Below are 55,657 nucleotides of genomic sequence, written 5' to 3'. Positions count from 1 at the left end.
TGCGGCACGCAGAAGTTGGCCAGGCCCATGGCCACGGCCTCGGCGCCGCTGTAGCGGCGGTTCAGGTACCAGATCTCGCGCGCCTTCTTCTCGCCCACCACGCGCGCCAGGAAGGCCGTGCCGTAGCCCGGGTCCACCGAGCCCATCTTGGGGCCGACCTGGCCGAACTGGGCCTTCTCCGAGCAGATGGTCAGGTCGCAGATGGTGGCGAGCACGTTGCCGCCGCCGATGGCGTAGCCCTGCACGCGCGCGATCACGGGCTTGGGCACGTCGCGGATGGCGGTGTGCAGTTCCTCCATCGGCAGGCCGATGGTGCCGCGCCCGTCGTAGTTGCCGTCGTGCGCCGACTGGTCGCCGCCGGTGCAGAAGGCCCGGTCGCCCGCGCCGGCCAGCACGATGGCGCCCACGTCACGGTCGTAGCCGGCCTTGTTCAGGGCCTTGATGAGCTCGTCGCAGGTGGTGCCGCGGAAGGCGTTCATCTTCTCGGGCCGGTTGATCGTGATCCAGGCCACGCCGTTCTTCACTTCGTACAGGATGTCTTCGAATTGCATGAGGTGCTCCTTGGGTAAAAAGAGGGAGGGAAGGGGCCGGGGTCAACCGTGCATGGTCAGGCCGCCGGAGACGCTGATGACCTGGCCGGTGATGAAGGAAGCGTCGTCGCTACCGAAGAACACGATGGCGCTGGCCAGGTCCTCCGGCCGGCCCAGGCGGCCCATGGGGATGGCGCTCTTGAAGGCCTCGATGAGCTTGGCGGGGTCGCGCGCGCCCTCGGCCACGCCGGCCAGCAGGGCGGTGTCGGTCGGACCGGGGCAGACCACGTTCACGTTGATGCCGTGGCGCGCATGCTCGCGCGCCAGCGTCTTGGACAGCGCCACCAGCCCGCCCTTGCAGGCGGAGTACACGGCCTCGCCCGAGGAGCCGCCGCGCGCGGCGTCCGAAGCCACGTTGACGATGTGGCCCGACCTGCGCTCGGACATGCCGGGGAGCACGGCGTGCAGCATGTGCAGCGCGCCGGTGAGGTTGATGGCGATCAGCCTGTCCCACTCGGCCGGCACGGTCTTGACGAAGGGCTTGAACACGTCCCAGCCGGCGTTGTTGACCAGCACGCCGACGGGGCCCAGTTGGGCCCCGGTGGCGGCCACGGCGGCGTCCACCTGGGCGCGGTCGGTGATGTCGCACTGGAAGGCGGCGGCCTGGCCGCCCGCGGCGCGGATGCCGGCAGCCACTTCCTCGGCGGCGGCGGGATTCATGTCGAACACCGCGACCTTGGCGCCCTCGGCCGCGAAACGGCGGCAGGTGGCGCTGCCGATGCCGCCGCCGCCGCCGGTCACGATGACGGTCTGGTTCTTGAGTCCTTGCATGTGCTCTATCTCCTGGTCGGTGGTTGCTATGCTTGGCGGGCACTGGCCTGCCATCGGTATTTATGTAAATATGTTGCCTATATTAAGCCTGCAATCGTGCGAAGGCAAGGGTTTGGATAGAAGGGATATCATGGAAAACCAGAATAATGAAGACGATACTACGCGCATGGAGCTGGCCAACAGGTTGTTCTTCAAGCTGTATCAATGCGCAAATATGTTGCATAAAACGGGATCGCGCGCCGTGGAGTCGGAAGGGCTGACCACGCAGCAGTGGGCGGTGCTGGGCGCGCTGTCGCGCGCTCCCGAGGGCATGAGCATCGGGGCGTTGGCGCGTTATCTGATGGTGAGTCGGCAGAACCTGGCGGGCCTGATCGGCCGCATGGAGCGCGAGGGCCACGTGCGCAGCGCGCCCGACGGGCGCGACCGGCGCTCACGCCTGGTGGCGATGACCGAGGAGGGGCGCACTACCTGGGAGCAGGGTGCCCAGGCCAAGATCGAGGACTACTACGCGCGGGCGCTGGAGGGCTTTTCGGTCAGCGACCAGGTGCATGCGCTGCACTACCTGCTGAAGCTGCTGGACAACATGCGGCGCATCGATGCCGCGCAGGGCGCGAACGAGGGCGGCGAGCCGCATTGAGAGGCCGCCGGGAGACGGGGTTTCGGGCCGCGCCGCCCGAGGACGGCCGGGCGCTCAGTCGGCCGTGATGTGGTTGGTCTTCACCACCTGCGCCCAGCGTGCGCGCTCGGCCGCCACGAAGCCGGAGAACTGCGCCGCGTTGCTGCCCACGGGCGTGAGCCCCAGCTTTTCCAGGCCGCTTTTCGTGGCGGGCAGCGCCAGGGATTTCTGAACCAACTCCTGCAGCCGGGCGACGATTGCAGGGGACGTGCCCGCCGGCACGAAGAAACCGTTCCATTCCTCGACCTCGAAGTCCTTGACGCCCGATTCGCGTACCGTGGGTACGTTGGGCAGCTCGGGCATCCGCTCGCGGGAGGAAACGGCCAGGGCCTTGAGCTTGCCGGCCTTGACGTAGTTCAGGCTCGATGCGGCGTTGGCGAAATACACGTCCACCTGGCCGCCCATCACGTCGACGATGGCCGGCGCGCCTCCCTTGTAGGGCACGTGGACGGTGTCGATCTTTGCGCCGATCCTCAATAGCTCTCCGGCCATCTGCGCCAGGCTGCCTGGGCCGTACGACGCATAGGTGTGCTTGCCGGGCTGGGCCTGGGCGACGCGCACGTAGTCGGAGAGGGTGTTGTAGGGCGATGCCGGCGCGGCCACCAGGATGTTGGGCACGCGGATGGCCTGCGATACCGGGATGAAGTCCTGCGCAGGGTCGTAGGGCAGCTTGCGCAGCGCCGGGTTGATGGCGAACGAAGAAGCGTCGTACAGCACGGTGTAGCCGTCGGGCTTGGCGCGCGCCACGTAAGTGGCGCCGATGGAGCCACTGGCGCCGGCGCGGTTGTCGACCACCACGCTCTGGCCGGACACCTGGCTGAGGCCCTGGGCAATGATGCGGGCCGCATTGTCCGCGCCGCCGCCTGCGGAAAACGGAACCACCACGGTGATGGTCTGCTCGGGGTAGCCGGCGGCATGTGCGCCGCCATGCGCCACGGCCAGTACGGCCAGCGCCAGACAAAATTTCTTCATGGCAGGTCTCCTTGCGTCATTCAAATCCATAGAGTTCGGCCGCGTTGGCCACGAGCACCCGTTCGCGCGTGGCGTCGTCGGGTATCCAGCGCTGGAGCATGGCCAGCAGCATGGCGGTGTCGGGCGGGTTGGCCCTTTCGGTCACGTGCGGCCAGTCGCTGCCCCAGACCAGGCGCTCGGGCGCCTCGCGCACCCAGGCCCGGGCTAGTGCGTCGCCGTCGGCGTAACCGGTGGCCAGTCCCGCAGCGCTGTTGAGGTAGGGGCCCGAGAGCTTGACCCACGCACGGCCTTGCTGCACCAGGCCACGCACCACGTCGAAGGCGGGGTGGCGCCTGCCTTCGTGCACGGGCAGCCGCGCCATGTGGTCGAAGACCAGGGCGCACGGCAGGCGCTCCAGCAAGCCGCGCTGGTCGGCGATCTGGTCGGCGCGCCAGTGCAGCTGCACATGCCAGCCCAGCGCCGCCACGCGCCGCGCCAGGGGTTCCAGCATGTCCAGGCTCACCATGGCATCGCGGTCGGTATAGAGCGAGAAGCGTATGCCGCGTATGCCGCCATCGTGCAGCGACTGCAGCTGCGCCTCTTGAACATCGGGCCGCAGCACCGCGATGCCGCGCGTTTGCTGTGGGCCCAATGCCTGGATGGCGTCGAGCGTGACGCGGTTGTCGATGCCATGCGCGCGCGGCTGCACGACCACGGCGCGCTGCAGCTGCAGGCGCTGGCGCAGCGCCCGGTAGTCGGCAGCGGCGGCGTGGGCCCGCATGGCGTGCGGTGCCTCGGCGGGAAAGCGCGGGTCGAAGACATGCAGGTGCGCGTCGCAGGCACCGGCTGGCAGCTTGGGTTGGCCTGAAGCGGAGGTCACGTGCTTGCTCGCGACGCGGCGGACTCTTTCAATGCCGCCGTGTGCTGCCCCAGCGTGGGCGCCGCGAAGGGCGCGGGGCCGGGCGTGCGGCTGAAGTCCAAGGGGCCCGCGAAGCCGCGGTAGCTGCCCAGCGTGGGGTGCTCGAAGCGCTCGATCAGCCCCTCGGCCAGCACCTGCGGGTGGTCGAACATGTCCTCGACGGCGCGGGCCGCGGCGCAGGGCACTTCCTCGCCGAACAGGGCCTCCCATTCGAGCGCGGTGCGCGCCGCCAGCGCCTGGCGCAGCAGCGGAACCAGTTCGGCATGGTGCTGGGCGCGCTTGCGCACGGTGTCGTAGCGCTCGTTGCTCGCCAGCTCGGGCAGGCCCACCTTGTGGCACAGCGCGGCCCAGAAATGCTGGGTGTTGGCCGACAGGTACAGATGTCCCTGTTGGGTCGGGTGGATGCCGGTGATGCCGCCCGAGCGCATGTCGCGCCCGACTTCGCGCGGCTCGCCCTCGGCCCAGACCAGGCGGGCCGACTGCATGGTGAGCGCGGCGCGCAGCAGCGACACGCCCACATGCTGGCCCAGGCCGCTTTTCTCGCGCTCGTACAGGGCCGATGCCACGCCGCTGGCCACGAGCGCAGCGGCGTAGTAATCGACCACCGAGCCATAGAGGATCTCGGGCGGCCCTCCGGCCTTGCCCTGCATGGTGCACATGCCGGTCATGGTCTGCAGCACCTGGTCGTAGCCGGCCTTGGCCTTGAGCGGGCCCTGCTGGCCGTAGCCGGTCACGCTGCAGTAGATGAGGCGCGGGTGCAGCTCGGTCAACTGTTCGAAGCCTATGCCCAGCCGCTCGGGCACGCCGGGGCGGAAGTTGTGCACCAGCACGTCGGCACCGCGCACCAGGCGCAGCAGCGTGGCATGGTCGGCTTCGTTCTTGAGGTCGAGCACCATGCCCCATTTACTGCGGTTCACGCCGAGGAAGGCACGGCTTTCGGCCTCCAGCGTCGAGGGGTACTTGCGCAGGTTGTCGCCCACGGGCGGCTCGATCTTGATGACCTCGGCGCCCTGGTCGGCCAGCAGCGAGCAGCCGTAGGGGCCGGCGATGTAGGCGCTGAGGTCGAGCACGCGCACGCCGCTCAAGGGGCCGCGCGGGCCCTGGCGCTGGATGGTCGGTTGGCTCATTTTCAGTCAGATTGGCATGTTGCGCAGGCGCAGAAGGCGTGGCCTGCTATGGTTTTTAAGTCATCAGTCAGCGGTGATGTTGCGTTCCTTGGCCAGGGTCTGCCAGCGCTTCACGTCGCGTTGGATGATGTCGGCGAACTGCGCGGGCGTGACGGGCTGGACGATGGCGCCTTCGCGCAGGAAGCTGGCCTTGATCTCGGGCTTGGCCAGCACCTGGTTCACGGCCTGGTTGAGCTGGTTCACGATGGCCGGCGGCGTGCCTGCGGGCGCCAGCAGTCCCCACCACAGGTCGAACTCGTAGCCCGGAACGGCCGTGGCCATGGGCGTGAGGTCCGGCGCGATGGGGCTGGGTGCGAGGCTGGTGATGCCGATGGCGCGCAGCTTGCCGCCCCGAACCATGGGCAGGATCGACGGGCCGCTGGAGATCATCATCTGCACCTGGTTGCCGATCACGTCCGTCACGGCCGGGCCTTGGCCCTTGTAAGGCACGTGGGTGATGTCGAAGCCCGGCGCCATGGAGCGCAGCAGCTCGGTGGCGAAATGGTTCACGCTGCCGGTGCCCGAGGTGGCGTAGTTGTACTGGCCGGGGTGGGCCTTGACCTCGCGCACCAGCTCGGCGGGTGTCCTGGCCGGAAAGTCCTTGTTCACCGCCACCACGAACGGCCCCTTGGCGAACATGGCCACGGGGGCGAAGCTCTTGACCGGGTCGAACGGCAGTTTGGCCTGCACGGCGGCGTTGGTGGTCATGCTCGACGATACCGCCACGATGGTGTAGCCGTCCGGTGCGGCCTTGGCCACATAGCCGGTCCCGGTGTTGCCGCTGGCGCCGGGGCGGTTGTCCACCACCACGGGCTGCTTGAGCAGGTCGCTCAGCTCCTTGGCCACCTGGCGCGCGAACACGTCGTTGGAGCCGCCGGGCGGGTAGGGCACGACCATGGTGATGGGCCTGGCTGGATAGGGCGCGTCGGCATGGGCCAGGCCCGAGAACGCGGCGAGCGCGGCGGTGGCGGCCATGGCGAAGCGGCGGCGGGAAGGTGTCATGGGTTTGTCTCCTGTATGGGTTGAGAGTCAGTTGGAAACCAGCCCGCTGGCGCGCGCGCTGGCCACGATGGCCTGGGCGCGCAGCACGAAGGGGCGGTCCACCATCTTTCCGTCCACCACATAGGCGCCGACGGCCCCGGCATCGGCCTGCTGCGCGGCCTGCAGCACGCGCTGCGCGTGGGCGATCTCGGCATCGGTGGGCTGGTAGACGCTGTTGGCCAGCGCGATTTGGCTGGGGTGGATGCAGCTCTTGCCGATGAAGCCCAGGCGGCGCGAGAGCTCTGCCTCGGCGCGGAAGCCCTCGGTATCGCGGATGTCGGCAAAGGCGCCGTCGTAGGCGAACACGCCGGCCTCGGCGGCCGCCATGCGCACGGCGAAAAGGGCCTGCTGCAGGGCACTGGGCTCGCGCCGGTGCACGCCATAGGGCTCGAACAGGTCGCCCAGGCCCAACTGCAGGCCGGCCACCAGCGGATGGGCGCAGGCCAGCGCGGCGGCGGTGCGCAGGGCCTTGGGAGTTTCGATGTTCAGCAGCAGGCGCGGCGGCTCCTGCACGCCGTTGGCCCGGGCGGCTTCGGCAACGAGGGCCGCGGCCTCTGCCACGGCCTCGGGGCTGTCGGGCTTGGGAAGGTTGACCAGGTGCAGGCCGGGCCGGACCACGGCGGCGATGTCGGCGGCGAAGTGCGGCGTGTCCATGGCGTTCACGCGCACGATCAGCGTCTTGCCATGGCCCTGCGCCTGGGCGCTTTGCAGAAAGCCGCGCAGCAGCGTGCGCGCTTCGTTCTTGCGCGGCTCGGCCACGGCGTCTTCCAGGTCGAACGACAACGCGTCGGCCTCGCTGGCCACGGCCTTGGCGAACAGCTCGGGGCGGGAGGCGGGAACGAACAACTTGCTTCTCATGCGGCCATTGTGGGCAACAAGTAAGCAAAGAAAAACACAGCTAATATTGATTCAAACAATAGAAAAACTATGGAAACAGCCTATCTGGAAAGCTTTTTGCTGGTGGTGGAGACCGGCTCCATGGCCGAGGCGGCGCGGCGCCTGGACATCACCGCGGCGGCGGTGGCGCAGCAGATCCACAGCCTGGAGCGCGAATTCCACGCGCCGTTGCTGGCGCGCGCCGGCCGCACGGTGCAGCCCACGCCGGCGGGCCACCGCCTGGCGCACAGCGCCCCGGCGCTGCTGCGCGAGCTGGCCAACGCCAAGACCCAGGTGAACGAGGCCGGCGCGGCAGGCGAGCTGGTGATAGGCACCATCAACACCGCGCTGCACAGCCTGCTGCCGGACATCCTGTCGGGCTTCGTCGCCCGCTGTCCTAATGTCAAGGTGTTCCTCGAATCGGGCACCACGCGCCAGCTCTACCAGGCGGTGCAGCAGGGCCGGCTCGATGCCGCCGTGTGCCTGCATCCGCCGTTCGCGCTGGCCAAGACCTTCGACTGGGCGCTGCTGCGCGAGGAGCCGCTGGTGCTGCTGGCGCCGCGCAGCCTGGCGCACCTGGAGCCGCACGAGCTGCTGCGCAGCCAGCCGCTGATACGCTACGACCGCCAGCTGGGCGGCGGCCAGATGGTGGAGCGCTACTTGCGCGCGGCGCAGATCGCCCCGCGCGAGCGCTTCGAACTCAGCTCGCTGGTGGCGATTGCGATGATGGTGGACAAGGGCCTGGGTGTGGCCCTGGTGCCCGACACCGCACTGGCCTGGCCCGACGGCCAGGGCGTGGTGCGACTGGCCTTGCCCATGCGGCAGGCGGAGGTGCGGCGTTTTGGCGTGATCTGGCTGCGCGCATCGGCGCGGTTGCCGCTGATCCATCACCTGGTGGCCTGCGCCCGCGCCGTGGTGGCCGAGCGCGGCGGGCCGCAGGCGCCTCCCAGATGAGCGGGGCAGGGGCGTGGCGCCCGCCGTCCCATGGGGGGTCAGAGCTTCGCCTGCTCCCCGAAGGCTGCCGGCGGCGGCGTACGCCCCAGCTCCTTGAGCACTTTCAGCGCAATGGCGATGCCGGTATTGCCCGCAGGCACACCGGCGTAGACAGCCGTTTGCAGCAGCACTTCCTTGATGGTGTCCACGTCCAGCGGCGCGGCCTCGGGATCATCCGGGTCGGCCAGCAGGCCGGTGCGTAGATGCAGCTCGAATTCCTCCCAGCGGCCCATGGCGGCGGTGATGGCCAACACCATGATGCGGCGGGTGCGCCTATCCAGCCCCGGCCGGCTCCAGATGCCGTCCCAGGCATAGCGGGTGATCATGCGCTGGAATTCCACGTTCAGCGCATTGGCGCGGGCGATGGATTGCTCCACCCACTCGTCGCCCAGCACTCGGCGGCGATTGTCCAGTCCGCGTCGCAGGCTGTCTTCCCGGGTATCGGTCATGGGTCGATGCTCCTTCGTTTCCCTATTTGCAACAGCGCCTCGCAGGTACGGTGCCGTGTGTGCTCTATGCCGCGCCGCCCGAGCCGCGCGTGCCCGAGGACGGCAGCGGCACGCCCAGCATGGCGCAGGCCACGGCCTCGCCGACCTTGATGCCGTCCACGCCGGCGGACAGGATGCCGCCCGCGTAGCCCGCGCCCTCGCCCGCGGGGTACAGGCCGGGGGTGTTCAGGCTCTGGAAGTTCTCGCCGCGGTCGATGCGCAACGGGGCGGAGGTGCGCGTCTCCACGCCCGTGAGCACGGCGTCCGCCATGTCGTAGCCGCGGATCTTGCGCGCGAACGCGGGCAGGGCTTCGCGCATGGCCTCGGTGGCGTAGGCGGGCAGGGCGTCGTCCATGCTGGTCAGGGTCACGCCGGGCTTGTAGGAGGGCTCCACCTCGCCCAATGCCGTGGAGGTGCGGCGCGCGAGGAAGTCGCCCACCCGCTGCGCGGGGGCGTTGTAGTCGCCGCCGCCCAGCGCGAAGGCCCGCGATTCGAGCTGGCGCTGCAGCACGACGCCGGCCAGCGGGTGCGCCTGGCCCGGGGCCAGCGCCTCCACGCCATGGGTGGCGCCCAGCAGCGCCTCGAAGGCGGCGGGGTCGCGCGGATAGTCGCGCGGGTCCACGCCCACCACCATGCCGGCGTTGGCGTTGCGCTCGGCGCGCGAATACTGGCTCATGCCGTTGGTCACCACGCGTCCGGGTTCGCTGGTGGCGGCCACCACCGTGCCGCCGGGGCACATGCAGAAGCTGTAGACCGTGCGCCCGCTGCCGGCGTGGTGCACCAGTTTGTAGTCGGCCGCGCCCAGCAGCGGATGGCCCGCATGCTTGCCCCAGCGCGCGCGGTCGATCACGCCTTGCGGATGCTCTATGCGCACGCCCACCGAGAACGGCTTGGCCTGCATGGCCACGCCGCGCGCGTGCAGCATGGCGAAGCTGTCGCGCGCGCTGTGGCCCAGGGCCAGCACGGCGTGCGATGCGGCCAGCTCGCTCTCCTGCCCCGTGCGCAGGTCGAGCACGCGCAGGGCGCGCAGGTGGCGGCCCTCCAGCAGCACGTCGGTCACGCGCTGCTCGAAGCGCACCTCGCCGCCCAGGGCGATGATCTGCGCGCGCAGCGCCTGCACCATCTTCACCAGCCGGAAGGTGCCGATGTGCGGGTGCGCGGCATACAGGATCTCGGGTGGCGCGCCGGCGTCCACGAACTCCTGCAGCACCTTGCGCCCCAGGTGGCGCGGGTCCTTGATCTGGCTGTAGAGCTTGCCGTCGGAGAAGGTGCCCGCGCCGCCCTCGCCGAACTGCACGTTGCTTTCGGGGTTCAGCTCGCGCCGGCGCCACAGGCCCCAGGTGTCCCGGGTGCGCTCGCGCACGGCCTTGCCGCGCTCCAGCACGATGGGTGCCAGGCCCATCTGCGCCAGCACCAGCGCGGCAAAGATGCCGCAGGGGCCGAAGCCCACGACCACGGGGCGCTCCATGCCTGCGGCCGGGGCATGACCCACGGGGTGCCAGGCCATGTCGGGCGTGGACTGGATGTGCGGATCGGCGGCGTGGCGCGCCAGCAGCGCGCGCTCCTGCGCCGGGTCGGCCAGCGCCACGTCGACGATGTAGACGGCCAGCAGGTCGGCCTTGCGCGCGTCGAAGCTGCGCTTGTGGACCTGCAGCGTGGCGATGGCGCCGCCGTCCATGCCCAGCGCCTGGGCGGCCAGGGCGCGCAGGGCGGCTTCGGGGTGCTGTTCGGGTTCGAGGGGCAGCGCGGCCAGGGGCAGGCGCAGTTCGGAGAGGCGGAGCATGGCTTGTGGCGATCAAGCAAAAGGGGCGCAATGGTAGCACCTCGTGCCACGGAGGTTTTGCATGAAAAATGGCTTTAACCCTCTATAGGGTTGCGGTAGTAGCTATTAAATGCATAGTATGGCGGGCGGCATTAGGACCATGGGTCCATGTCGCCGTGCCGGGCCTTTCGCTGCTGGCGTTCTGCCTGGATCCAGCCCTTGAGCGCGGCCGGGTCGGCGCGCAGGGCGTTCAGCTCCCTGCGCAGTTGCAGGTTCTCGTATTCGATGATCTGCAGGTGCGCGCGCAGTTCGCGCATGAGGTTCGCAGGCTTGAGGCTGCGGGCGGGATCGAGCCCGAACTCCCGCAGGAAATGCCCCTGCACTTCCCGTACCTCCTGCTGCAGTTCCTTGAGCTGTTCGGCCAGCACGCGGTTGTAGTGTGCGAGGCGCTCCTCGCTCAGGCCCGCGATGTGGTCGGGGGTGATCTGCTCGATCTCCAACTGCAGCTGCAGCAGGTCGAGCAGCCTGTTGGCCGCGTAGGCCTGGTTCACGCGCTGCATCAGGGCCGTCTTGCGCTCGCGCTCGGCGGGGTCTGTCTCGCGGTCGGGGTGCAGCTGGCTGGCGAGCTTGCGGTAGATCTCGCGCACCGATTGCGTGGCCTGCGCGGCGGCCTCCCGGGCCTTGCGTTCGCGGGCGCCGGGCTTGCGGCGGCGCGTGGCGCGATGGGCCTCGCGCTGCCGCTCGGCCTCTTCCTTTCGGGCCTGCATCTGTTCGTCCAAGCGGCGCATGAAGTCCTCGGGCGAGTCCATGTCCGCGTCGCATTCCTGCCCGGCCATGTCGCCGCCCTCGGCTTCCCCGGCGTCGGAGTCGCTGCCGCCGTGGCGGTCGTGGATCTCCTGGAGGCCGGCGCGCGTGGCTTCGTCGGGCACGGCGTCGATCAGCATGGTGAGCCGGCCGGCGATGGCCTCGCTGAGGGTGCGGCGTTCGGACTTGGCCAGCCTTTTGTCGCTGCTCTGCGCGTCCAGGTGGCGCACCAGCTCGGCCACCAGCGCCACGTACGCCCTCTGCAGCGGCACGGCTTCGCGAGCGTGGCGCTCGCGGTAGGCGTCGATGGCCTGCTGCCAGTCCGCCAGCAATTCGCGCTGCCGTGCGATCTGCTCGATGTGGTGGTTGAACGTCTTCTGCTGGCCGCCGAGCGGCGCACCGTGGTGCGCCGCGGGGATGCGGACGGGGGCGTGGCGTGCGGCTGTCATGGCCGGGCGATTGTGCCCCGCCCCGGCCCGTCAGGCCGTGGGCAGGAACCCATCGACCGACAGGTAGCGCTCGCCCGTGTCGTAGTTGAAGCCCAGCACGCGCGCGCCCTTGGGCAGGTCGGGCAGCTTCTGCGCAATGGCCGCCAGCGTGGCGCCCGAGGAGATGCCCACCAGCAGCCCTTCCTCGCGCGCGGCGCGGCGTGCGTATTCGCGCGCGGGCTCGGCATCGACCTGGATCACGCCGTCCAGCAGGCTGGTGTCCAGGTTCTTCGGGATGAAGCCCGCGCCCAGGCCCTGGATGGGGTGGGGGCCGGGCGCGCCGCCGGAGATCACGGGCGAGAGCGAGGGCTCGACGGCGAACACTTTGATCTGCGGGAACTTGGCCTTGAGCACGCGCGCGCAGCCCGTCAGGTGCCCGCCCGTGCCCACGCCGGTGATGAGCACGTCCAGCCCTTCGGGGAAGTCGGCCAGGATCTCCTGCGCCGTGGTGCGCGCGTGCACGTCGGCGTTGGCGGGGTTGTCGAACTGCTGGGGAATCCAGGCGCCGGGGGTCTGCGCGGCCAGCTCCTCGGCGCGCGCGATCGCGCCCTTCATGCCCTTTTCCTTGGGCGTCAGGTCGAACTGCGCGCCGTAGGCCAGCATCAGGCGGCGGCGCTCGATGCTCATGCTGTCGGGCATGACCAGGATCAGTTTGTAGCCCTTGACGGCGGCCACCAGCGCCAGGCCTATGCCGGTGTTGCCGCTGGTGGGCTCGATGATGGTGCCGCCGGGCTTGAGGGCGCCGGACCTCTCGGCGTCCTCCACCATGGCCAGCGCGATGCGATCCTTCACCGAGCCGCCGGGGTTGGCGCGCTCGGACTTGACCCACACGTTGGCGCCGGGCCCGAACAGGCGGTTGATGCGGATATGGGGGGTGTTGCCAATGGTTTGCAGGACGTTGTCGGCTCGCATGGTGTCTCCGGAAAAAGAAGTGGAAATCCGCCGGCATAGCGGGATGCAGACGCCGATTGTGGAGGACTTGTCGTGCCGCGTCGCGATAACGATATGTCGCAGCCGTGATATGCGCGTGCTCTGCGCGCAGCACAATGGAGAGATCGTTATCGACAGGCCAGACCCCATGACCCTCCTGCAGTCCACCATGCTCATGCTTACCGCCAGCTGCGCGCTGTTGCTCATAGGCTTCTCCGCGCGCGAGTCGCGCTGGGGCCCGGCGCTGATGATGCTGGGCATCGTGGGCTCGCTCCTGATCATTGCCTACAACATCTATGAACAGCTGCCCGCGCGGTGAGACAATGGCGGCCGTGAAGCACGCCAGACCGCCGCTGGTGCGCGCTTGAGAAGGCCGCACTGGAGGAACGTCCGGACTGCACAGGGCAGCGTAGCAGCTAACGGCTGTCCACCGTGAGGTGAGGATCAGAGCAACAGAGACGAGTCCGAGCGGGTGCCGCCACGGAGTGTTCTGTGAGGCGCCAGCGCAAGCTGGCGAGAGGACAGCGAAAGCTGTCCGAACCCGGCGCAAGCCGGGTCCGAACAGCCACCCCGAGCGGGCAACGCCCGCTCGGGGTGAAACGGGCAATCTCTACGCGCAGCAACACCAAGTAGGCACACGTTGACGGGGCCCCCGGAGTGTGCGGGTAGGTGGCATCGAGCCGGGTGGGCGACCCCCGGCCCAGAGTAATGGCGGTCACGCCCGGGCAACCGGGTGCACAGAATCCGGCTTATCGGCGCGCTTCACACTTTTTCATCGCCGGCCCCCTCAGAGGGGGCCGTTCCGTTCTTTCAGAACCGTTCCCAGGGCTGCAGGTAGCGCCACTGCCCCTCGGGCAGGCGCGCGAGCGGCAGGCGGCCCATGCGTATGCGCCGCACGCCCAGCACGCGCAGGCCCACGGCGGCGCACAGTTCGGGAATGCGCGCCATGTCCACGCCCTTGAGCGCCAAGCGCAGGTGGGTCTCGTTTTGCCAGCTGGCCTTGAGGTGCGGCGCGGCCGGGCCGCCGTGGTGCGGCAGGTTGCGGCCCAGGGCCTGCAGGCCGTCGGGCGCAATTTGGCCTTCCACGTGCACTGTGCATTCCTGCTCCAGCAGCGCCATGTCCTCGGCCAGCCGGCGCGCGATGCGCCGCTCCTGCGTGTAGACCGTCAGTCCGCTGGCGCCGGCGGGCAGCGGCGCTGCGCATTCGAGCGCGCGCAGGTGGCGGCGCAGCACGCGCGTGCCGGGCCGGTCGAGCTCGGCCGCGTGGCGTTCGGCGCGCAGGAATTCCTGCGCGTTGGCATTGGCGGGCCGGTGCAGCAGCAGGGTGACCGGGCGCAGGTCGAGCAGGTTGGCGTCGGGTGCCAGGGCCACGGCTTGCGTGGGCGCCACGCGCGCCGCAGGCTCCTCGACGACCCGGCCGTCCACCGATACCCAGCCGCCCTCGATGTACTGCTCGGCCGTGGCGCGCGAGCAGCCCAGCTGCTGCGCCACGCGCTTGGCCAGGCGCACGGCCTCGCCCGCGCCGGCTTCAGTCATTGCCCGGCTCCAGCATGCGGATGCGCTCCACGTGCGCGAGCAGCGATCGCTGCGCCACGGGCCACATGCGTGGCGGCACGTCGTCGTAGGCCAGGCGCACCCAGTCGTCCATGCTGCCTTCGGGCAGGGCCTGCATGGCGGCCAGCACCTTGGCCTCGCGCGCGAGGCGGTGGGCCTTCAGGCGCGCGATCGCGGCGCGCGCCTCGCCCAGCACGTAGCCGTGCGCGGGCAGGATGAATTCCACGCCGTGCACGGCGCACAAGGCGTCGAGCCGGTCCAGTGAATCCAGGTAGTCGGCCATGTTGCCGTCCGGCGGGTCGATGACCGTGGTGCTGCCGTTCAGGATGTGGTCGCCTGAGAAGAGCAGGCCGTCCTCGCGCAGCAGCAGGCACAGGTGGTTGGCCGCGTGGCCGGGGGTGTGCACCACCTCAAGAGTGTGGGTGATTCTGCCCTCCGGAGCTTGTCCGGTAAGCGCCAGGAGCTCTCCGCTTTGTAGCGCCCGGTCGGGCGTGAACTGGCTGGCCGCGCGCGCCGTGGGGGCCGAGGGCAGGCCCAGGATGGGCGGCTTGGGGCGCCCGTGCGCCGCCACCATGGCCTGCAGCGGCGCAGCGCCGGGCGAATGGTCGGCGTGCGAATGGGTGCACGCGATCATGCGGATATCGCCGCCCGCGGCGCGCCACAGCCGCTCCAGGTGCGCCAGGTCGGCCGGGCCGGGGTCGATGGCGATGTAGCCCGTGCCGGGGTCGCCCACCAGGTAGCTGTTGGTGCCGGGGCCGGTCATCACGCCGGGGTTGGGCGCGGTCAGGCGCTGCACGTTCCTGAGCAGGGGCACGGGCGTCTCGCTCTGCCAGTCCAGCGCATGCTCGCTGCGGCCCGTGGGCGTGACCAGGGCCAGCTCGCCGTAGGGCGGCTCGTGCTCCATGAAGCGCGCCTCCTTGCCCCCGAGCAGGCCCGAGCGCGGGCTGCTGACCCACAGGGGCTTCTCGCCCGCCACGGCGGCCAGCACGGCGTCCACGTCGGCGAACTGCGCCAGGCGCTGCAGCGTGCGTATGGTGGGGAAGATCATGAAGAACTGCCCCGCCTCGTGGCGCGCCAGCGCGTCGGCCGGGCGCACCCACACGGGCTCGAACTGCTCGGACTCGTCGGCCACCGGCTCCTGCCCCGCGGGCATGCGCGCCACGAGGAAGGGCACGGCGAAGCGCTTGGGCAGGTTGCGGTCGCCCGTCCAGTGCGCGAGCTGGTACACGGCGTCGGCCGCCAGGCGCAGGCCGCGCGCGGCGCATTGCGCGGCGAACGTGGTGCCGGGCGCCGGCTTGCGCTCCAGGGCGGCGATGTCGTCGGCGTCGGCCCAGCTGCCGTCGGCGCGGCGCGCGAGCAGCACGCCCAGCTCCTCGAAGCTCTCGCGGATCGCGGCCATGGCGTCGGTCAGGCGCGCGGCGTCCTGCGCCGGGCGGTGGTCGGCCAGGGCGTGGCTGGCGGGGTCGGCGTCCTGCGGCTCGATGCCGCCGCCGGGGAAAACGTAAGCGCCGGGCACGAAGCTGGCCTTGTCCGAGCGGCGCGTCATCAGCACCTCCAGCGCGCTCGCGCCGCCGGGCTGGGGCGCGTCGCGCAGCAGCAGCACTGTGGCTGCGTCCAAGGGGGTGGCGGGTTCGCGGTGGGGGTGGAGCTGTTGGTTCTGGCGTGGCATCGCCGCATTATCGGCAAGAGCGGCCCGCCAGGTGGCGGCGCCCGCCCGCATGCGTGCGCGGCGGATAATCGCGCCATGCAGATCCGCTTCACCAAGATGCAGGGCGCGGGCAACGACTTCGTGGTGCTCGACGAGACCCGGGAGCGCCTGGGCCTCACGCCCGCGCAGTACCGCTTCCTGGCCGACCGCCACTTCGGCGTGGGGGCCGACCAGATCCTCACCGTGCGCCCCTCGCCCGCCGAGGGCATCGACTTCGAATACCTGATCCACAACGCCGACGGCGGCCAGGTGCAGCAGTGCGGCAACGGCGCGCGCTGCTTCGCGCGCTACGTGCGCGACAAGGGGCTCACCGCCAAGGACCGGATCCGCGTGCAGACCATGGCCGGCGTGATCGCGCCCGAGCTCACCGCCGACGGGCGCGTGACGGTGGACATGGGCCGCCCGGTGCTCGACCCCGCGCGCCTGCCGTTCGACACCGCGGGCCTCGTGCCCGTGCCGCAGGGTTCTGTAAAAAAATGGCCTCTGGCGCTGGATGGACAAGCGCCGCAAGCTACCGTAATGATAGTGGCCGTGTCCATGGGCAACCCGCATGCCGTGCAACTGGTCGATGACGTGGACAGCGCCCCCGTGGCCCGCACCGGCCCGCTGATCGAGGGCCACCCGCGCTTCCCGCAGCGCGTGAACGCGGGCTACCTGCAGGTCGTGGGCCGCACCGAGGTGCGCCTGCGCGTGTACGAGCGCGGCGCGGGCGAGACCCTGGCCTGCGGTACGGGCGCCTGTGCGGCCGTGGTCGCGGGCATCGGCCTGGGCCTGCTCGACGCGCGCGTGGACGTGCATACGCGCGGCGGCCTGCTCACCATCGCCTGGGCCGGCGGGCTGCAAGACCCCGTGTTCATGACCGGCCCCGCCACCACCGTTTTCGAAGGCCAGATCGACATTCCCGAGACACCATGACCTCTTCCTCCTCCCCCGTTTCTCCCATCACCGAAGACGACATCGCGCATTTCCTGGTCAACACGCCGGGCTTCTTCGAGCGCCACGCCGAGCTGCTGGCCAGCGTCACCATCACCAGCCCGCACGGCCAGCGCGCCGTGAGCCTGCACGAGCGCCAGGCGGAGATGCTGCGCGAGAAGATCAAGGGCCTGGAGCACCGCGTCATGGACATGGTGCGCCACGGCCACGAGAACGCCGCCATCGCCGACAAGATCCACCAGTGGTCGCGCCGGCTGCTGGCCGAGCGCGACGCGGCCGCGCTGCCGCAGGCCGTGGAGCAGGGCATGCAGGCCCTGTTCGACGTGCCGCAGGTCGCACTGCGCCTGTGGGGCATGGCGCCCGGGCATGCCGGGCAGCCGTTCGCCCAGGGCGTGAGCGAGGACGTGCGCTCCTTCGCCTCGTCGCTGACCATGCCGTTCTGCGGCCCCAACCTGGGCTTCGAGGCCACGGCCTGGCTGGCGCAGACCGGCCAGGTGCAGTCGCTGGCCCTGCTGCCGCTGCGGCGCGGCGCCATCGACAGCGCCGAGCAGCCCGCCTTCGGCCTGCTGGTGCTGGGGTCGCCCGATCCGCACCGCTTCGAGGCCACCATGGGCACGGAATTCCTCGCGCGCATGGCCGAGCTGGCCAGCGCGGCACTGTCGCGGCTGCTTTGAAAAATGGGGCTGCCTACGCTTGCTGGCAGCAGGTTTCAGTATGTTTTCATGCTGGATCCGTTGATTGGTAAGCGCTAGCAGCTATGAAATCCGATGCAGCCTGAAACTCCGCAGCCCCCGCAACTGCCGCCCGAGGCGCTGCAGTACCTGGAGCACGTGCGCGTGGAAAAGCGCTTGGCCGCGCGCACGCTCACGCTCTACACGCTGGACCTGCAGCGGCTGGCGGCCTTTGCCGCGGACGCGGGGCTGCCGCTCCTGCGGCTCACTGGCGCGCACGTCCGCCGCTTCGTCGCGCAGATGCATGCGGCGGGGCGCAGCGGGCGCGGCATCGCGCTCATCCTCTCGGGCTGGCGCGGCTTCTACGCCTGGGCCGCGCGCCAGGGCCTGGTGCCGCACAACCCGGTGCAGGACGTGCGCGCGCCCAAGGCGCCCAAGCCGCTGCCCAAGGCCCTGCCCGTGGACGAGGCGGTGCGCCTGGCCGAGCACGAGGAAAGCGGCGCCGACCCCTGGCTGGAGGCGCGCGACGCCGCCATCGTCGAGCTGCTCTACGGCTGCGGCCTGCGCGTGGGCGAGCTCGTGGGCCTGGACGTGGCGCCCAGCCCGGCCGCGCACCAGCAGGGGCGCGGCTGGATCGATCTGCAGGCGGGCGAGGCGCATGTGTTCGGCAAGGGAGCCAAGCGCCGCAGCGTGCCCGTGGGCCGGGCCGCCGCCGAGGCGCTGCGAGGCTGGCTGGCCGTGCGCGCCCAGCCTTTCGGCGGCGCGGCGGCGGATGCCGCGCTGTTCGTCGGCCGGCGCGGCGCGCGCCTGTCGGCGCAGTCCGTGTGGCTGCGCCTGCGCCAGCGCAGCCAGCGCGCGGGCCTGACCACGCCCGTGCACCCGCACATGCTGCGCCATTCGTTCGCCAGCCACCTGCTGCAGTCCAGCGGCGACCTGCGCGCCGTGCAGGAGCTGCTGGGCCACGCCAACATCACCACCACCCAGGTCTACACGCGGCTCGACTTCCAGCACTTGGCGCGGGTGTACGACCAGGCCCACCCGCGCGCGCGGCGCAAGTGAGCCGCGGCCCCTCGGGTCAGAAGCTTTCCCACTCGCCCTCGGGCTCCACCGCCTTGGTCTGGACGGCGGGGCTGGGCGTCGGCACCGGCAGCTTGGCCGTCGCCGGCCTGGCCTGCCTGGTGGGGACGGCCAGGCGAGGCTGCGGGCGGTCCGCCTCCCGGCGCACGGCGGGGCCGTCGCCCTGGTCCAGCTTGAACACGGCCACGGCCTGCACCAGGTCCTGTGCCTGGTGGTTCAGGTTGGAGGCGGCGGCGGCCATTTCCTCAACCAGCGCGGCGTTCTGCTGCGTGACCTGGTCCATCTGCGTGACGGCCTCGCCGACCTGGCTCACACCCGCGCTCTGCTCGCCGCTGGCGGCGCTGATCTCGCCCATGATGTCGGTGACGCGGCGGATGCTGCCCACCACCTCCTGCATGGTGGCGCCGGCGCGATCCACCAGCTGCGAGCCCTGCTCGACGCGCTGCACGCTGTCGGTGATGAGCTGCTTGATCTCCTTGGCCGCCTCGGCACTGCGCTGCGCCAGCGAACGCACCTCGCCGGCGACCACGGCAAAGCCGCGGCCCTGCTCGCCGGCGCGCGCGGCCTCGACGGCGGCGTTGAGCGCCAGGATGTTGGTCTGGAAGGCGATGCCGTCGATGACGCCGATGATGTCGGCGATCTTGCGGCTCGCGTCGTTGATGCCGCTCATGGTCTCGACCACCTGAGCCACGACTGTGCCGCCCTGCACGGCGACGGTGCTGGCGCCCTGCGCCAGCTGGTTGGCCTGGCGCGCGTTGTCGGCGTTTTGGCGCACGGTGGCGCCGAGCTGTTCCATGGAGGCGGCGGTCTCCTCGAGGGCGCTGGCTTGGGCTTCGGTGCGCGCCGACAGGTCCTGGTTGCCCTGGGCGATCTCGGCGGAGGCGGTGGCGACGCTCTCGGAGCCCTCGCGCACCTTGCGCACGACCCGTACCAGGCCTTCCTGCATGCGCTGCAGGGCCCGCAGCAGCTGGGCGGTTTCGTCGGAGCCCTTGGCCTCGATGGTGTGCGTGAGGTCGCCCGCGGCCACGGCATCGGCGATCGTCACGGCCTCGGAGATCGGGCGGGTGATGGCGCGGATGATCCAGCGCGCCATGAGCAGCGCCAGGACCAGTGCCGCGGCGGTGGTCAGGCCTATGGCCCACTGGATGCTGCGGACCGCGCCCGTGGCAGCTTCAATGGACGCGTCCATGTCGCGGTTCTGCTCATGGATCAGGTCGTTGAGGATGTCGTGGTAGGTGGCGCGCACGGCCGGTATCTGGTCGATCACGATGGCGCGCGCGTCGTCGGTGCGGCCGGCCTTGATGGCCTCGATATAGCGGTTCTGCAGGTCAATGTACTGCGCGCGCGGGCCCTTGAATCGTTCCATGCCGGCCTTGCCCCGTTCCGAGGTGATCAGCGTCTGCAGCGTGTTCAGCCGCTCGCCGATGCGCTTGCGCGTCTCGAGCACGGCGGCGACCTGCCGGTCGATGCGGGCGGCATCCCGGTCGTGCAGCATGCTGTTGAGGGCCACCTCGTTCGTGCCCAGCAGGTCCTTGATGTCGCGCAGCTGGCTGATCTTCGGATACTGGTCGCGGACCACGGCACGCAGGTCGTCATGCATCGCCCTGGTCTCGAACAGCGCCACGGCGCCCATGAGGATGATCATCAATGCCATCAAGCCAAAGCCCAGGGCGAGGCGGGTGCGGACTGTCATGGTGAATCGGAGGAGTGGGTCAAGAACAGGTGCCTGCGCAGCGGGACGCGGCATGGTGTAAGAGCGGGACTAATTCGGCATAAAGTCCGATTAATTTTCCCTAATTAATGTATTTGTAATTTTTTGTTTCGTCAATGACTTTGTGTCCTGTCCGGCAGGCCATGGCCGCGACCGGCAATGACTGGCGCAAAAATCAAGGTACGGACAGCTGCCGTAATTGCTGGCCCTCAGCGTGCGGCGCCTGCAGGGGCAGCGCCAGTGTGAACCGCGCGCCTTCGCCGGGGCTGGACTGCACCGTGAGCGTGCCGCCCAGCAGCGTGGCCAGCGCGCGCGATAGCGACAGGCCCAGGCCCGTGCCGCCGTGCTGGTAGCTCACGCGGGCGTTGCCCTGGCTGAACTTCTCGAAGATGACTTCGTGCAGCTCCGGCGCGATGCCGGGGCCGGTGTCCGTCACGTGGAACAGCATCTGCCGGCCGTCCGCGTCCGGCTCCACGGCCAGCTCCACGCGGCCCTGGGCGGTGAACTTGATGGCGTTGGACAGCAGGTTGTTCAGGATCTGCTTGAGCCTGAGCCGGTCAGTCACCAGGGGCTGCTCGGCCTCCGGGAGCAGACGCGCTTCGAGCTGCAGCGACTTGACCACAGCGCTCACGCGGAACAGCTCGGCCACCTCGTGCACCAGCACGGGCAGGGCCACGGGCTCGGGGTGGGTCGGCATCGACCCGGCCTCGACCTTGGCCAGGTCCAGGATCTCCGTCAGCAGCGCGTTGAGGTGCTCCGCCCCCTGGCGGATCAGCGCCGACTGCTCGCGCACCAGCGGGTCCTTGCTGCGCAGCTCCATCAGTTCGGCGAATCCGCGGATGCTGGTCAGCGGCGTGCGCAGCTCGTGCGACATGGCGGCCAGGAAGTCGCTCTTGGCACGGCTGGCGCTCTGCGCCTGCGCCTCGCTGCGGGCCAGGCGCCGTATGCTGCTCAGGAAGAGGACGACGAACCCGACGACGACCAGGCTCAGCAACGCCTCCAGCACGATGATGGCGTTGCGCGTGGTGCGCCAGGTGGCCAGGGCGTTGCCCTGCGTCGTGCTGCTGACCACGGCCAGGGGATAGTCGCCCACCCGGCTGTAGGCGACGATGCGCGGGAGGTCGTCGAACGAGACGGACGTCGTCGCTCCATCCTGCTGCGCGCCCAGCAGCCGCGCGAGGGCGCCGGGCAGCAGCATGTCGGCCTCCGGGCTGCCGCCCTCGATGGCGCGCGCGCGGACCACGCCGTCGAGTCCGGCAAGTATCACGCCGCCGCGCGGGCCCAGCTTGGCGCTGCGGTACACGTCGCTGAAGTGGCTTTGCTTGAGCGACGCCACCAGTACGCCCCGCGTGCTGCCGTCGCGGCTCTCGACCCTGCGGGTCATCTGTATGGTCCACGTCCCCGACACCCGGCCTTCGAGCGCGTGGCTGATGAACAGTCCGTCGTGCAGCATGCCCGCGAGCGGCGCGCCGGCGGCGGCCGGCAGCAGGTGCACACGGACATGCGCGCGGTCCATGAGGTCGACGTTCCTGCTGCGCGAGCCGTCGGGGTCGAGGTTGCTGCACCGGAACCGCCCGTCGGGGCCTATGAAGGACAGCTGGGTCAGGATGTGCGGCGCTATGCCGGTCTCGTTGGTGATGCGCACGATGTCCTGGCAGACGTCGTCCGTGGGCATGCCCGCCTGCAGCCTGCGCATGGCGTTGTCGGCGCTGTCGAGGATGTGCTGCGTGTACTCCCGCAGCGTCAGGGCCGTGGTGGTGTTCTCGCGCACCTCGGCGTCCAGCGTCTCCTGCCATTGCCAATGCAGCAGGGCTGCGCTGGCAAGCCACGTGGCCAGCAGTATGCAGGCGGTGAAGAGATAGGCCGTCGTGGAGTAGGCGGCTTCGGCGCCGACCTTGGATTGCCAGCGCTTGATTACGGGGATTCGGTCCATTGGGGTGCTGCGGGCTCGGGAATGCGGTGGCCGGCGTGGGGCAGGGTGATGTGGAAAACCACGCCGCCTTCCGGCGCGCTGGTCGTGTAGATGCGCCCGCCGTGGGCGGTGATGATCTTGTGGCAGACGGCCAGGCCCAGGTCCATGCCGGGCGAATCCTCGCCGGTCTGGCCCAGCTGGGTGAAGGTCTGCAGGACCGCCTGGATCTCCTCCTGGGCGATTCCCGGGCCCTGGCTGCGCCCCGGCCCCTGGTCGCATACGGAGATGTGGATGCTGGTCTGGTCCAGCGAGCTGGCGGCAACGTGGATGGCCTGGCCCTCGGGCGAGAACTGCGCGGCGCTGGTCAGCACGTAGTGCATCACCTGCGTGAAGCGCCTGGAATCGACCTTCGCCACCAGCGCGGCGGCGCCCAGCTGCAGTTCGAGCGCGAGGCGCTTGCGCGCCAGCTGCGGCGCCAGCCCCGCGACTGCCTCGCCGATGAGGGCGCGCACGTCATTGCGCTCGAAATGGAAGGAGTCGATCGAGCCCTCGGTCTTGGGGATGTCGAGCAACTCGTTGAGGAACTCCAGGATGCTCTGGCCCGCCGCATGGATGTCGCCGAACATCGCCCTGAGCGTATCGGGCGCGCTCGCCCGCGCCATGCCCAGCTCCGAAAAGCCCAGGATGGACTGCAGGGGGCGGTTGAGTTCGTGGCTGATGCGGGTCACGAAATCGCGGTTGCCGGCGTGCGTGCCGCGCCCGGCGGGCTCCTGCCTTGCCGGAAGGTCCGTGACGTCCTTCATGGCGATCAGCAGGCCCAGGGGCTGGCCCTGGTGGGACAGCCGCCGGACCTTGGTGATCTCGACGGTGCGCGCGCTGCCATCGTGCCGGCACAGCCGCGCCTCGTAGCAGATGCGGGTGCCGAAATCCTCGTCGTGCGCCTCGTAGGCCAGCGCCGCCTCCGGCGGCATGAACTCGCTGCCGCGCAGGCCCAGCACATGTTCGCGCTGCAGGCCCATGAAGCGCTCCCACGCCTGGTTGACCGTCAGGAAGCGGCCCTCCAGGTCGGTCGTGCAAACGGGCAGCGGAATGGTTTCGAGCAACAGGCTGGTGAAAGCCTGCTGGTCCTGCAGCTTCTGCCGGTGCGCCCGGTCGCTCTCGGCCAGGGTAATCTCCCGTCTGCGGGCATTGCGCCAGGTGCTCATGGCCAGGAACGCCGCCCATGCGAGGGCCGGCAGCATGAACGCCAGCGGCTCGCGCAGCGCGTCCAGCACACGCCGCGGGGCCGATGCATAGGGGCGCTCCACGAGGCTCACCAGAGGCTGGCTGCCGGAGCGCTGCCAGGCCCCCAGGCTCAGGCTTCCCAGGGTTTGCGCGGGACCGTAGCCACCCAGGTGCGCGGCCGGCAGGCCGTCCCGCAAGAGCGGGTGCGCGCGCAGGCTGTGGCCGCGGTAATGGGACTCCCCGCCCGACTGGCTGAGCAGGCTGCCGTCGTCCAGGGCCAGCAGCGCCCGGGTGCCCGGAGGGCTCGTGTCGAAAAGCCGCTGCTGGTGGCCGGTGAGCGCATCGGGGTTGAGCTGCGCCACCAGCAGCACGGACCGGGACGGCGACAGCTGCACGCGGCGGACCAGCGGGATGAAGCCTGCCCGGGCAGGCGCGGCGGCCTGGCGGGTGCTTTCCGTCAGCGTGCGGCCGGGCGTCCAGGGGCCGATCACCATCCGGTCGCCCTGCACGGGCCTGGGCTCCAGCCACCGCAGATCGACGGACGCGCCCCGGTCGGCCAGGTGCGTGGACGTGAGCACCTGGCCGTCCGGGGCGATGGCCGACAGGCCTTGCAGGAACGGCAGGCTGCGCAGGTAACCGGCCTGGAGCTCTTCCAGCGATGCCAGGTCGTCGGGGGCCTTGAGCAGGCTGGCCGCCAGATGGTCCAGCACCGTGCCGCCGGCCTCGAGTACCTGGGTGGCATGGCTCTCCATGGCGCTGGCCATGAATGCAAGCTGCTGCCGGTCGCGTTGCTCCGCGTGACGGAACTCGCGCCATACCATGGCCGCCGTGCCGGCAGCCAGGGTAAGAATCAACATCAATCCACCTGCCAATACATGGGAGCTGTCCCTGAAAGGGAGGCGAAGGCGGAGCGGGTGGATGCTCTGCAACGGATACATGGGACTTTTCGTCGATGCGAAGCCGGCCTGCGCTGGTGCCTGGCCGCGCGCCGGGCTCAAGGGGGAGGGCATGCCGCATTGCCGCCCTGGAAATGCGGCGGCCTTTGCTGCGAGCCGCTCTGGTTCTGGATCAGCTGGGTGAAGCCCGTGCCGTTGTCCTTGACGGCCAGGCGCATCGCGTGCAATTCGTCGCCGTGGTGGATGAAGCAGTCCACGATGGCAGGGTCGAACGCCTTGCCGCTCTGCCGGCTTAGCATATCCATCACTTTTTCGTGATCGTAGGCCTGGCGGTAGATGCGGTCCATGGTCAGCGCGTCATAGAAGTCCACCACCGACACGAGCCTGCCCGACAGCGGAATGTCCTCGCCCGACAGGCGGTTCGGGTAGCCAGTGCCGTCCCAGCGCTCATGGTGGGTGAGTGCGATTTCGGCGGCCAGCTGGAACAGCGGCGTGCGCGACTTGCCCAGGATGTCCGCGCCTATCACCGGATGGCGGTCCATGACTTGGCGCTCCGCGGGGGTGAGGGGGCCGGGCTTCTTCAGCACGCAGTCGGGAATGCCTATCTTGCCGATGTCGTGCATGGGGGCCGCCTTGCGCAGCAGCTCCGCATAGTGCCTGGATTGCCCCATGCGCAGCGCCAGGGCCTCCGCCAGGAACCCGATGCGCACGATGTGCAGGCCGGTGTCGTCGTCCCGGTACTCGGCCGCCATGGCCAGCAGGAGCAGTGCCTCGTGGTGCGCGCGCGCCACCTCCTGCAGCGCTTCGTTGCGTTCGTGGTACATGCGGCTGAGATCCGAAATGATCTTCGTCATCTGGTCTGCCGCCGCACGATCGAACTGCGTGGCTTCGACAGCGGGAGGCATCATTGCGTTTCGGTGGTCTGGATGCCCAGGCTGTCGATGGTCGTGATCAGTTGGAGCGGGCTGAAGGGCTTGAGCAGGTAGGCATCGGCCCCCGCGTTCATGCCCGCCTCGATGTCCTTGTTCTGCCCCCGTGCGGTGAGCAGGACCACCTGGGGGAGGCCCAGGGACGGATCGTTCTTGACCATCTGGCACAGGTCCAGCCCATCCATTTCGCCGGGCATCATGATGTCCAGCAGTACCAGCTGGGGGTGCAGCCGCCGTATTGCATCGAGGCCTTCCTGGGCGTTCGCGGCTTCGTGGATGTCGTAGTACTCGAACTCCAGGGTCATGCGGATCAGCTTGCGAATGTCCGCATGGTCCTCGACGATCAAAATGCGCTTGCTCATGAGCTTGAAAATCAATTTTTTCAAGTATAGCAAATATTTGCAGTTGAAATGATAAAATTTGCGCATGAAAAACGAGCCAGTGATTTCATTGCCTGCCGAGTGCTCCACGCGCGATGTGGCCCGGGCGTTGGGATTGACGGCCCGCTTCGTGCGGGAGATGGCCGAGCAGGGAGAGCTGCGCGGGTGGAAAACGCCGGGCGGCCGCTGGCGCATTGCGCGCGAGTCGGTGATGTCCTGGCTGGAACTGCGCCAGCTGTGCGTCCCGGGGCAGCCGGCCGCCCCCGGCGGGCCTGCCGGCGATGCCGAGGGGGGCCTGTCTTGCGAAATCGTCCTCAGGCCTAGGAGATTCCCCCAGCGGGTGCTGCTGATCGAGGATTCGGCGCATTTCCAGACGCTGGTGAAGCTTCTCGTGGGCCATGAATTCCCGCAGGTCGATCTGCACGTGGCCGACGATGGGATCGACGGGCTGGTGATGGCGGGGCGGCTCGAACCCGACGTGCTGATCGTGGACATCCTGCTGCCGGGCATCGACGGAGCGGCCCTGGTCGGCCGGCTGCGCTGGCACCCGCTGTTCCAGAGCTGCCAGTTCATCGTTATCACCTCCTTGGACAAGGAGTCGCGCGCGCCCTATGCGTTCGCGCTCGCGGGGGTGTCGGTCATGCACAAGACGAAGCTGGTGCAGGATCTGCCGTCCCTGCTCGATCGCGCGCTGGCCCTACCTGACGCCCGGTGACCCGGAGGCCGCTCTTTGCCGGCGCCGCCGGCAAAGAGCGGTTCATTCGAGGGGCGAGGGCATGGTGTCGGTGTATCTGGCCGTGGGCAGGACGATGTGGAAGATCGTTCCGCCATCGGGCGCATTGGTGGCGTGGATGTGCCCGCCATGGGCCGTGACGATCTTGCGGCAGATGGCCAGGCCGAGGCCCGTGCCGCCCGATTCGTCGCGCGTCTTGCTCGACTGCACGAAGGCGTCGAACACGGCCTCGAGCTCGGCGGGCGGGATGCCGGGCCCGTGGTCGCGCACCTGCACGAGGATGGTGCTCTCGTCCGGGGTGCTGGCGCTCATTTCGATGGTGCCGCCCTCGGGGGAGAACTTCACCGCGTTGGACAGGACGTTGCGCGCCACCTGCGCAAAGCGCGTGGAATCGACCTTGGAGACGAGCGGTACGCGGCCCAGGTCCAGCCGCAGCGTCAGGCCCTTGCGCTCCAGGAGCATCTGCAGCTCGGCCGCCACGTCCTCGAGCAGGTCGCGCACGTCATTGCGCGCGAAGCGGAACGCGCCCACCGTGCTCTCGATCTTGGAGATGTCGAGCAGGTCGTTGACCAGCCCCAGCATGCGCTGGCCCGCCGCGTGGATGTCCTGGAACATGGCGGCGTACTTCTCGTACTGGCGTGCGCGCACCATGCCCAGTTCGGAAAAGCCCAGTATGGACTGCAGCGGCGTGCGCAGCTCGTGGCTGATGTTGGCGACGAACTCGCTCTTGGTGCGCGACGCCTCCTGCGCCTTGTAGCGCGCGGCCAGGAAGTCGGTGATGTCGAGCTTGTTGACCAGCACGCCCATGGGCTCGCCCTGCGCCGACTGCAGCAGCACCTTGGTGATCTGCACGTCGCGCATGCTGCCGTCGGCCCGGGGCAGGCGTTCTTCGTAGCGCACGGTGCCGCCCTCGCGCAGCAGCTGCTCGGTGCGCGCGTCGTAGGCCTGCGCCTGCGCCGCGGGCAGGATGTCGCGGTTCAGGCGGCCCAGCGCCTGGCTGCGCGACACGCCCATGAAGCTTTCCCAGGCCGCGTTGACGGTGACGAGGCGGCCCTGCACGTCGGTAAGGCACATGGGCAGCGGATTGCTTTCGAGCACGCGCTCCGTTAGTGCCAGCTGGTGCTGCAACTTCTTCTGCGCGTAGTCCAGGGCCGTGATGTCCACCGCGCTGCCGGCGTAGCCGTACGGCTGGCCGTCGCGGCCGGCCAGCGGCATGACGGTGATCTCCAGCACCTGGGTCTTGCCGCTGGGCCCCCGCAGGCAGGCCTTGCTCCTGCGCCAGCCGGAGGAGCCCCCGGCCTGGAACAGCGCCGCCACGGTGGGGCTGGACTCCGGCTCCACGATGTCGCTCAGGCGCCTGCCCCGGGCTGCGGCGGGCACCTGGCCCGTAAGCTGGCGCCAGCGCGGATTGACGAAGCGGATCACACCCTGCGCATCGGTGCGGAAGATCAGCTCCTTCACGCTCTTGAACAGGATGGACAGCTCCTGCTCGCGCTGTGCCGTTGCCTTGCGGATTTCGTCGAGCTTGAGCTGGGCCGCCTCGCGCGCGCGCGCATTGCGCCATGCGCTGCGGGTCATCAGGCCGATCAGCACGGTCGCCAGCGCCATGAACAGCAGCGGCCCGCGCAGGGCGCGCAGCCAGCGCGCGGTGGTGGTGGCGTAGGGCTGCTCCACCAGCGCCGTGAGCGGATAGGCGTCCAGCCGGTGCCAGGCGCCGAGGGTGAGGTCTTCCCGGACCCGCAGGGGCCCGAAGCTGCCCCTGGGCGCTCCCTGGAATGCATGGAAGCGGGGGTGTTCCCGCAGGCTGGCGCCCGGTGCGTCTGCCCCCGGGCCGACATGAGCCAGCACATGGCCGTCGCTCCGCACCAGCAGGATCCTGGCGCCCGAGGTGTCGGCATTGAGCAGCTGCTGCTGGTAGCTGGCCAGCGCATCGGGGTTGACCAGCCCCACCAGCAGCACCGTGCTCTGCGCCGTCAGCTGCACGGGGCGCACCAGGGGAATGAAGCCCTGGTCGGCGGAGGCCTGGCCGCGCTGCCCAAGCTCCCCCAGCGAACGGCCTGGCACCCAGGGGCCGATGGTGACGAGGTCGCCCTCGGGCCCGGGCGGCGCCAGGCTGCGCAGATCGACCCGCGTACCCTTGTCCGCAGCCGAGGTCGAGGCCAGCACCAGCCCCTGGGCGTTTACCAGGGCAATGCCGCGCAGGAGCGGCAGGCCCTGCAGATGGTTCGAGAGCTGGGCCTCGAACTGCGCCACGGTGGGGGACTCTAAGGCTAATTTGGATGCCAGGTCGTCGAGCATCAGCCCGCTGAACCCGAAGACCTGGCCGGCATGCGTCTCCATCACGCTGGCCAGCAGCGTGAGCCGCTGCCGGTCGCGCTCGGCCATGGTGCCCAGTTCGCGCCACATCAGGGCCAGCGTGCTGACCAGGACGGCCAGGGCCAGCGCGGTACCGGCGGCCAGCACGCAGCGGCTGGCCGATAGCGGGGGGAGTCGAAGAAAGGAGGGGGCTCGCATGGCGGTGGCCGGGGGATGACGTTTCAGCCGCTCACGGCGCCTTGCCGTGATGCCCGCCCAGGCTGTCGATGGTCTCGATCAGCTTGAGAGGGCTGAATGGCTTGAGCAGATAGGCGTCGGCCCCCGCGTTCATGCCCGCCTCGATGTCCTGGCCCTGGCCGCGCGCGCTCAGCAGGATCACCCGCGGCAGGCCCAGGCTCGCGTCGGACTTGAGCAAGCGGCACAGATCCAGCCCGTTCATGCTGCCGGGCATCATCACGTCCAGCAGCAGCAGGTCCGGGCGCAGGCGGCGCACGGCCTCGCGGCCCTCGTCGGCGTTGGACGCCTCGTGGATTTCGTAGTCCTCGAATTCCAGGGTCATGCGGATCAGCTTGCGGATGTCCGCATGGTCTTCGACGATCAGGATGCGCAGACTCATGATGCGTAGGATGTGATACTTTATTGTGAGTTTTTATCAAATGTAACATAAATGCGGTTTTGAATTGGTAAGATTTACGCATGCTGACGAAGCCATTACTGTCTTTGCCGACCGAATGCAGCACGCGCGAAGTGGCGCATGCCCTGGGGCTGGCCGTGCGCTCGGTGCAGCTCATGGTCGATCGGGGTGATCTGGAGGCCTGGAAGACCCCCGGAGGCCATAGGCGCATCTCGCGTGCCTCCGTCGAACGCTGGGTGGCCCGGTGCCGCCAGGAGGGGCCCGCCGCAGAGGCGCGGGCAGGCGCCGGCACGCCCGCTGCGGCCGCCGGGGCCGCAGCGCCCGAGGCCCCGCCCGCGGTCGGTGGTGCTTCGCAGGCGGCCCGCCGCGCGCAGGTGCTGCTCATCGAGGACTCTGCGCATTTCCAGAACCTGGTGCGCCTCTTGGTGGCGCACAACTTCCCCGGGATCGACCTGCACGTGGCGGAGGATGGCATCGTCGGCCTGGCGATGGCGGGCGCGCTGCGCCCCGACGTGCTGCTGGTGGATATTCTTTTGCCGGGCATCGACGGCGCCACCCTGATCGCGCGGCTGCGCTCGCACCCGCAGTTCGAGCGCAGCCGCCTGATCGTGCTCACTTCGCTCGACGAGGAGCAGCGCAGCGCCTATGCCTATGCGCTCGCGGGCCTGCCGGTGGTGCACAAGCCGCGCATGGTGGAAGACCTGCCGGTCCTGCTCAGGGAGGCCCTGCATGCCTGAGCCCGTGCCGCGCGTTCTGCTGCTCGAAGACGATGGGCTGGCGCGCCATTTCGTGCGGGAGGCGCTCGATGGCATGGCGCTGGAGCTGCTGCCTTGCGCCAGCCTGGCCGAGGCGCGCCGGCTGCTTTCGGCCCATGCCGTGGCGCTGGTGCTGACCGACCTGCACCTGCCCGATGGCTCGGGCCTGGACTTGCTGCGCTGGCTGCAGGAACGGGGCGGCGATTGCCGCACCGTGGTTTTCAGCGGCGGGGTGGATGACGGGCTGCGACAGCGCTTGCTGGCGCAGGGCGTCTGGCGCGTGCTGCGCAAGCCGGTTTCGGTGGGCGACCTGATCGATTGCGTGGAGCAGGCCCTGGCACGGCCCCCGGCGGGCCTGCAGCAGGAGCGAAGGCCCGATGCGGCCGACGCGGGCGCGGCGGCGCAGTACTTCGGCGGGGATCGCGCGCTCTACGAGGCTTACCGGGGGATGTGCCTGAAGCAGTTTCCCATCGACGTGGCGGAGGGCGACCGGGCCGCGGACCATGGCGATGCGCCGGCGCTGTACCGTGTGGTGCACAACCTCAAGTCGGTGCTGACCCTTCTGGGCCAGGAGCGCTCTGCGCAATTGGCGCACAGCGTCGAAAGCCATGCCGCCCAGGGGATGTTGCCGCCCATGCGCGCCGGCTGGCAGCAGCTGCGCCGGCAGGTGCTGGCGTACCGGATATGGCACGGGGGCTGAATCCGGCCGTTATCCGGCACTGCCAATGGGGTGACGGCCCTTGCACCACAATCGTTTTTCTCCACCCCACAAGCACGGGCCGCACGGCAGTGCGTCAACGGTTCCGCAATCAAGGTGCCCAGCCCGGTCTTGGCCACTGGAGTTCGAGCGATTCGCAAAATACTAGGAGAAACCCCATGACTGATACCTGGCTGACCACATTGATCACCGACACCCCGCAACAGGGCTTCGAGCTGGCCATCACCTTGAGCCGGCGCGGCGTCAAGTACACCCAGCCCGACTCCGAGGTGCTGCACAAGCTGCGCCCCGAGTACGCCAACGACCATGCGGCGCTGACGGCCGCGTCGCAGGTGATCGCGCTGAACTTCCAGACCGTGGCCGCGGCCAACAATTACTGGCGCAAGTAATGGCTTGACGGGCTCGCTACACTGACACCTTCTGTGTCCTGGTTTGTCCTGCGGCGGCCATCCGGTCGCCGCTTCGCATTTGGAAGTCCCTCATGTCCCTGATTCCCGCCACCATCCTCACCGGCTTCCTGGGCTCCGGCAAGACCACGCTGCTCAAGCGCGTGCTCTCGGAGATGCACGGCCAGAAGATCGCCGTGATCGAAAACGAGTTCGGCGAGGAGAACATCGACACGGACATCCTGCGCACCGAGTCCAAGGAGCAGATCGTGCAGATGAGCAACGGCTGCATCTGCTGCACCATCCGCGAGGACCTGCGCGAGACTCTGCAGCTGCTGGCCGCCAAGCGCCGCAAGGGCCTCGTGGAGTTCGACCGCGTGGTCATCGAAACCACGGGCCTGGCCGACCCCGGTCCCGTCGCCCAGACCTTCTTCATGGACGACGAGATCGCCGAGACCTACCTCATCGACTCCATCATCACCCTGGTGGACGCCAAGCACGCCCAGCAGCAGCTCGACGACCGCCAGGAGGCGCGCCGCCAGGTGGGTTTCGCCGACCAGATCTTCCTGTCCAAGACCGACCTGGTGAGCGAGGACGAGAAGAACGACCTCATCCACCGCTTGAAGCACATGAACCCGCGCGCGCCCATCCGCGCCGTGCATTTCGGCGAGGTGCCCCTGTCCGAGGTGCTGGACCTGCGCGGCTTCAACCTGAATGCCAGGCTGGACATAGACCCCGACTTCCTCAAGGAAGAGGACGCGCATGGCCATGGCCACGTGCACGACGAGCACTGCGGCCACGGGCACCACGACCATGACCACGAGCACGGCGCGCACTGCAACCACCCGCACCATCATCACCATGACGACGACGTCAAGAGCTTCGTCTACCGTGCGGACCGCCCTTTCGACCCGGCCAAGCTGGAGGACTTCCTGGGCGCCATCGTCAACATCTACGGCCCGCGCATGCTGCGCTACAAGGGCGTGCTGCACATGAAGGGCACGGACCGCAAGGTGATCTTCCAGGGCGTGCACCAGCTCATGGGCAGCGACCTGGGACCGCAGTGGGGCGAAAGCGAGCAGCGCCAGAGCAAGATGGTGTTCATCGGCATCGACCTGCCGCAGGACATATTGCTGCAGGGGCTGGAGCAATGCCTGGTATCTTGACGTCGGCGGTAAAACGCACTGCGCCTGTGTGGTATACGCAACGCTTTGGCCATCGCCTGCGTAGCTCTATACAATCGCGCCCCGGCTAAAAGGCCCCTTCAGGCATGCCATCCGCGCCGTGTCGCCCATGTGCCCAGGCCCATGGACGGCCGCAATTGTTCGAATCGCGAGGAGTCAGGAAGTGACAACCGAGTCCAGCCAAGCCAGGCTCATGGCACGTACGCCGCGCGCAGGCGCAGCGGCCGTGCGGAACTCCGGGCCCTGCGCTTCCGGTTCGCCGCGATCGAACGTACCATCAACGGCCCATACGGGGGCGTGCCGCGCCTCCACAGCCAGCTTCCCTTAAGACCATGACCACGACCCTGCAAACCCCTGTGGCGGCCGCCAAGAAAGATCCCAAGCTGGCCAACAACTGGAAGACCAAGCCCGCAGAAGAGCTGACGGATGCCGAAGTGCTGGCCATGCCCGACGGCGAGTACATGAACGAAAAGCAGCTGGCGTTCTTCCGCCACAAGCTGGTGCAGCTCAAGCAGGACATGCACAACAACGCGGGCGAGACCACCGAGCACCTGCGCGAGGACACCGTGGTGGTGCCCGATCCGGCCGACCGCGCCACCATCGAGGAAGAGCATGCGCTGGAGCTGCGCACGCGCGACCGCGAGCGCAAGCTGCTCAAGAAGATCGAGCAGTCGATCGCGCGCATCGATGCGGGCGACTACGGCTACTGCGACGAAACGGGCGAACCCATAGGTGTGGGCCGCCTGCTGGCGCGCCCCACGGCCACCCTGTCGCTCGAGGCGCAGCAGCGCCGCGAGCTCAAGCAGAAGATGTTTGGCGACTGAAGAGTCCTCTGCCGCAGGCACCAGTGGACCCATGAGCAAGGACGACACGACACCCGGCGGACTTCTGTCCAAGATGGTGAAGTTCGTGCGCAATCCCACGGTGAGCTGGTCCGACCTCGACGCGATCGACGCCGACCGCGAGAGCCAGTACAGCAGGCAGATGCTCAAGGAGATGATCGAGCGCAAGCGGCGCAACGACTTCGTGCGCCGCCGCGAGTTCGACCAGCTGCGCAAGCTGCGCCAGCGCGAGGCCCAACAGGGCCGCCGCCTCGACGACGCGCTGGCGCGCGCCTCGTTCTTCCAGACCAGCATGACCTCGCCCGGCGAGCGGGCCGTCACGCTCAAGAAGATCGACGAGATCGAGGCCCAGATGTCGCAGCAATGGTGGCGGGGCACGCGGCAGGGCGACGCATCGGCGCCCGCCGCTGCGGCGCCCGAGCCCACCGCGCCGGCCGCGCCCCTGCAGCCGCCCGCCGTGGCGCAGCCGGCCCCGGTTCCTCCCCTGGGGGCTGGCGCGCTGCACGCCAATCCGGATCACGCCTTTGCGCCCACCGCACCGCTGAGCATGCCCGCCACGCTCGGCGCGGTGTCTGCCGAGCAGCTGATCGCCGGTGCGGGCGTCCTGGGCGCGGCCGCGTGGGGCGATGGCGCGGGAGCCGGCCGGGCGGCGGTGCCCATGGCCGAGCCGTTCGTGCACGAGCCCGACCTCGAGGAGGCCGCGATCCGCTTCGCCAGCGGCGACTACGCCCAGGCCGAGTCGGCGCTGAAGGAGGTCCTGGCGCAGCACCGGCAGGACGAGCCGCGCCAGCAGCACGACATCTGGATGACGCTGTTCGACCTGTACCGCGCCACGGGGCAGCAGGAGCCGTTCGACATGCTGTCCATCGACTATGCCGCGCGCTTTGGCCGCTCGGCGCCGCTGTGGTTCTCGCTACCTGAAAAGCTGGGCCTGCAGGCGGCGCAGGAGCAGCCGGGGCAGCCCGGCGCCGCACCGCACGAGCTGAGCTGGAACGCGCCGCCCACGCTCACCCAGCAGTCGGTGGCGGCGCTGCAGGCCTCGCTGGCGCGCAGCGCGCCGCCGTGGACGATGAATTGGTCGCGCCTGGCCGAGGTGGAGCTGTCCGCCGTGTCCGCGCTGGTCCAGCAGTTTGAGGACTGGGCCGGGCGTGACGGACAGATCCGGTTCGTGGGCGTGCAGGCGCTGCAGGCCCTGCTGCACGCGCACACGCCCTCGGGGGACCGCGAGGTCGATCCGCAGTGGTGGCGGCTGCGCATGGCGGCGCTGCGCCTGATGGGGCAGCCCGACGAGTTCGAACTCGTGGCGCTGGACTACTGCGTGACCTACGAGGTCTCGCCGCCGTCCTGGGTGCCGCCGCGCTGCGGCTACAGCGGCGACGACGGTGTGCAGCCCGCGGAAGGCCTGGACGTGGCGGACAGCGACCCGTTCCTGTCCAGCTTCGGGCCGTCGCAGCCGGCGCAGGCCCAGGAGGGCCCCGTAGCCGTCATGGAGGGGCACATCGAGGGCGACGCTACGCCAGCGCTGGAATCACTGCAGGCCATGGCGCGCCCCGGCGCGCCGCTCACCGTCAACTGCGAGCGGCTGGTGCGCATCGACTTCGCGGCGGTCGGCTCGGTGCTGAACTGGGCCGCCGCCCAGCAGGCGCAGGGGCAGATGGTGCAGTTCACCCACCTGCATCGCCTGGTGGCCGTGCTTTTCAACGTGATCGGCATCAACGAGCACGCCTGGGTGGTGCCGCGCGCGAATTGAGCGCGGTTTTGCGCGTGCCCGGCTTGCAAACCGGCAGGCCCGCCCCCATATGGCATTCCCATGGAACAGTACCACGGCACCACCATTCTCAGCGTGCGCCGCAAGACGGCGCACGGCATACAGGTCGCCCTAGGGGGCGACGGCCAGGTCACCCTGGGTAACATCGTCGTCAAGGGCACGGCGCGCAAGGTGCGCAAGCTCTACCAGGGCCGGGTGCTGGCGGGCTTCGCAGGCGCGACGGCCGATGCGTTCACGCTGTTCGAGCGCTTCGAGGCCAAGCTGGAGAAGCACCAGGGGCATCTGACGCGCGCGGCCATCGAGCTGACCAAGGACTGGCGCACCGACCGCGTGCTGCGCCGCCTGGAGGCCATGCTGGCCGTGGCGGACCATTCCGCCTCGCTCATCATCACCGGCAATGGCGACGTGCTGGAGCCCGAGGAGGGCATCGTCGCCATCGGCTCGGGCGGGGCCTATGCCCATTCGGCCGCCAAGGCGCTGCTGCACAACACCGAACTGCCCGCCGTGGAGATCGTCAAGAAGTCGCTGGAGATCGCGGGCGAGCTGTGCATCTACACCAACATGCACCACACCATAGAGACGCTGTAGTCTCGTGGCGAGGACTATTTTTTTCATAGCTTTTGGCGCTTGATGGATAAACGCTAGAGGCTGATTTTGGCTGAACAATGTCTTCCATGACCCCCCAGGAAATCGTCTCCGAACTCGACAACCACATCGTGGGCCAGGCGGCCGCCAAGCGCGCAGTGGCGATCGCGCTGCGCAACCGCTGGCGCCGCCAGCAGGTCGACAGCGGCCTGCGTCAGGAGATCACGCCCAAGAACATCCTCATGATCGGCCCCACCGGCGTGGGCAAGACCGAGATCGCGCGGCGCCTGGCGCGGCTTGCCGACGCGCCCTTCATCAAGGTCGAGGCCACCAAGTTCACCGAGGTGGGCTACGTGGGCAAGGACGTGGACTCCATCGTGCGCGACCTCGTCGAGGTGGCCGTCAAGCAGACGCGCGAGGCCGACATGAAGAAGGTGCGCGCCCGCGCCGAGGACGCGGCCGAGGAGCGCATCCTCGACGTGCTCATTCCCCCGCCGCGAGGCGGCGAAAGTTCCGATGGCACGGCGCGCCAGGTGTTCCGCAAGAAGCTGCGCGAGGGCCAGCTCGACGACAAGGAGATCGAGATTGACGTGGCCGACGCGCGCCCGCAGCTTGAGATCATGGGCCCGCAGGGCATGGAGGAGATGGCCGAGCAGCTGCGCGGCATGTTCAGCCACCTCGGCCAGGAGCGGCGCAAGACGCGCAAGCTCAAGATCGCCGAGGCCCTGAGGCTGCTGACCGACGAGGAGGCCGCCAAGCTCGTCAACGAGGAAGAGGTCAAGACCCGGGCGGTCTCCAACGCCGAGCAGAACGGCATCGTCTTCATCGACGAGATCGACAAGGTGGCCGCGCGCCAGGAGGCGGGTGGCGCCGACGTCTCGCGCCAGGGCGTGCAGCGCGACCTGCTGCCGCTGGTGGAGGGCACCACCGTGTCCACCAAGTACGGCATGGTCAAGACCGACCACATCCTGTTCATCGCCTCGGGCGCGTTCCACCTCGCCAAGCCCAGCGACCTGATCCCCGAGCTGCAGGGGCGCTTCCCGATCCGCGTGGAGCTCGGCTCGCTGTCGGTGCAGGACTTCGAGGCCATCCTCACGCAGACGCACGCATCGCTCGTCAAGCAGTACCAGGCGTTGCTGGCGACCGAAGGCGTGGCGCTGGAATTCACCCCCGAGGGCATCACGCGCCTGGCGCACATCGCCTACGACGTCAACGAGCGCACCGAGAACATCGGCGCGCGCCGCCTGTCCACGGTGATGGAGCGCTTGCTCGACGAGGTGAGCTTCGACGCGACCCGGCTTTCGGGCCAGACGGTGGTGGTGGATGCGGACTACGTGAACGCGCGCCTGCAGTCCCTGAGCCAGGACGAGGACCTGTCGCGCTACATCCTGTGATCGCCAGTTTTACAAATCACTTGCATACCTGCATGTAAGTGCTTAATCAATAAGGATATTTGCCCGATATTCACCTCTAAATCGGGCTCTAAGTCCTTGATTTCATTACAAAATTTTGTCGATTCCCCTGTTGCCTGGCGTGCTTTTCCTGCTACAGTGCAAAAAAGTGCAATTAAGTGGTGAAAAGTGCCCTGTCGGCCCAATTTCGGGGCGCCAAGGGCTTTTCCAAACAGAGGTCTCGATTCGTGTTCCAAGGGGCGTCATCGCTGAGTCTGGATGTCAAGGGGCGGCTTTCCGTGCCGACCAGGCACCGCGACGCCCTGCTGGCGCAGGCCGGCGGCAGCCTGACCATCACCAAGCACCCTGACGGCTGTCTGATGGTGTTCCCGCGTCCGGAGTGGGAGCAGGTGCGCGAGCGCATCGCCAAGCTGCCCATGTCCGCCCAATGGACCAAGCGCATCTTCCTGGGCAATGCCATGGACGTGGAGATGGATGGCACGGGCCGCGTGCTGGTCTCGCCCGAGCTGCGCGAGGCGGCCGGCCTGACCAAGGAGGCCATCCTGCTGGGCATGGGCAGTCATTTCGAGCTGTGGGACAAGGCCACTTACGAGGCCAAGGAGGCGGCGGCCATGCAGGCCGAGATGCCCGATGTCTTCAAGGACTTCTCTTTCTGAGGGCTGCGCGTGAACCAGCCCCTGCAACACACCACGGTCCTGGCCAGCGAGGCGGTCGACGCCCTGCTCGGCGGCGCAGCAGCGCCCGTCGGGACCTTCGTCGATGGCACGTTCGGACGGGGAGGGCACGCGCGGCTCATCCTGCAGCGGCTTGGCGCCCAGGGGCGCCTCGTGGCCTTCGACAAGGACCCTGAGGCCATTCACGAAGCGGCGCGCATCCACGATGCGCGCTTTTCCATTCAGCACCAGGGGTTCAGCCATCTGGGCGAGCTGCCCGCCGCCAGCGTCGCCGGCGTGCTGCTGGATCTGGGCATCAGCTCGCCGCAGATCGACGATCCGGCGCGGGGCTTCAGCTTCCGTTTCGACGGTCCGCTGGACATGCGCATGGACACGACGCGCGGCCAGAGCGTGGCCGAGTGGCTCGCGGGGGCCGAGGCGGCGCAGATTGCGGAGGTGATACGTGACTACGGTGAAGAACGGTTTGCTGGCCCCATTGCAAAGGCGATTGTTGCTAGGCGCACGCAGGGCGGCCCCATTGTCGGCACCGCCGAGCTGGCCGACATCGTGGCTGGCGCGGTCAAGACCCGCGAACCGGGCCAGAACCCTGCAACGCGCACATTTCAGGCTTTTCGGATTTTCATCAACGCCGAGCTTGAGGAGCTGCAACAGGCGCTAGAGGCGAGCCTCACGGTGCTCGCGCCCGGAGGGCGGCTGGTCGTGATCAGCTTCCATTCGCTGGAGGACCGCATCGTCAAGCAGTTCATCGCCCGGCATTCCAAGGAGATGTTCGACCGCCGGGCGCCGTTCGCCGCGCCCACGCCCATGCGCCTGAAGGCGCTGGGCCGCGTCAAGCCCTCTGCTGCCGAGGTGGTGGCCAACCCGCGCGCGCGCAGCGCCGTGATGCGCGTGGCCGAGCGCACGGAGGTGCCGGCATGACCAGGATCGGCGTGGTCCTGCTGCTGGCCGTGATGGCCAGCGCGCTCTACCTCGTGCACACGCAGTACCAGTCGCGGCGCCTGTACACCGAGCTCGACCGCGCGCTCGCCGAATCGCGGCGCCTGGAGACCGAGCACCAGCGCCTGCAGGTGGAAAAGCGCGCCCAGGCCACGCCGCTGCGCGTGGAGCGCCTGGCGCGCGACAAGCTGCAGATGCGCACGGCCACGCCGGCCATTACCCAGTACGTGACGGCCGACGGCGCTCCCGTGGTGGCGCCCGCGGCGCCCGTGGCGGCGGGGGGCAGGCCATGAGCAGCCGCAGTGTGAACTACACCTCCAGCCCCCTGCTGGCGAGCCGTACGCCGTTGTGGCGCAGCCGCTTCATCGTGGCGCTGATGGCGCTGGGCTTCCTGGCGCTGGCCGGGCGCGCCGCCTACGTGCAGGTGTTCGGCAACGCCTTCTTCCAGCGCCAGGGCGAGGTGCGCTTCGCGCGCACGCTGGAGCTGCCGGCCAACCGCGGCCGCATCCTCGATCGCAACGGCCTGATCCTGGCCTCCAGCGTGCCGGCGGCCAGCATCTGGGCCATTCCCGAGGACGTGGAGACCGACAAGCCCGAGGTGCGCGCCAAACTCAAGGAACTGGCGCGCCTCATGGGCATGCCCCTGCCCGCGCTCATGGCCAAGCTGGCCGACGAGGACAAGACCTTCGTGTGGATCAAGCGCCAGCTCGACTGGGACGTGGGCCAGCAGATCCATGCCCTGGGGCTCAAGGGCATCTACCAACGCAAGGAATACAAGCGCCAGTACCCCGAGGGCGAGGCCGCCGCGCACGTGGTGGGCTTCACCAACGTGGAGGATCACGGCCAGGAGGGCATGGAGCTCGCGTTCGACAAGGAGCTGGCCGGCAAGCCCGGCTCGCGCCGCGTGATCAAGGACCGCCTGGGCCGCGTGGTCGAGGGCGTGGGCGCCGATGTGCCGCCTGTCGACGGCAAGGATATGCAGCTCTCGATCGACAGCAAGGTGCAGTTCTTCGCCTACCAGAAGCTGCGCGACACCGTGACCGAGCACAAGGCCAAGGCCGGCAGCGTGGTGGTGCTCGACGCCCACACGGGCGAGGTGCTGGCGCTGGCCAACTACCCCAGCTACGACCCCGGCAAACGCGTGAACCTGACGGGCGAGCAGCTGCGCAACCGCGCGCTCACCGACGTGTTCGAGCCTGGCTCGACCATGAAGCCCATCACCATAGGCCTGGCGCTCAACAGCGGGCGCGTGCGGCCCGAGACCGTGATCGACACCACGCCCGGGCGCATCACCATCACGGGCTCCACCATCAGCGACACGCACAACTACGGCGTGCTCACCGTGGAGGGCGTGATCCAGAAGTCGAGCAACGTGGGCACCACCAAGATCGCCATGCAGATGCCCGCGCAGGAGATGTGGGAGACCTTCTCCGCCGTGGGCTTCGGGCAGAAGCCCCAGATCGCCTTCCCCGGCGCGGTCAGCGGCCGCCTGCGCCCGTACAAGAGCTGGCGGCCCGTGGAGCAGGCCACCATGTCCTACGGCTACGGCCTGTCGGCCAGCCTGTTCCAGATGGCGCGCTCCTACACCGTGTTCGCCAACGGCGGCAAGGTGATCGGCGCCACCATGCTCAAGACCGACCAGCCCGCCGTGGGCGTGCCGGTGTTCTCCGAGCGCACCGCCAACCAGGTGCGCAAGATGCTGCAGATGGCCGCCGGCCCCGGCGGCACGGGCCAGAAGGCGCAGACCGTGGGCTACTCGGTGGGCGGCAAGTCGGGCACGGCGCGCAAGCAGGTGGGCAAGAGCTATGCCTCGGGCAAGTACCGCGCCTGGTTCACGGGCCTGGCGCCCATCGACAAGCCGCGCATCATCGTCGCCGTGATGATCGACGAGCCGAGCAACGGCGTGATCTACGGCGGCGCCGTGGCCGCCCCCGTGTTCAGCGAGGTGGTGCAGCAGACGCTGCGCATGATGGGCGTGGCGCCCGACATGGCCGTCAAGCCGCTGATCGTCACCAACGCAGTGGAGGAGTCGCTGTGAGCGCGCCGCAGGCACTGGCATCCGTGGACGCGGCCGTGGCCTGGCTGCGCGCGCGCGTTACGGGCACGCTGCAGACCGACAGCCGGCTCGTCGCGCCCGGCGACGCCTTCATCGCCTGGCCCGGCGCGGCCACCGACGGGCGTGCCCACGTGGGCGATGCCATGGCGCGTGGCGCCGTGGCCTGCCTGGTGGAGCAGGAGGACGTGGAGCCTTTCGGCCTCGCGGGCGAGCACATCGCGGCGCTTCCCGGCCTCAAGGCAGCCACCGGGCTCATCGCGGCCCAATGGTTCGGCCGGCCCAGCGAACGCCTGCAGGTGCTGGCCGTGACCGGCACCAATGGCAAGACCAGCACCGCCTGGTGGCTCGCCGATGCGCTCAACGGACTATCGAAAAAGGAGCTGCCCGCGCTTGCGGGGTGCGCCCTGGTGGGCACTTTGGGGATAGGCGTACCGCCCGGACTGAGCAGCACCGGCATGACCACGCCCGACCCCGTGCGCCTGCAGCGTGCCTTCGCGCAGTTCGCTCAAGAGGGGCTGGGGGCCTGCGCCATCGAGGCCTCGTCCATCGGCCTGGCCGAGCAGCGCCTGGCCGGCACGCAGATAAGCGTGGCGCTGTTCACCAACCTCACCCAGGACCACCTGGACTACCACTCCGACATGGCCGCCTACTGGCAGGCCAAGCGCGTGCTGTTCGACTGGCCCGGCTTGCGCGCGGCCGTGGTCAACATCGACGACGCGCATGGCGCGCGGCTCCATGCCGAACTGCAGGGAGGCGGTCTGGACCTGTGGAGCGTCTCCATCCAGGGCCCGGCGCGGCTGCAGGCGCGGGATATCGTGCACCGCGGCGCGGGCCTGGCCTTCACCGTGGCCGAGAGCGCGCAGGCCTTGCCGCTGCAGACGCGGCTCATCGGCCTGTACAACGTGTCCAACCTGCTGGGTGTGATTGCCGGCATGCGCGCCCTGGGCGTGCCGTTGGCGCAGGCGCTCGACGCCTGTGCGCGGCTCGCGCCCGTGCCCGGCCGCATGGAGCAACTGGCCTTCGCGGGCCAGCCCCTGGTGGCCGTGGACTATGCTCACACGCCCGACGCGCTGCACCAGGCGCTGGCGGCGCTGCGGCCCATGGCGGCGCAGCGCGGCGGCCGGCTGTGGTGCGTGTTCGGCTGCGGCGGCAACCGCGACGCGGGCAAGCGCCCGCTGATGGGCGCCGTGGCGCAGCGCGAGGCGGACCGCGTCATCGTCACCAGCGACAACCCGCGCGGCGAGGACCCGCGTGCCATCATCCACCAGATCCTGCTGGGCACGATCGCCGGTACCAGCGTGCGCGCCGAGGAAGACCGCGCCGCCGCTATTTGCCTGGCCGTGGCCGAGGCCGAAGCCGCCGACGTGGTGCTGATCGCCGGCAAGGGCCACGAGGACTACCAGGAGACGGCCGGCCAGCGCCAGCCGTTTTCCGACATGGCGCATGCGCGCGCCGCGCTCGCGCGCCGAGGAGCCGCAGCATGAGCCACACCAGCACGACCCCCATGATGACCCTGCGGCAGGCCTTCGATCTGCTGCGCGCGCGCATACCCGCGGCGCGCCTGGTGGGCGACGGCGCCACGCCGCTCATGCGCGTGCACACCGACACGCGCACGCTGGCCGCGGGCGACCTGTTCGTGGCCTTGAAGGGCGAGCGTTTCGACGCCAACAGCCTCCTGCCCCAGGCGCGCGCGGCAGGCGCTGCCGCCGCCATCGCCCATGGCGCCCTGGAGGCAGCGGGCCTGCCGGGCGTGGAGGTGCCCGACACGCTGGCCGCCCTGGGCGTGCTGGCCGCCGGCTGGCGCGCGCAGCGGACGCTGCCGCTGGTCGCAGTGACCGGCAGCAACGGCAAGACCACGGTCACGCAGATGATTGCCTCTGTGCTGCGCGCCTGGAAAGGCGATGCGGCTTTGGCCACGCAGGGCAACTTCAACAACGACGTGGGCCTGCCCCTCACGCTGCTGCGCCTGCGCCCCGCGCACGAGGCGGCGGTGGTCGAGCTGGGCATGAACCACCCGGGCGAGATCGCCTACCTGGCCGGCATCGCGCGGCCCACGGTGGCCCTGGTCAACAACGCCCAGCGCGAGCACCTGGAGTTCATGCACACGGTGGAGGCCGTGGCGCGCGAGAACGGCAGCGTGCTGGCCGCGCTGTGTGCCGGCGGCGTCGCGGTGTTCCCCGCCGCCGATGCGTTCACGCCGCTGTGGCGCGAGCTGGCGGGTGCGCACCGTTGCATCACCTTCGGCGGCGACGCGGCCGACGTGCGCTGCGCGCACGCACAGTGGCAGGACGGCGCTTGGCATCTGCGCGTGCAGACGCCCCAGGGCGCGTTCGACACGCTTCTCTCCATCGCCGGGCGGCACAACGTCACGAATGCGCTGGCCGCCGCCGCCTGCGCCCTGGCCGCCGGCGCGCCGCTGGCCGCCATCGCCCGGGGCCTGGCGGCCTTCGAGCCGGTCAAGGGGCGTTCGCGCGCGTTCGCGGTGCGCTGCCAGGGCCGCGCCATCGCGGTGGTGGACGACAGCTACAACGCCAACCCCGACTCCGTGCGCGCCGCCATCGACGTGCTGGCCGAGCTGCCCGGCCCGCGCCTGCTGGTGCTCGGGGACATGGGCGAGGTGGGCGGGCAGGGGCCGCAGTTCCATGCCGAGGCCGGCGCCCATGCGCGCAGCAGAGGCATAGAGCAGGTGTTCGCCCTGGGCGCGCTCAGCGCCCACGTGGCGGGGGCGCGGCATTTCGAGGACATGGCATCGCTGATAGCGGCGGTGCGCGCACAACTGCCCGGGGTGGGCAGCGTGCTGGTGAAGGGGTCGAGGTTCATGAAGATGGAACGGGTGGTGCAGGCCATCGAAGAGGAGGACGCATGCTCCTGATGCTGTCCCAATGGCTGCAGGGCCTGTCGCCCGACTTCAGCTTCCTGCGCGTGTTCCAGTACCTCACCTTCCGCGCGGTGATGGCGGCCCTGACGGCGCTGCTCATCGGCCTGATGGCCGGCCCCAGGGTCATCCGCATGCTGACCGCGCTGAAGATCGGCCAGCCCATCCGCGGCTATGCGATGCAGTCGCACCTGTCCAAGAGCGGCACGCCCACCATGGGCGGCGTGATGATCCTGGGCTCCATCGCGCTGTCCACGCTGCTGTGGTTCGACCTGTCCAACCGCTTCGTGTGGATCGTGCTGGTCGTCACGCTGGGCTTCGGTGCCATCGGCTGGGTGGACGACTGGCGCAAGGTGGTCAACAAGGACCCCGAGGGCATGCGCTCGCGCGAGAAGTATTTCTGGCAGTCCGTGATCGGCCTGGCCGCGGCGCTCTACCTGGTGTTCTGCATTTCCGAGAACTCCAACGCGCGCGTGTTCGAGCTGTTCGTCACCTGGGTGCGCTCGGGCTTCTCGCTGGACCTGCCCCCGAAGGCCGGCCTGCTCGTGCCCTTCTTCAAGGAGGTGAGCTACCCGCTGGGCGTGCTGGGCTTCGTGGTGCTCACCTACCTCGTGATCGTGGGCGCGAGCAATGCCGTGAACCTGACCGACGGGCTGGACGGCCTGGCCATCATGCCGGTGATCATGGTCGGCTCGTCGCTGGGCATCTTCGCCTACGTGACGGGCAACGCGGGCTTCGCCAAGTACCTGCTGTTCCCGCACATCGCGGGCTCGGGCGAACTCTTGATCTTCTGCGCGGCCATGGCCGGGGCGGGCCTGGCCTTCCTGTGGTTCAACGCGCACCCGGCCCAGGTCTTCATGGGCGACGTGGGCGCGCTGGCCCTGGGCGCGGCGCTGGGCACCATCGCCGTCATCGTGCGCCAGGAGATCGTGCTGGCCATCATGGGCGGCATCTTCGTGGTCGAGGCCCTGTCGGTGATGCTGCAGGTGACCTGGTTCAAGTACACCAAGCGCCGCTACGGCGAGGGCCGGCGCCTGCTCAGGATGGCGCCGCTGCACCACCATTTCGAGAAGAGCGGCTGGAAGGAGACGCAGGTCGTCGTGCGCTTCTGGATCATCACCATGCTGCTGTGCCTCGTGGGCCTGTCCACCCTGAAACTGCGATGAACGACGAGCGCCCCGATCCCCTGAACCCCGAGACGCCCGCTCCCGAAGCGGCGGCCCCGGCGGCTGCGCCCGCGTTCGACTACCAGGCACCGGCCGTTTCCGCCGCGGACCAGGCCAAGGAGTTCGTCGCGCGCATCTTCTCGGACATGGGCGGCGCCGAAGAGCCCGCCGCGCAGCCGCAGCAGCCCCCGCAGGAAGAGGCCGGCGCCGCGCCCGAAAGCGAAAGCCGGCTCCCGGCCATCCACCCCGGCGAGGCTCTCGGCTACATGGCGGGCCGCCGCGTGCTGGTGCTGGGGCTGGGTACCTCGGGCCTGGCGATGGCGCGCTGGTGCGCGCGCTGCGGCGCGCAGGTGACGGTGGCCGACACGCGCGAGAACCCGCCGCAGCTCGCCCAGCTGCGCGCCGAGCTGCCGCAGCTCGAATTCATCGCCGGGCCCTTCGGCGCCGCGCTGGTCGAGGGCCACGCGCTGGATGCGGTCTACCGCTCGCCGGGCCTGGCGCCGACCGATGTTGCTCCTGTCGTGATAGCTGCAAGCGCACGTCAGATAATCGTTGGAGGCGAATTAAGCTTGTATTCCGAAGCGCTGCACGAGCTGCGCACGCGCCACGGCTACGCACCCGCCGTGCTCGCCATTACGGGTACCAATGGCAAGACCACGGTCACCTCGCTCACCGGCCTGCTCGTCGACTGCGCGGGCAAGAGCGTGGCCGTGGCCGGCAACATCGGCCCCACGCTGCTGGACACGCTGGGCGAGCGCCTGGATGCGGGCCAACTGCCCGAGGTCTGGGTGCTGGAGCTGTCGAGCTTCCAGCTCGACGGCGCGCAGGGCTTCGAGCCCACGGCTGCTACCGTGCTCAACGTCACGCAGGACCACTTGGACTGGCACGGCAGCATGCAGGCCTATGCCCAGGCCAAGGCGCGCATCTTCGGGGCGGCGGGCCTGATGATCCTGAACCGCGACGACCCGCTCGTCATGGACATGCTGCCGCCGCCCGTGCGCGTGAAGCTGCAGAAACCCCAGCTGCGCGCCCACGTGACCTTCGGCGGCGACATGCCGCAGCGCCCCGGCGACTTCGGCATCGAGGTGGTGAGCGGCATGGCCTGGCTCGTGCGCGCGCATGATGCCGACGAGACCGCGCGCCGTGGCAAGGTGCAGGAGGCCGAGCTGCACGTGCAGCGCCTCATGCCCGCCGACGCGCTGCGCATCCGCGGCCGCCACAACGCGCTGAACGCGCTGGCCGCGCTGGCGCTCGCACAGGCGGCGGGCTGCGCGCTCGCGCCCATGCTCTACGGCCTGCGCGAATACCGCGGCGAGCCGCACCGCGTGGAGCCCGTGGGCATGGTGCGCGAGGTGGAGTACTTCGACGACAGCAAGGGCACCAACGTGGGCGCCACCGTGGCCGCGCTCACCGGCCTGGGCGCGGACCGGCGCCTGGTGCTCATCCTGGGCGGCGACGGCAAGGGCCAGGACTTCTCGCCGCTGGCCGCGCCCGTGGCGCGCTACGCCCGCGCAGCGGTGCTGATCGGCCGCGACGCGCCGCAGATCCGCGCCGCGCTCGAAGGCTGCGGCGTGCCGCTGCTCGATGCCGCGACGCTGCCCGAGGCCGTGCAGTTGGCCAGCCAGCGCGCCCATGCGGGCGACGCGGTGCTGATGTCGCCGGCCTGTGCCAGCCTGGACATGTTCGACAACTATGGCCACCGCGCCCGGGTGTTCGTCGCGGCCGTGCAGGCGTTGGCCGAGGACGCGGGCCAGCCGCTCGAAGGGGGGCACGCATGACCGCCGCCGCACGCCCCAGCCTCTGGCAGCGCCTGCGCGCCCTGGCCGGCGCGCAGCCGGCGAAGACGGCCGACGTGCTGCCCGTGCGCGTGGGCGGCACCGAATACCGCCGCACCACGGCCACGCCCGCGCGCGTGCTGGGCTTTGACCAGGCGCTGCTGTGGGTGGTGGTGCTGCTGCTCGCCTTCAGCGTGGTGATGGTGTATTCGGCCTCCATCGCCATGCCCGACAACCCGCGCTTCGGCAACATCGCGCCCACGCATTTCGTCGTGCGCCACGTGGTGGCCATAGGCGTGGGCTTCGTGGCCGCGCTGCTGGCGTTCCAGGTGCCCATGAACAGCTGGGAGCGCATGGCGCCGTGGCTGTTCGTGGCCTCCATCGCGCTGCTCGTCGCCGTGCTGATCCCGCACGTGGGCACGGTGGTCAACGGCGCGCGGCGTTGGCTGTCGTTGGGAATCATGAACTTCCAGCCGTCGGAGCTGGCCAAGTTCACCGTGCTCGTCTACGCCTCGGACTACATGGTGCGCAAGATGGAGGTCAAGGAGCGGTTCTTCCGCGCCGTGCTGCCCATGGGCGTGGCCGTGGCGCTGGTGGGCGCGCTGCTGCTGGCCGAGCCCGACATGGGTGCCTTCATGGTGATCGCCGTGATCGCCATGGGCATCCTGTTCCTGGGCGGCGTGAACGCGCGCATGTTCTTCCTGATCGCCGCCGTGCTGGTGGCGGCCTTCGCCGTCATCGTGATGACCAGCCCCTGGCGGCGCGAGCGCATCTTCGCCTACCTCGACCCGTTCAGCGAGGCGCACGCGCTGGGCAAGGGCTACCAGCTCTCGCACGCGCTCATCGCCATCGGCCGCGGCGAGATCTTCGGCGTGGGCTTAGGGGGCAGCGTGGAGAAGCTGCACTGGCTGCCCGAGGCGCACACCGACTTCCTGCTGGCCGTGATCGGCGAGGAGTTCGGCCTCGTGGGCATGCTCGTGCTCATCGTGTGCTTCCTGTGGCTCACGCGGCGCATCATGCAGATCGGCCGCCAGGCCATTGCGCTGGACCGCGTGTTCTCGGGCCTGGTGGCCCAGGGCGTGGGGATCTGGATGGGCTTCCAGGCCTTCATCAACATGGGCGTGAACCTGGGCGCGCTGCCCACCAAGGGGCTCACGCTGCCGCTCATGAGCTTCGGCGGCTCGGCCATCCTCATGAACCTCGTGGCGATCGCGGTGGTCTTGCGCGTGGACTATGAGAACAAATTGCTGATGAGGGGGGGGCGTACGTGACGCAGAAAACCGCCCTCATCATGGCCGGCGGCACCGGCGGCCACATCTTCCCGGGGCTGGCCGTGGCCGAGGAGCTGCGCGCGCGCGGCTGGCTGGTGCGCTGGCTGGGCACGCCGGGCAGCATGGAGTCGCGCATCGTGCCGCAGCATGGCTTCGACGTGGAGACCATCGACTTCTCGGGCGTACGCGGCAAGGGCCTCGTCACGCTGGCGCTGTTGCCGCTCAGGCTGCTGCGCGCGTTCTGGCAGGCGCTGGCCGTGGTGCGGCGCGTCAGGCCCGACGTGGTGCTCGGCATGGGCGGCTACGTCACCTTCCCCGGCGGCATGATGGCCGTGCTGGCCGGCAGGCCGCTGGTGCTGCACGAGCAGAACTCGGTCGCGGGCATGGCCAACAGGGTGCTGGCCGGCGTGGCCGACCGCATCTTCACGGCCTTCCCTGGCGTCTTCAAGAAGGGGCAGTGGGTGGGCAATCCGCTGCGCACGGCGTTCACGCAGCAAAGCGGCCCGGCCGAGCGCTTTGCGGGCCGCCAGGGGCCGCTCAGGCTGCTGGTCGTGGGCGGGAGCCTGGGCGCGCGCGCGCTCAACGAGATCGTGCCGCAGGCGCTCGCGCTGATCCCCGAGGGGCGGCGTCCCGTCGTCACGCACCAGAGCGGCGCGGCGCAGATCGAGCAGCTGCGCGCCAGCTACGAGGCTGCGGGCGTGCAGGCCGAGCTCACCCCGTTCATCGACGACACGGCCGCAGCCTATGCCGCCGCCGACGTGATCGTCTGCCGCGCGGGCGCGAGCACCGTCACCGAGATCGCCGCCGTGGGCGCGGCCGCGGTGTTCGTGCCGTTCCCGCACGCGGTGGACGACCACCAGACGACCAACGCGCGCTTCCTCGTGGACGCGGGCGGAGGCTGGCTCGTGCAGCAGGCCGACCTGACGCCGCGCGGGCTGGCCGAAATGCTATTGAATATGGAGCGCCCCGCGCTGATGGAACGGGCGCTGAAGGCAAAAAACATGCAAAAGACCCAGGCCACCCGCGAGGTGGTTGCCGCTTGCGAGGAGTTAGCCGTATGAAGCAAGCCATTCGCCACATCCACTTCGTCGGCATCGGGGGCTCGGGCATGTGCGGCATCGCCGAGGTGCTGCACAACCTGGGCTACGGCGTCTCGGGTTCGGACCTGGCCGACAGCCCCACGCTGCGCCGCCTGCGCGCGCTGGGCGTGGCCACCCACGTGGGCCATGCGGCCGCGCACATCCAGGGCGCGGACGCGGTCGTCACCTCCACGGCCGTGCAGCAGGACAACCCCGAGGTGCTGGCCGCGCGCGAGCGCAAGATCCCCGTCGTGCCGCGCGCCGTGATGCTGGCCGAGCTCATGCGCCTGCGCAAGGGCATCGCCATCGCCGGCGCGCACGGCAAGACCACCACCACCAGCCTCGTGGCCAGCGTGCTGGCCGAGGCGGGGCTCGATCCCACCTTCGTGATCGGCGGGCGCCTGAACAGCGCGGGCACCAACGCCAAGCTGGGGCAGGGCGAGTACATCGTGGTCGAGGCGGACGAGTCCGACGCATCCTTCCTCAACCTGCTGCCTGTGATGGCCGTGGTCACCAACATCGACGCCGACCACATGGAGACCTACGGCCACGACTTCGGCCGGCTTAAGCAGGCGTTCGTGGACTTCCTGCACCGCATGCCGTTCTACGGCACGGCCATCCTGTGCGTGGACAACCCGGCGATCCGCGACATCCTGCCCAGCGTGACCTGCCCGGTCACGAGCTACGGCCTGTCGGAGGGCGCCGAGGTGCGCGCGCTCGACGTGCGCGCCGTGGGCACGCAGATGCACTTTAGCGTGCAGCGGCGCAACGGCGTCACGCTGCCCGACCTGGATGTGGTGCTCAACCTCGCGGGCGAGCACAACGTGCTCAACGCGCTGGCGGCGATCGCCGTGGCCACCGAGCTCAACGTGCCCGACGAGGCCGTGCTGCGCGCCCTGGCCGGCTTCACCGGCGTGGGCCGGCGCTTCCAGCGCCATGGCGACCTGCCCGCGCAGGACGGCGGGCGCTTCACCCTCATCGAGGACTACGGCCACCACCCCGTGGAGATGGCCGCCACCATGGCTGCGGCGCGCGGCGCCTACCCCGGCCGGCGCCTGGTGCTGGCCTTCCAGCCGCACCGCTACAGCCGCACGCGCGACTGCTTCGAGGACTTCGTGAAGGTGCTGGGCACGGCCGACGCCGTGCTGCTCACCGAGGTCTACGCCGCGGGCGAGGCGCCCATCGTGGCGGCCGACGGCCGGTCGCTTGCGCGCGCGCTGCGCGTGGCCGGCGCGGTGGAGCCGGTGTTCATCGACGACGTGGCCGACATGCCCCAGCGCATCGCCGCCAGCGCGAAGGACGGCGACGTGGTGCTGTGCATGGGCGCGGGCTCGATCGGCGGCGTGCCCGCGAAGATCGTCGAGATGCTTCAGAAAAATGAGCTGCCAGCGCAGGAAGGACGGGCACAATGACCCAAAATGACCTGAAAATCGACGTGCAGGCGCTGGGCAAGGTGGCCGTGCTCATGGGCGGCGATTCGGCCGAGCGCGAGGTCTCGCTCATGTCCGGCGGCGGCGTGCTGCAGGCGCTGCGCGCGCGCGGCGTCGATGCCCATGCGTTCGATCCCGCGCACGCCGACCTGTCGGAACTCAAGACCCACGGCTACCAGCGCTGCTTCATCGCCCTGCATGGCCGCCACGGCGAGGACGGCACGGTGCAGGGCGCGCTGGAGCTGCTGGGCATCCCCTATACCGGCCCCGGCGTCATGGCGTCCAGCATCGCCATGGACAAGATCATGACCAAGCGCATCTGGCGCTTCGAGGGCCTGCCCACGCCCGACTGGCGGCTCGTCTCCAGCAGCGCCGAGACGGCCCAGGCCTTCCAAGAGCTGGGCTCGCCCATGATCGTCAAGCCCTCGCGCGAGGGCTCCACCATCGGCCTGACCAAGGTCACCTCGCTGGGCCAGTGCGAGCAGGCCTACCGCCTCGCCGCGCAGCACGACCCCGAGGTGCTGTGCGAGCAGTTCATCGACGGCGACGAGACCACCTGCCCCGTGCTGGGCCAGGGCGATGCGGCGCAGGCCCTGCCCGTGATCCGCATCGTGGCGCCCGAGGGCAACTACGACTACCAGAACAAGTACTTCACCGACGTCACGCAGTACCACTGCCCGAGCGGCCTGCCGGAGGCCGAGGAGCGGGAGATCCGGCGCATCGTGGTTCAGGCCTACCGCACCCTGGGCTGCCGCGGCTGGGCGCGCGCCGACATCATGGTCCGTAAGAGCGACCGCAAGCCCTTTCTGCTGGAGATCAACACCTCTCCCGGCATGACCGGCCACTCGCTCGTGCCCATGTCGGCCAAGGCCAGCGGCATCAGCTACCCCGACCTGTGCCTGCGCATCCTGGCCAGCGCGTCGCTGGACGCATTGCAGGGGAAGTGACCACATGAACGCCACGCTGCCCACACCGCTGGACGTACGCCTCATGAACATGACCGCCACGGTCCTGTTCGTGGGCTGCGTCGTGGGCGTGCTGGTGGCGGGCGGCGCGTGGCTGCTGCGCCAGCCCGCGTTCGCGATCGGGCACATCGCCGTCGAGGGCGATCTGGTGCACACCAGCGCCCTGAGCCTGCGCGCCAACGTGGCGCCGCAGCTCGTGGGCAACTTCTTCACCGTGGACCTGGAGGCCGCGCGCCGCGCCTTCGAGCAGGTGCCCTGGGTGCGCAGCGCCCATGTGCGCCGCGAATTCCCGAGCGGCCTGCGCGTGCAGCTGCAGGAGCACGACGTGGCAGCCTACTGGGGCCCCGAGGGCAGCGCCACGCTGGTCGACAGCCAGGGCGAGGTCTTCGAGGCCGATGCCGACGACGTGGAGCAGGACGGCCTGCCGCGCCTGCTGGGCGCGCCCGGGCGGTCCGCCGAGATGCTGGACATGGTCCGGCGCCTGGCGCCCGTGCTGGAGCCGCTGGGCGCGGGCATCGACACGCTGGAGCTCACGGGCAACGGCGGCTGGCGCGTCGCCCTGGCCGGCGGCGCCGTGCTGGAGCTGGGCAGCGGCACGCAGGACCTGGTGCTCGACCGCGCGCGCCGCCTGGTGAGCACCTTGCCCGGCGTGGCCAGGCAGCAGGGGCGCGGCGTGGACGCGCTGGAATACGCCGACCTGCGCTATGCGGACGGCTACGCGCTGCGCTTGCGCGGGGTGACCACGGTGGCCACCGAGGCGCAGCGCGTGGCCGCCCAGCGCGAGGCGGAGCGCAAGGCGGCGGCGCGCGCGGCGGCACGCGCGCGCGCGGCAGCAAAGAACAACCGAGGGCAGGACTGAGAACTATGGCAAGAGAATACAAAGACGTGGTCGTGGGGCTGGACATCGGCACCGCCAAGGTCATGGCCGTGGTGGCCGAGGTGATGCCGGGCGGCGAGCTCAAGCTCGCCGGCCTGGGCGTGGCGCCCAGCAACGGCCTCAAGCGCGGCGTGGTGGTGAACATCGACGCCACGGTGCAGAGCATCCAGCAGGCCCTCAAGGAGGCCGAGCTGATGGCTGACTGCAAGATCCAGCGCGTCTACACCGGCATCACCGGCAGCCACATCCGCGGGCTCAACTCCAGCGGCATGGTGGCGGTGAAGGACAAGGAGGTCACGCCGGCCGACGTGGCGCGCGTGGTGGAGACGGCCAAGGCCATCAACATCTCCAGCGACCAGCGCCTGCTCTTGGTGGAGCCGCAGGAATTCGTGATCGACGGGCAGGACGTGAAGGAGCCCATCGGCATGAGCGGCATCCGCCTGGAGGCCAAGATCCACATCGTGACCGGCGCGCAGAGCGCGGCCGAGAACATCATCAAGTGCGTGCGCCGCTGCGGCCTGGAGGTCGAGCAGCTCATGCTCAACCCGCTGGCCAGCAGCCAGGCTGTGCTCACCGACGACGAGCGCGAGCTGGGCGTGGCCGTGGTCGACATCGGCGCGGGCACCACCGACGTGGCCATCTTCACCGGCGGCGCGATCCGCCACACGGCCGTGCTGCCGATCGCGGGCGACCTGATCACGAGCGACATCGCCATGGCGCTGCGCACGCCGACCAAGGACGCCGAGGACATCAAGGTGGAAAGCGGCTACGCCAAGCAGCTGCTGGCCGACCCCGAGGCGCAGGTGGAGGTGCCGGGCCTGGGCGACCGCAGCCCGCGCATGCTGAGCAAGCAGGCGCTGGCCGGCGTCATCGAGCCGCGCGTGGAAGAGATCTTCTCGCTGGTGCAGCAGGTGATCCGCGAGTCGGGCTACGAGGAGGTGCTGTCCTCGGGCATCGTGCTCACGGGCGGCAGCTCGGTCATGCCGGGCATGGTCGAGCTGGGCGAGGACATCTTCCTCAAGCCCGTGCGCCGCGGCCTGCCGAAGTATTCGAGCGCGCTGGCCGACATGATCGCCCAGCCGCGCGCGGCCACCGTCATGGGCCTGCTCGAAGAGGCGCGCCTGGCGCGGCTGCGCGGCTTCAAGGTGGCGGCCAAGAGCGGTTCGGTGAAGACCGCCTTCGGCCGCTTCAAGGACTTCATCGTGGGGAATTTCTGAGATGACGACGGCCCCACTGCTCTGGCTCGCGCGCGCCGGCCCGCCCCGCAGGAAGCGGGGGCGATGGCGAAGTACCGCTCCGCCCCCCGGCGGGACGACCCGTCACAGGACAGGAACACGCACAAACCTTTGGCAATTGCATATCACAACGGAAGTTTCAGGAGCAGCATCATGACCATCGAAATGATCGAGTCCGAAGAGTTCAACCAGGGCACGCAGATCAAGGTGATCGGTGTCGGCGGTGGCGGCGGCAACGCCGTCGCGCACATGATCGCGCGCAGCGTGCAGGGCGTGGAGTTCGTCTGCGCGAACACCGACTCCCAGGCGCTCTCGCGCAGCACGGCGCACCGCACCATCCAGCTGGGCAGCAACGGCCTGGGCGCCGGCAGCAAGCCCGACAAGGGCCGCGAGGCCGCCGAGGCCGCGCAGGAGGACATCCGCCAGGCCATTGCCGGTGCGCACATGCTGTTCATCACCGCCGGCATGGGTGGTGGCACGGGCACGGGCGCCGCGCCCGTGATCGCGCGCGTGGCCAAGGAGATGGGCATCCTCACCGTGGGCGTGGTCACCAAGCCCTTCGACTGGGAGGGCGGCCGCCGCATGAAGAACGCCGACGAGGGCCTGGCCGAGCTGGAGGCCAACGTCGATTCGCTGATCGTGGTGCTCAACGAGAAGCTGCTCGAAGTGCTGGGCGACGACATCACCCAGGACGAGGCCTTCGCTCACGCCAACGACGTGCTCAAGAACGCCGTGGGCGGCATCGCCGAGATCATCAACGAGTACGGCCAGGTGAACGTGGACTTCGAGGACGTGCGCACCGTGATGGGCGAACCCGGCAAGGCCATGATGGGCACGGCCACGGCCAGCGGCCCCGACCGTGCGCGCATCGCGGCCGAGCAGGCCATCGCCTGCCCGCTGCTCGAAGGCATCGACCTCTCGGGCGCCAAGGGCGTGCTGGTGCTGGTCACGGCCAGCAAGGGCAGCCTCAAGCTGTCCGAGTCGCGCCTGGCGATGAACACCATCAACGCCTACGCCTCGCCCGACGCGCACGTCATCTTCGGCGCCGCCTACGACGACAGCCTGGGCGACGACATCCGCGTGACGGTGGTGGCCACGGGCCTGTCGCGCCAGAACGCGCGCCGCCAGACCATGCAGGTGGTGCAGTCCCTGCGCACCGGCACCGACAACGTGGCCTACCAGATGCCCATGGCGGGCGCCGCCATGCCGGGCGGCGTGCTCGGCGGCGCGGCCCAGGCCGAGTACGGCAACATGCAGGTGCCCAGCGTCTGGCGCAGCACCCGCACGGCGGCCACGGCGCGCGTGGACGCGCTGTCCTCGGGCGGCATGGACGAGCTGGAGATCCCCGCGTTCCTGCGCAAGCAGGCGGATTGACCACGCGGCGGCAACGCCCGCGGCCCAGAAAAAAACCGGTGCCATGGCACCGGTTTTTTGTTGGGCGCACGGCCGCCGGCTCAATGCGGCGCGAAGGGCCTGAGCACCTCCCGGCTGATGATGAGCTTTTGGACCTCCGTCGCGCCTTCGTAGATGCGCAGCGAGCGGATGTCCCGGTAAAGGCGTTCGAGCGGATTGCCCACGGTCACGCCCTTGCCGCCGAACATTTGCAGCGCACGGTCTATCACCTGCTGCGCCGACTCGGTGGCTGCCATTTTTGCCATTGCCGTTTCCGCGGTGGATGCGCGCTTTTGCACGTCACGCACCCACGCGGCCCTGTAGGTGAGCAGGGCGCTCTGGTCTATGGCCGTGGCCATGTCCCCGAAGGCGGCCTGCGTCAGCTGGAAGTCCGCCAGCGTCTGCCCGAACATCCTGCGCCGGGTGGCGTGCTGCAGGCCTTCCTGCATCGCCCGGCGCGCAAAGCCGATGGCCGCGGCGGCAACCGAGGCACGGAAAATGTCGAGCGAGCGCATGGCCAGCTTGAACCCCTGGTCGGGTGGCCCCAGCATGCAGCTTCGAGGAACCCTGCAGTTCTCGAAGTGGAGCGAGGCCAGCGGGTGGGGCGAGATCACGCTGATGGAGTCGTCCACGCTCAGGCCCGCGGTACCGGCATCCACGATGAAGGCGGAAATGCCGCGTGAACCCGCGTCGGCCTGCGTGCGCGCGAACACGCAGTAGAAATCCGCGAGCCCTCCGTTGGAGATCCAGGTCTTGCTGCCGTTGAGCACGTAGCCGTCGCCATCGGCTTCGGCCCTGCACGACAGCGCGGCCACGTCCGAGCCGGCGTCGGGCTCGGACAGTGCGAACGCGCCGATCTTCGTGCCCCGGGCCACCGCCGGCAGATAGGCGGCCTTCTGTGCATCGCTGCCCGCAAGGGAGATGGTGCCGCTGCCCAGCCCCTGCATGGCGAATGCGAAGTCCGCCAGGGCATGGTGGCGTGCCAGGGTCTCCCGGATGATGCACAGGCTGCGGGAGTCCAGCTCGGCCGCCTGGCCGCCGAACTGGCCCTTGTCGCCCGCGACGACGCAGTACCGCAGCCAGCCGTCTTGCCCGAGCGCGGAAACCAGGGCTCGGCACGCGGCATGCAGATCGGTCTCGTCG

The 55,657-nt window shown here is 69.6% G+C and carries 51 protein-coding genes and 1 other RNA gene (2 of these 52 running past the window's edge); 31 read left to right on the top strand and 21 right to left on the bottom strand.

Features of this window, described 5'->3' with window-relative positions:
• Together badI and badH are read right to left on the bottom strand one after the other, a co-directional pair.
• On the bottom strand, positions 1–551 hold the 5' portion of the coding sequence (gene badI, locus ALIDE2_RS20340) for a 2-ketocyclohexanecarboxyl-CoA hydrolase (RefSeq protein ID WP_013520543.1). The gene continues 232 nt to the left of window position 1, outside the view; the window shows 551 of its 783 coding nt (coding positions 1–551); the start codon lies at positions 549–551; the stop codon falls past the left edge of the window.
• Between the two features lie 42 nt (positions 552–593).
• Entirely contained in the window at positions 594–1,361 is a 768-nt protein-coding gene (gene badH, locus ALIDE2_RS20335; protein WP_013520542.1) for a 2-hydroxycyclohexanecarboxyl-CoA dehydrogenase, read from the bottom strand.
• 130 nt (positions 1,362–1,491) lie between these two features.
• On the opposite strand from badH, the gene ALIDE2_RS20330 reads away from it, so the two are divergent.
• Positions 1,492–1,998 carry a MarR family winged helix-turn-helix transcriptional regulator gene (locus ALIDE2_RS20330; RefSeq protein WP_013520541.1) on the top strand — a complete coding sequence of 169 codons (507 nt, stop codon included), beginning with the start codon at positions 1,492–1,494 and terminating at the stop codon, positions 1,996–1,998.
• 54 nt (positions 1,999–2,052) lie between these two features.
• On the opposite strand, the gene ALIDE2_RS20325 is transcribed toward ALIDE2_RS20330, so the two are convergent.
• The 5 genes from ALIDE2_RS20325 to ALIDE2_RS20305 all read right to left on the bottom strand — a co-directional run bounded on the left by ALIDE2_RS20325 (position 2,053) and on the right by ALIDE2_RS20305 (position 6,972).
• Positions 2,053–3,009 carry a tripartite tricarboxylate transporter substrate binding protein gene (locus tag ALIDE2_RS20325; RefSeq protein ID WP_013723016.1) on the bottom strand — a complete coding sequence of 319 codons (957 nt, stop codon included), beginning with the start codon at positions 3,007–3,009 and terminating at the stop codon, positions 2,053–2,055.
• 16 nt (positions 3,010–3,025) lie between these two features.
• Positions 3,026–3,868, bottom strand: a complete 843-nt coding sequence (locus tag ALIDE2_RS20320; protein ID WP_013520539.1) for an amidohydrolase family protein — start codon at positions 3,866–3,868, stop codon at positions 3,026–3,028.
• Entirely contained in the window at positions 3,865–5,034 is a 1,170-nt protein-coding gene (locus ALIDE2_RS20315) for a CoA transferase (RefSeq protein ID WP_013723015.1), read from the bottom strand. The genes ALIDE2_RS20320 and ALIDE2_RS20315 overlap by 4 nt, the downstream gene beginning before the upstream one ends.
• A gap of 63 nt (positions 5,035–5,097) precedes the next feature.
• Complete coding sequence (locus ALIDE2_RS20310) at positions 5,098–6,075, bottom strand: tripartite tricarboxylate transporter substrate binding protein (protein ID WP_013723014.1); 978 nt, start codon at positions 6,073–6,075, stop codon at positions 5,098–5,100.
• Positions 6,076–6,102: 27 nt separating this feature from the next.
• Complete coding sequence (locus ALIDE2_RS20305; protein ID WP_013520536.1) at positions 6,103–6,972, bottom strand: HpcH/HpaI aldolase/citrate lyase family protein; 870 nt, start codon at positions 6,970–6,972, stop codon at positions 6,103–6,105.
• Between the two features lie 69 nt (positions 6,973–7,041).
• Here ALIDE2_RS20305 and ALIDE2_RS20300 point away from each other — a divergent pair, with 69 nt between their 5' ends.
• Positions 7,042–7,944: a LysR family transcriptional regulator gene (locus tag ALIDE2_RS20300; RefSeq protein WP_013520535.1), complete on the top strand. Its 903-nt coding sequence runs from the start codon at positions 7,042–7,044 to the stop codon at positions 7,942–7,944.
• 38 nt (positions 7,945–7,982) lie between these two features.
• Here ALIDE2_RS20300 and ALIDE2_RS20295 read toward each other — a convergent pair whose 3' ends face one another.
• The 4 genes from ALIDE2_RS20295 to cysK all read right to left on the bottom strand — a co-directional run bounded on the left by ALIDE2_RS20295 (position 7,983) and on the right by cysK (position 12,437).
• Positions 7,983–8,432 (bottom strand): carboxymuconolactone decarboxylase family protein, encoded by a 450-nt coding sequence (locus ALIDE2_RS20295; RefSeq protein WP_013723013.1) that lies wholly within the window; start codon positions 8,430–8,432, stop codon positions 7,983–7,985.
• 64 nt (positions 8,433–8,496) lie between these two features.
• Positions 8,497–10,254, bottom strand: coding sequence for an NAD(P)/FAD-dependent oxidoreductase (locus tag ALIDE2_RS20290; protein ID WP_013520533.1), 1,758 nt, complete (start codon positions 10,252–10,254; stop codon positions 8,497–8,499).
• Between the two features lie 131 nt (positions 10,255–10,385).
• The gene (locus tag ALIDE2_RS20285) at positions 10,386–11,486 is read right to left on the bottom strand and encodes a J domain-containing protein (RefSeq protein ID WP_013723012.1); all 1,101 of its coding nucleotides are present in this window, start codon (positions 11,484–11,486) and stop codon (positions 10,386–10,388) included.
• 30 nt (positions 11,487–11,516) lie between these two features.
• Entirely contained in the window at positions 11,517–12,437 is a 921-nt protein-coding gene (cysK, locus tag ALIDE2_RS20280; RefSeq protein ID WP_013723011.1) for a cysteine synthase A, read from the bottom strand.
• 166 nt (positions 12,438–12,603) lie between these two features.
• Here cysK and ALIDE2_RS20275 point away from each other — a divergent pair, with 166 nt between their 5' ends.
• A complete protein-coding gene (locus ALIDE2_RS20275) occupies positions 12,604–12,774 on the top strand; it encodes a hypothetical protein (protein WP_236598244.1) in 171 nt (56 codons plus the stop codon).
• Positions 12,775–12,789: 15 nt separating this feature from the next.
• Positions 12,790–13,223, top strand: an RNA gene (gene rnpB / locus ALIDE2_RS24140) — RNase P RNA component class A.
• A 42-nt stretch (positions 13,224–13,265) separates the two neighbouring features.
• On the opposite strand, the gene ALIDE2_RS20270 is transcribed toward rnpB, so the two are convergent.
• Together ALIDE2_RS20270 and ALIDE2_RS20265 are read right to left on the bottom strand one after the other, a co-directional pair.
• Positions 13,266–13,991, bottom strand: a complete 726-nt coding sequence (locus ALIDE2_RS20270) for an RNA pseudouridine synthase (protein WP_013723010.1) — start codon at positions 13,989–13,991, stop codon at positions 13,266–13,268.
• Positions 13,984–15,678 carry an MBL fold metallo-hydrolase gene (locus tag ALIDE2_RS20265; RefSeq protein WP_013723009.1) on the bottom strand — a complete coding sequence of 565 codons (1,695 nt, stop codon included), beginning with the start codon at positions 15,676–15,678 and terminating at the stop codon, positions 13,984–13,986. Before ALIDE2_RS20265 ends, ALIDE2_RS20270 begins: the two co-directional genes overlap by 8 nt.
• A 75-nt stretch (positions 15,679–15,753) precedes the next feature.
• Here ALIDE2_RS20265 and dapF point away from each other — a divergent pair, with 75 nt between their 5' ends.
• From dapF to ALIDE2_RS20250, 3 genes are all read left to right on the top strand, one after another.
• Positions 15,754–16,632: a diaminopimelate epimerase gene (dapF, locus tag ALIDE2_RS20260; RefSeq protein WP_013723008.1), complete on the top strand. Its 879-nt coding sequence runs from the start codon at positions 15,754–15,756 to the stop codon at positions 16,630–16,632.
• On the top strand, positions 16,629–17,324 hold the full coding sequence (locus ALIDE2_RS20255; RefSeq protein WP_013520526.1) for a DUF484 family protein: 696 nt from the start codon (positions 16,629–16,631) through the stop codon (positions 17,322–17,324). The genes dapF and ALIDE2_RS20255 overlap by 4 nt, the downstream gene beginning before the upstream one ends.
• 93 nt (positions 17,325–17,417) lie before the next feature.
• A complete protein-coding gene (locus ALIDE2_RS20250) occupies positions 17,418–18,380 on the top strand; it encodes a tyrosine recombinase XerC (RefSeq protein WP_013520525.1) in 963 nt (320 codons plus the stop codon).
• A 16-nt stretch (positions 18,381–18,396) separates the two neighbouring features.
• On the opposite strand, the gene ALIDE2_RS20245 is transcribed toward ALIDE2_RS20250, so the two are convergent.
• The 5 genes from ALIDE2_RS20245 to ALIDE2_RS20225 form a co-directional block, all read right to left on the bottom strand.
• On the bottom strand, positions 18,397–20,091 hold the full coding sequence (locus ALIDE2_RS20245; protein ID WP_013520524.1) for a methyl-accepting chemotaxis protein: 1,695 nt from the start codon (positions 20,089–20,091) through the stop codon (positions 18,397–18,399).
• Between the two features lie 193 nt (positions 20,092–20,284).
• A complete protein-coding gene (locus ALIDE2_RS20240) occupies positions 20,285–22,042 on the bottom strand; it encodes a sensor histidine kinase (RefSeq protein WP_013723007.1) in 1,758 nt (585 codons plus the stop codon).
• The gene (locus ALIDE2_RS20235) at positions 22,024–24,102 is read right to left on the bottom strand and encodes a sensor histidine kinase (protein WP_013723006.1); all 2,079 of its coding nucleotides are present in this window, start codon (positions 24,100–24,102) and stop codon (positions 22,024–22,026) included. Before ALIDE2_RS20235 ends, ALIDE2_RS20240 begins: the two co-directional genes overlap by 19 nt.
• 137 nt (positions 24,103–24,239) lie before the next feature.
• The gene (locus ALIDE2_RS20230) at positions 24,240–25,049 is read right to left on the bottom strand and encodes an HD-GYP domain-containing protein (RefSeq protein WP_013723005.1); all 810 of its coding nucleotides are present in this window, start codon (positions 25,047–25,049) and stop codon (positions 24,240–24,242) included.
• On the bottom strand, positions 25,046–25,432 hold the full coding sequence (locus ALIDE2_RS20225) for a response regulator transcription factor (RefSeq protein WP_013520520.1): 387 nt from the start codon (positions 25,430–25,432) through the stop codon (positions 25,046–25,048). The genes ALIDE2_RS20230 and ALIDE2_RS20225 overlap by 4 nt, the downstream gene beginning before the upstream one ends.
• A gap of 64 nt (positions 25,433–25,496) precedes the next feature.
• Between ALIDE2_RS20225 and ALIDE2_RS20220 the strand changes: the two genes are divergently transcribed.
• On the top strand, positions 25,497–26,165 hold the full coding sequence (locus tag ALIDE2_RS20220; protein ID WP_013520519.1) for an excisionase family DNA-binding protein: 669 nt from the start codon (positions 25,497–25,499) through the stop codon (positions 26,163–26,165).
• 42 nt (positions 26,166–26,207) lie between these two features.
• Here the strand turns inward: ALIDE2_RS20220 and ALIDE2_RS20215 are convergent, their stop codons facing one another.
• Together ALIDE2_RS20215 and ALIDE2_RS20210 are read right to left on the bottom strand one after the other, a co-directional pair.
• A complete protein-coding gene (locus ALIDE2_RS20215; RefSeq protein WP_013723004.1) occupies positions 26,208–28,697 on the bottom strand; it encodes a PAS domain-containing sensor histidine kinase in 2,490 nt (829 codons plus the stop codon).
• Positions 28,698–28,728: 31 nt separating this feature from the next.
• On the bottom strand, positions 28,729–29,115 hold the full coding sequence (locus tag ALIDE2_RS20210; protein WP_013520518.1) for a response regulator transcription factor: 387 nt from the start codon (positions 29,113–29,115) through the stop codon (positions 28,729–28,731).
• 80 nt (positions 29,116–29,195) lie between these two features.
• On the opposite strand from ALIDE2_RS20210, the gene ALIDE2_RS20205 reads away from it, so the two are divergent.
• The 23 genes from ALIDE2_RS20205 (at position 29,196) to ftsZ (ending at position 54,496) form a co-directional block, all read left to right on the top strand.
• Entirely contained in the window at positions 29,196–29,870 is a 675-nt protein-coding gene (locus ALIDE2_RS20205) for a response regulator (protein WP_013520517.1), read from the top strand.
• A complete protein-coding gene (locus ALIDE2_RS20200) occupies positions 29,863–30,588 on the top strand; it encodes a response regulator (RefSeq protein WP_013723003.1) in 726 nt (241 codons plus the stop codon). The genes ALIDE2_RS20205 and ALIDE2_RS20200 overlap by 8 nt, the downstream gene beginning before the upstream one ends.
• Before the next feature lie 176 nt (positions 30,589–30,764).
• Positions 30,765–30,995, top strand: a complete 231-nt coding sequence (locus ALIDE2_RS20195) for a hexameric tyrosine-coordinated heme protein (protein WP_013723002.1) — start codon at positions 30,765–30,767, stop codon at positions 30,993–30,995.
• Between the two features lie 92 nt (positions 30,996–31,087).
• Complete coding sequence (locus ALIDE2_RS20190) at positions 31,088–32,158, top strand: CobW family GTP-binding protein (RefSeq protein ID WP_013520515.1); 1,071 nt, start codon at positions 31,088–31,090, stop codon at positions 32,156–32,158.
• A gap of 350 nt (positions 32,159–32,508) precedes the next feature.
• On the top strand, positions 32,509–33,000 hold the full coding sequence (gene dksA / locus ALIDE2_RS20185; protein WP_013520514.1) for an RNA polymerase-binding protein DksA: 492 nt from the start codon (positions 32,509–32,511) through the stop codon (positions 32,998–33,000).
• Between the two features lie 31 nt (positions 33,001–33,031).
• Complete coding sequence (locus ALIDE2_RS20180) at positions 33,032–34,768, top strand: STAS domain-containing protein (protein ID WP_013520513.1); 1,737 nt, start codon at positions 33,032–33,034, stop codon at positions 34,766–34,768.
• Between the two features lie 60 nt (positions 34,769–34,828).
• A complete protein-coding gene (hslV, locus tag ALIDE2_RS20175; protein WP_013520512.1) occupies positions 34,829–35,374 on the top strand; it encodes an ATP-dependent protease subunit HslV in 546 nt (181 codons plus the stop codon).
• A 77-nt stretch (positions 35,375–35,451) separates the two neighbouring features.
• Entirely contained in the window at positions 35,452–36,765 is a 1,314-nt protein-coding gene (gene hslU / locus ALIDE2_RS20170) for an ATP-dependent protease ATPase subunit HslU (protein ID WP_041701121.1), read from the top strand.
• Between the two features lie 245 nt (positions 36,766–37,010).
• On the top strand, positions 37,011–37,439 hold the full coding sequence (mraZ, locus tag ALIDE2_RS20165; protein WP_013520510.1) for a division/cell wall cluster transcriptional repressor MraZ: 429 nt from the start codon (positions 37,011–37,013) through the stop codon (positions 37,437–37,439).
• Positions 37,440–37,448: 9 nt separating this feature from the next.
• Complete coding sequence (rsmH, locus tag ALIDE2_RS20160; protein WP_013723001.1) at positions 37,449–38,375, top strand: 16S rRNA (cytosine(1402)-N(4))-methyltransferase RsmH; 927 nt, start codon at positions 37,449–37,451, stop codon at positions 38,373–38,375.
• Positions 38,372–38,686 carry a cell division protein FtsL gene (gene ftsL / locus ALIDE2_RS20155; protein ID WP_013520508.1) on the top strand — a complete coding sequence of 105 codons (315 nt, stop codon included), beginning with the start codon at positions 38,372–38,374 and terminating at the stop codon, positions 38,684–38,686. The genes rsmH and ftsL overlap by 4 nt, the downstream gene beginning before the upstream one ends.
• Positions 38,683–40,431: a peptidoglycan D,D-transpeptidase FtsI family protein gene (locus ALIDE2_RS20150; RefSeq protein ID WP_013520507.1), complete on the top strand. Its 1,749-nt coding sequence runs from the start codon at positions 38,683–38,685 to the stop codon at positions 40,429–40,431. The genes ftsL and ALIDE2_RS20150 overlap by 4 nt, the downstream gene beginning before the upstream one ends.
• A complete protein-coding gene (locus tag ALIDE2_RS20145) occupies positions 40,428–41,933 on the top strand; it encodes a UDP-N-acetylmuramoyl-L-alanyl-D-glutamate--2,6-diaminopimelate ligase (protein ID WP_013520506.1) in 1,506 nt (501 codons plus the stop codon). Before ALIDE2_RS20150 ends, ALIDE2_RS20145 begins: the two co-directional genes overlap by 4 nt.
• A complete protein-coding gene (locus ALIDE2_RS20140; RefSeq protein WP_013520505.1) occupies positions 41,930–43,321 on the top strand; it encodes a UDP-N-acetylmuramoyl-tripeptide--D-alanyl-D-alanine ligase in 1,392 nt (463 codons plus the stop codon). The genes ALIDE2_RS20145 and ALIDE2_RS20140 overlap by 4 nt, the downstream gene beginning before the upstream one ends.
• Positions 43,312–44,490 (top strand): phospho-N-acetylmuramoyl-pentapeptide-transferase, encoded by a 1,179-nt coding sequence (gene mraY / locus ALIDE2_RS20135; RefSeq protein WP_013520504.1) that lies wholly within the window; start codon positions 43,312–43,314, stop codon positions 44,488–44,490. Before ALIDE2_RS20140 ends, mraY begins: the two co-directional genes overlap by 10 nt.
• On the top strand, positions 44,487–46,268 hold the full coding sequence (gene murD / locus ALIDE2_RS20130; protein ID WP_013520503.1) for a UDP-N-acetylmuramoyl-L-alanine--D-glutamate ligase: 1,782 nt from the start codon (positions 44,487–44,489) through the stop codon (positions 46,266–46,268). The genes mraY and murD overlap by 4 nt, the downstream gene beginning before the upstream one ends.
• A complete protein-coding gene (ftsW, locus tag ALIDE2_RS20125) occupies positions 46,265–47,536 on the top strand; it encodes a putative lipid II flippase FtsW (protein ID WP_013520502.1) in 1,272 nt (423 codons plus the stop codon). The genes murD and ftsW overlap by 4 nt, the downstream gene beginning before the upstream one ends.
• Positions 47,533–48,597 carry an undecaprenyldiphospho-muramoylpentapeptide beta-N-acetylglucosaminyltransferase gene (gene murG, locus ALIDE2_RS20120; RefSeq protein ID WP_013520501.1) on the top strand — a complete coding sequence of 355 codons (1,065 nt, stop codon included), beginning with the start codon at positions 47,533–47,535 and terminating at the stop codon, positions 48,595–48,597. The genes ftsW and murG overlap by 4 nt, the downstream gene beginning before the upstream one ends.
• Positions 48,594–50,027 carry a UDP-N-acetylmuramate--L-alanine ligase gene (murC, locus tag ALIDE2_RS20115; RefSeq protein ID WP_013520500.1) on the top strand — a complete coding sequence of 478 codons (1,434 nt, stop codon included), beginning with the start codon at positions 48,594–48,596 and terminating at the stop codon, positions 50,025–50,027. The genes murG and murC overlap by 4 nt, the downstream gene beginning before the upstream one ends.
• Positions 50,024–50,992 carry a D-alanine--D-alanine ligase gene (locus ALIDE2_RS20110; RefSeq protein ID WP_013520499.1) on the top strand — a complete coding sequence of 323 codons (969 nt, stop codon included), beginning with the start codon at positions 50,024–50,026 and terminating at the stop codon, positions 50,990–50,992. The genes murC and ALIDE2_RS20110 overlap by 4 nt, the downstream gene beginning before the upstream one ends.
• A gap of 4 nt (positions 50,993–50,996) precedes the next feature.
• A complete protein-coding gene (locus ALIDE2_RS20105) occupies positions 50,997–51,869 on the top strand; it encodes a cell division protein FtsQ/DivIB (protein WP_013723000.1) in 873 nt (290 codons plus the stop codon).
• Positions 51,870–51,874: 5 nt separating this feature from the next.
• Positions 51,875–53,104 carry a cell division protein FtsA gene (ftsA, locus tag ALIDE2_RS20100; RefSeq protein WP_013520497.1) on the top strand — a complete coding sequence of 410 codons (1,230 nt, stop codon included), beginning with the start codon at positions 51,875–51,877 and terminating at the stop codon, positions 53,102–53,104.
• A 171-nt stretch (positions 53,105–53,275) separates the two neighbouring features.
• Positions 53,276–54,496, top strand: a complete 1,221-nt coding sequence (ftsZ, locus tag ALIDE2_RS20095) for a cell division protein FtsZ (protein WP_013520496.1) — start codon at positions 53,276–53,278, stop codon at positions 54,494–54,496.
• Between the two features lie 80 nt (positions 54,497–54,576).
• On the opposite strand, the gene ALIDE2_RS20090 is transcribed toward ftsZ, so the two are convergent.
• A protein-coding gene (locus tag ALIDE2_RS20090; protein WP_013722999.1) for an acyl-CoA dehydrogenase family protein crosses the window boundary here: on the bottom strand, positions 54,577–55,657 show its 3' portion. It continues 119 nt past the right edge of the window; only the last 1,081 of its 1,200 coding nucleotides appear in the window; the start codon falls outside the window, past its right edge — the gene reads right to left on this strand; it ends in the stop codon at positions 54,577–54,579.

It is taken from the genome of Alicycliphilus denitrificans K601, from assembly GCF_000204645.1.
Lineage (GTDB): Bacteria > Pseudomonadota > Gammaproteobacteria > Burkholderiales > Burkholderiaceae_C > Alicycliphilus > Alicycliphilus denitrificans.
Note: the sequence above shows the minus strand (reverse complement) of the source record. Positions and strands in the feature narration are given on the sequence as shown.

Coding starts and splice junctions, on each gene's coding strand:
- badH (WP_013520542.1), bottom strand. CDS start 1,361: ATGCAAGGACTCAAGAACCAGACCGTCATCGTGACCGGCGGCGGCGGC.
- ALIDE2_RS20330 (WP_013520541.1), top strand. CDS start 1,492: ATGGAAAACCAGAATAATGAAGACGATACTACGCGCATGGAGCTGGCC.
- ALIDE2_RS20325 (WP_013723016.1), bottom strand. CDS start 3,009: ATGAAGAAATTTTGTCTGGCGCTGGCCGTACTGGCCGTGGCGCATGGC.
- ALIDE2_RS20315 (WP_013723015.1), bottom strand. CDS start 5,034: ATGAGCCAACCGACCATCCAGCGCCAGGGCCCGCGCGGCCCCTTGAGC.
- ALIDE2_RS20310 (WP_013723014.1), bottom strand. CDS start 6,075: ATGACACCTTCCCGCCGCCGCTTCGCCATGGCCGCCACCGCCGCGCTC.
- ALIDE2_RS20305 (WP_013520536.1), bottom strand. CDS start 6,972: ATGAGAAGCAAGTTGTTCGTTCCCGCCTCCCGCCCCGAGCTGTTCGCC.
- ALIDE2_RS20300 (WP_013520535.1), top strand. CDS start 7,042: ATGGAAACAGCCTATCTGGAAAGCTTTTTGCTGGTGGTGGAGACCGGC.
- ALIDE2_RS20295 (WP_013723013.1), bottom strand. CDS start 8,432: ATGACCGATACCCGGGAAGACAGCCTGCGACGCGGACTGGACAATCGC.
- ALIDE2_RS20290 (WP_013520533.1), bottom strand. CDS start 10,254: ATGCTCCGCCTCTCCGAACTGCGCCTGCCCCTGGCCGCGCTGCCCCTC.
- ALIDE2_RS20285 (WP_013723012.1), bottom strand. CDS start 11,486: ATGACAGCCGCACGCCACGCCCCCGTCCGCATCCCCGCGGCGCACCAC.
- cysK (WP_013723011.1), bottom strand. CDS start 12,437: ATGCGAGCCGACAACGTCCTGCAAACCATTGGCAACACCCCCCATATC.
- ALIDE2_RS20275 (WP_236598244.1), top strand. CDS start 12,604: ATGACCCTCCTGCAGTCCACCATGCTCATGCTTACCGCCAGCTGCGCG.
- ALIDE2_RS20270 (WP_013723010.1), bottom strand. CDS start 13,991: ATGACTGAAGCCGGCGCGGGCGAGGCCGTGCGCCTGGCCAAGCGCGTG.
- ALIDE2_RS20265 (WP_013723009.1), bottom strand. CDS start 15,678: ATGCCACGCCAGAACCAACAGCTCCACCCCCACCGCGAACCCGCCACC.
- dapF (WP_013723008.1), top strand. CDS start 15,754: ATGCAGATCCGCTTCACCAAGATGCAGGGCGCGGGCAACGACTTCGTG.
- ALIDE2_RS20255 (WP_013520526.1), top strand. CDS start 16,629: ATGACCTCTTCCTCCTCCCCCGTTTCTCCCATCACCGAAGACGACATC.
- ALIDE2_RS20250 (WP_013520525.1), top strand. CDS start 17,418: ATGCAGCCTGAAACTCCGCAGCCCCCGCAACTGCCGCCCGAGGCGCTG.
- ALIDE2_RS20245 (WP_013520524.1), bottom strand. CDS start 20,091: ATGACAGTCCGCACCCGCCTCGCCCTGGGCTTTGGCTTGATGGCATTG.
- ALIDE2_RS20240 (WP_013723007.1), bottom strand. CDS start 22,042: ATGGACCGAATCCCCGTAATCAAGCGCTGGCAATCCAAGGTCGGCGCC.
- ALIDE2_RS20235 (WP_013723006.1), bottom strand. CDS start 24,102: ATGTTGATTCTTACCCTGGCTGCCGGCACGGCGGCCATGGTATGGCGC.
- ALIDE2_RS20230 (WP_013723005.1), bottom strand. CDS start 25,049: ATGATGCCTCCCGCTGTCGAAGCCACGCAGTTCGATCGTGCGGCGGCA.
- ALIDE2_RS20225 (WP_013520520.1), bottom strand. CDS start 25,432: ATGAGCAAGCGCATTTTGATCGTCGAGGACCATGCGGACATTCGCAAG.
- ALIDE2_RS20220 (WP_013520519.1), top strand. CDS start 25,497: ATGAAAAACGAGCCAGTGATTTCATTGCCTGCCGAGTGCTCCACGCGC.
- ALIDE2_RS20215 (WP_013723004.1), bottom strand. CDS start 28,697: ATGCGAGCCCCCTCCTTTCTTCGACTCCCCCCGCTATCGGCCAGCCGC.
- ALIDE2_RS20210 (WP_013520518.1), bottom strand. CDS start 29,115: ATGAGTCTGCGCATCCTGATCGTCGAAGACCATGCGGACATCCGCAAG.
- ALIDE2_RS20205 (WP_013520517.1), top strand. CDS start 29,196: ATGCTGACGAAGCCATTACTGTCTTTGCCGACCGAATGCAGCACGCGC.
- ALIDE2_RS20200 (WP_013723003.1), top strand. CDS start 29,863: ATGCCTGAGCCCGTGCCGCGCGTTCTGCTGCTCGAAGACGATGGGCTG.
- ALIDE2_RS20195 (WP_013723002.1), top strand. CDS start 30,765: ATGACTGATACCTGGCTGACCACATTGATCACCGACACCCCGCAACAG.
- ALIDE2_RS20190 (WP_013520515.1), top strand. CDS start 31,088: ATGTCCCTGATTCCCGCCACCATCCTCACCGGCTTCCTGGGCTCCGGC.
- dksA (WP_013520514.1), top strand. CDS start 32,509: ATGACCACGACCCTGCAAACCCCTGTGGCGGCCGCCAAGAAAGATCCC.
- ALIDE2_RS20180 (WP_013520513.1), top strand. CDS start 33,032: ATGAGCAAGGACGACACGACACCCGGCGGACTTCTGTCCAAGATGGTG.
- hslV (WP_013520512.1), top strand. CDS start 34,829: ATGGAACAGTACCACGGCACCACCATTCTCAGCGTGCGCCGCAAGACG.
- hslU (WP_041701121.1), top strand. CDS start 35,452: ATGTCTTCCATGACCCCCCAGGAAATCGTCTCCGAACTCGACAACCAC.
- ftsL (WP_013520508.1), top strand. CDS start 38,372: ATGACCAGGATCGGCGTGGTCCTGCTGCTGGCCGTGATGGCCAGCGCG.
- ALIDE2_RS20150 (WP_013520507.1), top strand. CDS start 38,683: ATGAGCAGCCGCAGTGTGAACTACACCTCCAGCCCCCTGCTGGCGAGC.
- ALIDE2_RS20140 (WP_013520505.1), top strand. CDS start 41,930: ATGAGCCACACCAGCACGACCCCCATGATGACCCTGCGGCAGGCCTTC.
- mraY (WP_013520504.1), top strand. CDS start 43,312: ATGCTCCTGATGCTGTCCCAATGGCTGCAGGGCCTGTCGCCCGACTTC.
- murD (WP_013520503.1), top strand. CDS start 44,487: ATGAACGACGAGCGCCCCGATCCCCTGAACCCCGAGACGCCCGCTCCC.
- ftsW (WP_013520502.1), top strand. CDS start 46,265: ATGACCGCCGCCGCACGCCCCAGCCTCTGGCAGCGCCTGCGCGCCCTG.
- murC (WP_013520500.1), top strand. CDS start 48,594: ATGAAGCAAGCCATTCGCCACATCCACTTCGTCGGCATCGGGGGCTCG.
- ALIDE2_RS20110 (WP_013520499.1), top strand. CDS start 50,024: ATGACCCAAAATGACCTGAAAATCGACGTGCAGGCGCTGGGCAAGGTG.
- ALIDE2_RS20105 (WP_013723000.1), top strand. CDS start 50,997: ATGAACGCCACGCTGCCCACACCGCTGGACGTACGCCTCATGAACATG.
- ftsA (WP_013520497.1), top strand. CDS start 51,875: ATGGCAAGAGAATACAAAGACGTGGTCGTGGGGCTGGACATCGGCACC.
- ftsZ (WP_013520496.1), top strand. CDS start 53,276: ATGACCATCGAAATGATCGAGTCCGAAGAGTTCAACCAGGGCACGCAG.